The organism is Pseudomonas fluorescens (assembly GCF_018614655.1).
GTDB classification, from domain to species: Bacteria; Pseudomonadota; Gammaproteobacteria; order Pseudomonadales; family Pseudomonadaceae; genus Aquipseudomonas; species Aquipseudomonas fluorescens_BX.
Genome location: NZ_JAGGOG010000003.1, coordinates 284017 through 340407, shown reverse-complemented (window position 1 = coordinate 340407; position 56391 = coordinate 284017). Strand labels below are relative to the sequence as shown.

General features: G+C 60.6%; 56 protein-coding genes (2 of these 56 cut by a window edge). 31 read left to right on the top strand and 25 right to left on the bottom strand.

What is annotated here, in order from left to right; all coding sequences use genetic code 11:
- Together eat and exaC are read right to left on the bottom strand one after the other, a co-directional pair.
- Positions 1-326, bottom strand: the start of a protein-coding gene (gene eat, locus J7E41_RS04215) for an ethanolamine permease (RefSeq protein ID WP_214990349.1). 1108 nt of this gene lie to the left of the window's left edge; only the first 326 of its 1434 coding nucleotides appear in the window; its start codon is at positions 324-326; the stop codon falls past the left edge of the window.
- Positions 327-449: 123 nt separating this feature from the next.
- Positions 450-1970: an acetaldehyde dehydrogenase ExaC gene (gene exaC, locus J7E41_RS04210; protein WP_169356546.1), complete on the bottom strand. Its 1521-nt coding sequence runs from the start codon at positions 1968-1970 to the stop codon at positions 450-452.
- 290 nt (positions 1971-2260) lie between these two features.
- Between exaC and J7E41_RS04205 the strand changes: the two genes are divergently transcribed.
- The 5 genes from J7E41_RS04205 to J7E41_RS04185 all read left to right on the top strand — a co-directional run bounded on the left by J7E41_RS04205 (position 2261) and on the right by J7E41_RS04185 (position 7956).
- Positions 2261-4183, top strand: a complete 1923-nt coding sequence (locus J7E41_RS04205) for a sigma-54-dependent Fis family transcriptional regulator (protein ID WP_214990347.1) — start codon at positions 2261-2263, stop codon at positions 4181-4183.
- 757 nt (positions 4184-4940) lie between these two features.
- Positions 4941-5594, top strand: coding sequence for a hypothetical protein (locus J7E41_RS27935; RefSeq protein ID WP_251029318.1), 654 nt, complete (start codon positions 4941-4943; stop codon positions 5592-5594).
- 109 nt (positions 5595-5703) lie between these two features.
- Complete coding sequence (gene mpl, locus J7E41_RS04195) at positions 5704-7053, top strand: UDP-N-acetylmuramate:L-alanyl-gamma-D-glutamyl-meso-diaminopimelate ligase (RefSeq protein ID WP_214990344.1); 1350 nt, start codon at positions 5704-5706, stop codon at positions 7051-7053.
- Positions 7050-7679 carry a flavin prenyltransferase UbiX gene (ubiX, locus tag J7E41_RS04190; protein ID WP_169356543.1) on the top strand — a complete coding sequence of 210 codons (630 nt, stop codon included), beginning with the start codon at positions 7050-7052 and terminating at the stop codon, positions 7677-7679. The genes mpl and ubiX overlap by 4 nt, the downstream gene beginning before the upstream one ends.
- A complete protein-coding gene (locus J7E41_RS04185; RefSeq protein ID WP_214990343.1) occupies positions 7672-7956 on the top strand; it encodes a YceK/YidQ family lipoprotein in 285 nt (94 codons plus the stop codon). Before ubiX ends, J7E41_RS04185 begins: the two co-directional genes overlap by 8 nt.
- A 250-nt stretch (positions 7957-8206) precedes the next feature.
- On the opposite strand, the gene J7E41_RS04180 is transcribed toward J7E41_RS04185, so the two are convergent.
- The 3 genes from J7E41_RS04180 to J7E41_RS04170 all read right to left on the bottom strand — a co-directional run bounded on the left by J7E41_RS04180 (position 8207) and on the right by J7E41_RS04170 (position 11269).
- Positions 8207-8848, bottom strand: a complete 642-nt coding sequence (locus J7E41_RS04180; protein WP_214990341.1) for an oxidoreductase — start codon at positions 8846-8848, stop codon at positions 8207-8209.
- A gap of 28 nt (positions 8849-8876) precedes the next feature.
- Complete coding sequence (locus tag J7E41_RS04175) at positions 8877-10595, bottom strand: C13 family peptidase (protein ID WP_214990339.1); 1719 nt, start codon at positions 10593-10595, stop codon at positions 8877-8879.
- Between the two features lie 218 nt (positions 10596-10813).
- On the bottom strand, positions 10814-11269 hold the full coding sequence (locus J7E41_RS04170) for a MaoC family dehydratase (RefSeq protein ID WP_155585121.1): 456 nt from the start codon (positions 11267-11269) through the stop codon (positions 10814-10816).
- Positions 11270-11450: 181 nt separating this feature from the next.
- Between J7E41_RS04170 and J7E41_RS04165 the strand changes: the two genes are divergently transcribed.
- The 4 genes from J7E41_RS04165 to J7E41_RS04150 all read left to right on the top strand — a co-directional run bounded on the left by J7E41_RS04165 (position 11451) and on the right by J7E41_RS04150 (position 13452).
- Positions 11451-11813 (top strand): CidA/LrgA family protein, encoded by a 363-nt coding sequence (locus tag J7E41_RS04165; protein ID WP_214990337.1) that lies wholly within the window; start codon positions 11451-11453, stop codon positions 11811-11813.
- Complete coding sequence (locus J7E41_RS04160; protein WP_214990335.1) at positions 11810-12526, top strand: LrgB family protein; 717 nt, start codon at positions 11810-11812, stop codon at positions 12524-12526. The genes J7E41_RS04165 and J7E41_RS04160 overlap by 4 nt, the downstream gene beginning before the upstream one ends.
- Positions 12527-12547: 21 nt before the next feature.
- Complete coding sequence (locus J7E41_RS04155; protein ID WP_214990333.1) at positions 12548-13138, top strand: LON peptidase substrate-binding domain-containing protein; 591 nt, start codon at positions 12548-12550, stop codon at positions 13136-13138.
- 107 nt (positions 13139-13245) lie between these two features.
- Positions 13246-13452, top strand: a complete 207-nt coding sequence (locus J7E41_RS04150; RefSeq protein ID WP_214990331.1) for a hypothetical protein — start codon at positions 13246-13248, stop codon at positions 13450-13452.
- Position 13453: 1 nt separating this feature from the next.
- Here J7E41_RS04150 and J7E41_RS04145 read toward each other — a convergent pair whose 3' ends face one another.
- Together J7E41_RS04145 and J7E41_RS04140 are read right to left on the bottom strand one after the other, a co-directional pair.
- Positions 13454-14770 carry a bifunctional DedA family/phosphatase PAP2 family protein gene (locus tag J7E41_RS04145; RefSeq protein ID WP_214990329.1) on the bottom strand — a complete coding sequence of 439 codons (1317 nt, stop codon included), beginning with the start codon at positions 14768-14770 and terminating at the stop codon, positions 13454-13456.
- A gap of 47 nt (positions 14771-14817) precedes the next feature.
- On the bottom strand, positions 14818-15501 hold the full coding sequence (locus tag J7E41_RS04140) for a DNA-3-methyladenine glycosylase (RefSeq protein WP_214990326.1): 684 nt from the start codon (positions 15499-15501) through the stop codon (positions 14818-14820).
- Between the two features lie 176 nt (positions 15502-15677).
- Here J7E41_RS04140 and J7E41_RS04135 point away from each other — a divergent pair, with 176 nt between their 5' ends.
- The 13 genes from J7E41_RS04135 to J7E41_RS04075 all read left to right on the top strand — a co-directional run bounded on the left by J7E41_RS04135 (position 15678) and on the right by J7E41_RS04075 (position 28224).
- Positions 15678-16943: a glutamate-5-semialdehyde dehydrogenase gene (locus J7E41_RS04135; RefSeq protein ID WP_214990324.1), complete on the top strand. Its 1266-nt coding sequence runs from the start codon at positions 15678-15680 to the stop codon at positions 16941-16943.
- Entirely contained in the window at positions 16943-17587 is a 645-nt protein-coding gene (gene nadD, locus J7E41_RS04130; protein WP_155585128.1) for a nicotinate-nucleotide adenylyltransferase, read from the top strand. The genes J7E41_RS04135 and nadD overlap by 1 nt, the downstream gene beginning before the upstream one ends.
- A 70-nt stretch (positions 17588-17657) precedes the next feature.
- Entirely contained in the window at positions 17658-18152 is a 495-nt protein-coding gene (gene rsfS / locus J7E41_RS04125; protein ID WP_169356533.1) for a ribosome silencing factor, read from the top strand.
- Positions 18153-18161: 9 nt separating this feature from the next.
- Complete coding sequence (rlmH, locus tag J7E41_RS04120) at positions 18162-18629, top strand: 23S rRNA (pseudouridine(1915)-N(3))-methyltransferase RlmH (RefSeq protein WP_003185785.1); 468 nt, start codon at positions 18162-18164, stop codon at positions 18627-18629.
- 15 nt (positions 18630-18644) lie between these two features.
- Positions 18645-20540, top strand: a complete 1896-nt coding sequence (gene mrdA / locus J7E41_RS04115; RefSeq protein WP_214990322.1) for a penicillin-binding protein 2 — start codon at positions 18645-18647, stop codon at positions 20538-20540.
- 31 nt (positions 20541-20571) lie between these two features.
- Entirely contained in the window at positions 20572-21675 is a 1104-nt protein-coding gene (gene rodA, locus J7E41_RS04110) for a rod shape-determining protein RodA (protein WP_050547734.1), read from the top strand.
- A 17-nt stretch (positions 21676-21692) separates the two neighbouring features.
- The gene (gene mltB, locus J7E41_RS04105) at positions 21693-22703 is read left to right on the top strand and encodes a lytic murein transglycosylase B (protein ID WP_155585131.1); all 1011 of its coding nucleotides are present in this window, start codon (positions 21693-21695) and stop codon (positions 22701-22703) included.
- On the top strand, positions 22703-23707 hold the full coding sequence (locus J7E41_RS04100; protein WP_214990320.1) for a septal ring lytic transglycosylase RlpA family protein: 1005 nt from the start codon (positions 22703-22705) through the stop codon (positions 23705-23707). Before mltB ends, J7E41_RS04100 begins: the two co-directional genes overlap by 1 nt.
- Before the next feature lie 184 nt (positions 23708-23891).
- Entirely contained in the window at positions 23892-25049 is a 1158-nt protein-coding gene (locus J7E41_RS04095) for a D-alanyl-D-alanine carboxypeptidase family protein (RefSeq protein ID WP_214990318.1), read from the top strand.
- A gap of 85 nt (positions 25050-25134) precedes the next feature.
- A complete protein-coding gene (locus tag J7E41_RS04090) occupies positions 25135-25410 on the top strand; it encodes a DUF493 domain-containing protein (RefSeq protein WP_214990316.1) in 276 nt (91 codons plus the stop codon).
- The gene (gene lipB, locus J7E41_RS04085; RefSeq protein ID WP_214990314.1) at positions 25410-26057 is read left to right on the top strand and encodes a lipoyl(octanoyl) transferase LipB; all 648 of its coding nucleotides are present in this window, start codon (positions 25410-25412) and stop codon (positions 26055-26057) included. Before J7E41_RS04090 ends, lipB begins: the two co-directional genes overlap by 1 nt.
- 2 nt (positions 26058-26059) lie before the next feature.
- The gene (gene lipA, locus J7E41_RS04080) at positions 26060-27079 is read left to right on the top strand and encodes a lipoyl synthase (protein WP_371132027.1); all 1020 of its coding nucleotides are present in this window, start codon (positions 26060-26062) and stop codon (positions 27077-27079) included.
- A 212-nt stretch (positions 27080-27291) separates the two neighbouring features.
- Complete coding sequence (locus tag J7E41_RS04075; protein WP_214990312.1) at positions 27292-28224, top strand: S66 peptidase family protein; 933 nt, start codon at positions 27292-27294, stop codon at positions 28222-28224.
- A 65-nt stretch (positions 28225-28289) separates the two neighbouring features.
- Here J7E41_RS04075 and J7E41_RS04070 read toward each other — a convergent pair whose 3' ends face one another.
- The 5 genes from J7E41_RS04070 to leuS all read right to left on the bottom strand — a co-directional run bounded on the left by J7E41_RS04070 (position 28290) and on the right by leuS (position 34407).
- Positions 28290-29615, bottom strand: coding sequence for a lytic murein transglycosylase (locus tag J7E41_RS04070; protein WP_214990310.1), 1326 nt, complete (start codon positions 29613-29615; stop codon positions 28290-28292).
- Between the two features lie 61 nt (positions 29616-29676).
- The gene (arfA, locus tag J7E41_RS04065) at positions 29677-29841 is read right to left on the bottom strand and encodes an alternative ribosome rescue factor ArfA (RefSeq protein ID WP_003176285.1); all 165 of its coding nucleotides are present in this window, start codon (positions 29839-29841) and stop codon (positions 29677-29679) included.
- Between the two features lie 187 nt (positions 29842-30028).
- Complete coding sequence (gene holA / locus J7E41_RS04060; protein WP_214990308.1) at positions 30029-31066, bottom strand: DNA polymerase III subunit delta; 1038 nt, start codon at positions 31064-31066, stop codon at positions 30029-30031.
- Between the two features lie 39 nt (positions 31067-31105).
- Positions 31106-31711, bottom strand: a complete 606-nt coding sequence (gene lptE, locus J7E41_RS04055) for an LPS assembly lipoprotein LptE (RefSeq protein WP_214990306.1) — start codon at positions 31709-31711, stop codon at positions 31106-31108.
- 89 nt (positions 31712-31800) lie between these two features.
- Positions 31801-34407 (bottom strand): leucine--tRNA ligase, encoded by a 2607-nt coding sequence (gene leuS / locus J7E41_RS04050; protein ID WP_214990304.1) that lies wholly within the window; start codon positions 34405-34407, stop codon positions 31801-31803.
- Positions 34408-34668: 261 nt separating this feature from the next.
- On the opposite strand from leuS, the gene J7E41_RS04045 reads away from it, so the two are divergent.
- Both J7E41_RS04045 and J7E41_RS04040 read left to right on the top strand, forming a co-directional pair.
- Complete coding sequence (locus tag J7E41_RS04045) at positions 34669-34986, top strand: hypothetical protein (protein ID WP_214990302.1); 318 nt, start codon at positions 34669-34671, stop codon at positions 34984-34986.
- A 120-nt stretch (positions 34987-35106) separates the two neighbouring features.
- Positions 35107-35868 carry a YdcF family protein gene (locus tag J7E41_RS04040; protein ID WP_214990300.1) on the top strand — a complete coding sequence of 254 codons (762 nt, stop codon included), beginning with the start codon at positions 35107-35109 and terminating at the stop codon, positions 35866-35868.
- Positions 35869-35910: 42 nt separating this feature from the next.
- Here J7E41_RS04040 and lnt read toward each other — a convergent pair whose 3' ends face one another.
- From lnt to miaB, 5 genes are all read right to left on the bottom strand, one after another.
- The gene (lnt, locus tag J7E41_RS04035; RefSeq protein ID WP_214990298.1) at positions 35911-37434 is read right to left on the bottom strand and encodes an apolipoprotein N-acyltransferase; all 1524 of its coding nucleotides are present in this window, start codon (positions 37432-37434) and stop codon (positions 35911-35913) included.
- Positions 37435-37442: 8 nt separating this feature from the next.
- Positions 37443-38282, bottom strand: a complete 840-nt coding sequence (locus tag J7E41_RS04030) for an HlyC/CorC family transporter (RefSeq protein WP_005791724.1) — start codon at positions 38280-38282, stop codon at positions 37443-37445.
- A gap of 58 nt (positions 38283-38340) precedes the next feature.
- On the bottom strand, positions 38341-38799 hold the full coding sequence (gene ybeY, locus J7E41_RS04025; RefSeq protein ID WP_214990296.1) for an rRNA maturation RNase YbeY: 459 nt from the start codon (positions 38797-38799) through the stop codon (positions 38341-38343).
- Positions 38792-39793 carry a PhoH family protein gene (locus J7E41_RS04020; RefSeq protein WP_214990294.1) on the bottom strand — a complete coding sequence of 334 codons (1002 nt, stop codon included), beginning with the start codon at positions 39791-39793 and terminating at the stop codon, positions 38792-38794. The genes ybeY and J7E41_RS04020 overlap by 8 nt, the downstream gene beginning before the upstream one ends.
- A gap of 236 nt (positions 39794-40029) precedes the next feature.
- On the bottom strand, positions 40030-41358 hold the full coding sequence (miaB, locus tag J7E41_RS04015; RefSeq protein ID WP_155585147.1) for a tRNA (N6-isopentenyl adenosine(37)-C2)-methylthiotransferase MiaB: 1329 nt from the start codon (positions 41356-41358) through the stop codon (positions 40030-40032).
- A gap of 131 nt (positions 41359-41489) precedes the next feature.
- On the opposite strand from miaB, the gene J7E41_RS04010 reads away from it, so the two are divergent.
- Positions 41490-41816 carry a DUF1820 family protein gene (locus tag J7E41_RS04010; protein WP_003215457.1) on the top strand — a complete coding sequence of 109 codons (327 nt, stop codon included), beginning with the start codon at positions 41490-41492 and terminating at the stop codon, positions 41814-41816.
- Positions 41817-41946: 130 nt separating this feature from the next.
- Here the strand turns inward: J7E41_RS04010 and J7E41_RS04005 are convergent, their stop codons facing one another.
- The 4 genes from J7E41_RS04005 to J7E41_RS03990 all read right to left on the bottom strand — a co-directional run bounded on the left by J7E41_RS04005 (position 41947) and on the right by J7E41_RS03990 (position 45475).
- Positions 41947-42501: a tetratricopeptide repeat protein gene (locus J7E41_RS04005; protein WP_214990292.1), complete on the bottom strand. Its 555-nt coding sequence runs from the start codon at positions 42499-42501 to the stop codon at positions 41947-41949.
- 226 nt (positions 42502-42727) lie between these two features.
- The gene (gene hemL / locus J7E41_RS04000; protein ID WP_214990290.1) at positions 42728-44011 is read right to left on the bottom strand and encodes a glutamate-1-semialdehyde 2,1-aminomutase; all 1284 of its coding nucleotides are present in this window, start codon (positions 44009-44011) and stop codon (positions 42728-42730) included.
- Between the two features lie 21 nt (positions 44012-44032).
- A complete protein-coding gene (gene thiE / locus J7E41_RS03995) occupies positions 44033-44659 on the bottom strand; it encodes a thiamine phosphate synthase (RefSeq protein WP_214990288.1) in 627 nt (208 codons plus the stop codon).
- Between the two features lie 18 nt (positions 44660-44677).
- Positions 44678-45475, bottom strand: coding sequence for a hydroxymethylpyrimidine/phosphomethylpyrimidine kinase (locus J7E41_RS03990; RefSeq protein WP_214990286.1), 798 nt, complete (start codon positions 45473-45475; stop codon positions 44678-44680).
- Between the two features lie 285 nt (positions 45476-45760).
- On the opposite strand from J7E41_RS03990, the gene J7E41_RS03985 reads away from it, so the two are divergent.
- The 4 genes from J7E41_RS03985 to J7E41_RS03970 all read left to right on the top strand — a co-directional run bounded on the left by J7E41_RS03985 (position 45761) and on the right by J7E41_RS03970 (position 52147).
- The gene (locus J7E41_RS03985; protein ID WP_214990284.1) at positions 45761-48139 is read left to right on the top strand and encodes a hybrid sensor histidine kinase/response regulator; all 2379 of its coding nucleotides are present in this window, start codon (positions 45761-45763) and stop codon (positions 48137-48139) included.
- A gap of 89 nt (positions 48140-48228) precedes the next feature.
- Complete coding sequence (locus J7E41_RS03980; protein WP_214990282.1) at positions 48229-49887, top strand: acyl-CoA dehydrogenase family protein; 1659 nt, start codon at positions 48229-48231, stop codon at positions 49885-49887.
- Positions 49888-49933: 46 nt separating this feature from the next.
- Positions 49934-51433, top strand: coding sequence for an AMP nucleosidase (gene amn, locus J7E41_RS03975; RefSeq protein ID WP_177325013.1), 1500 nt, complete (start codon positions 49934-49936; stop codon positions 51431-51433).
- Between the two features lie 72 nt (positions 51434-51505).
- Entirely contained in the window at positions 51506-52147 is a 642-nt protein-coding gene (locus J7E41_RS03970; RefSeq protein ID WP_251029317.1) for a pseudouridine synthase, read from the top strand.
- Here J7E41_RS03970 and J7E41_RS03965 read toward each other — a convergent pair.
- Both J7E41_RS03965 and J7E41_RS03960 read right to left on the bottom strand, forming a co-directional pair.
- On the bottom strand, positions 52142-52351 hold the full coding sequence (locus J7E41_RS03965; RefSeq protein WP_169357921.1) for a DUF2788 domain-containing protein: 210 nt from the start codon (positions 52349-52351) through the stop codon (positions 52142-52144). The two genes, J7E41_RS03970 and J7E41_RS03965, sit on opposite strands and share 6 nt — an antisense overlap.
- A 256-nt stretch (positions 52352-52607) precedes the next feature.
- The gene (locus J7E41_RS03960) at positions 52608-53087 is read right to left on the bottom strand and encodes an Lrp/AsnC family transcriptional regulator (RefSeq protein WP_003194418.1); all 480 of its coding nucleotides are present in this window, start codon (positions 53085-53087) and stop codon (positions 52608-52610) included.
- Positions 53088-53502: 415 nt separating this feature from the next.
- Here J7E41_RS03960 and J7E41_RS03955 point away from each other — a divergent pair, with 415 nt between their 5' ends.
- Positions 53503-54585: a DUF6515 family protein gene (locus J7E41_RS03955; RefSeq protein WP_214990280.1), complete on the top strand. Its 1083-nt coding sequence runs from the start codon at positions 53503-53505 to the stop codon at positions 54583-54585.
- On the opposite strand, the gene J7E41_RS03950 is transcribed toward J7E41_RS03955, so the two are convergent.
- Both J7E41_RS03950 and J7E41_RS03945 read right to left on the bottom strand, forming a co-directional pair.
- Entirely contained in the window at positions 54582-55475 is an 894-nt protein-coding gene (locus J7E41_RS03950; protein WP_214990278.1) for a cation diffusion facilitator family transporter, read from the bottom strand. The two genes, J7E41_RS03955 and J7E41_RS03950, sit on opposite strands and share 4 nt — an antisense overlap.
- 16 nt (positions 55476-55491) lie before the next feature.
- Entirely contained in the window at positions 55492-55911 is a 420-nt protein-coding gene (locus J7E41_RS03945) for a polyribonucleotide nucleotidyltransferase (protein WP_214990277.1), read from the bottom strand.
- 184 nt (positions 55912-56095) lie between these two features.
- On the opposite strand from J7E41_RS03945, the gene hrpB reads away from it, so the two are divergent.
- Positions 56096-56391: the 5' portion of an ATP-dependent helicase HrpB gene (gene hrpB / locus J7E41_RS03940; protein ID WP_214990275.1), read on the top strand. 2212 nt of this gene lie beyond the right edge of the window; the window shows 296 of its 2508 coding nt (coding positions 1-296); it begins with the start codon at positions 56096-56098; its stop codon lies off the right edge, out of view.

Genomic DNA, 56391 nt, shown 5'->3' with positions numbered 1-56391 from the left:
AGAAATCCACCCCAGGGCCCGAATGCACTGCGAGCAAAGCCGTAGCCACCGCCCGCTGTAGGAATCATGGAAGACAGTTCAGCCAATGAGAAACACATGCACAGGTACATGGTGGCCATCAGCAATGTGGCGAGGAACATGCCACCCCAGCCGCCTTGGGCCAAGCCGAAGTTCCAACCGGCGTAGTCGCCGGAGATGACATAGGCAACGCCGAGGCCGACTAAAAGCACCCATCCGGCGGCGCCTTTTTTCAGTTCACGTTGCTGGAAATAGTCGGAGCCGACTTTTTCGAAATCGACGGAGGAGCCTGTGGGTTCGCTAGGCATGAGGAAGTACCTCTGATTCTTATTGTTTTAGCTCGGCTTAGTTGAGCTGGATGAGATGCCGAGTACTTGTGAAAAACACATGTGGGAGGTGGCTAGTGTGGGAGCGGGTTGCCTGCTAATGCGTTAGAAGAAACCCAACGGATTAATGTCGTAGCTCACCAGCAGGTTTTTAGTCTGCTGATAGTGATCCAACATCATCTTGTGGGTTTCACGGCCAACCCCCGACTTCTTGTAACCACCAAACGCGGCGTGCGCCGGGTACAGGTGATAGCAGTTGGTCCAGACACGCCCGGCCTTGATCGCGCGGCCCATGCGGTATGCACGGTTGATGTCGCGGGTCCACAAGCCGGCACCCAAACCAAACTCGGTGTCGTTGGCAATCGCCAGGGCTTCGGCTTCGTCCTTGAAGGTGGTGATGCTCACCACAGGGCCAAAGATTTCCTCCTGGAACACCCGCATCTTGTTGGTGCCCTTGAGCAGGGTCGGCTGGATGTAATAGCCGGTGGCCAGATCGCCAGTCAGCTTCTCGACTTTGCCGCCGGTCAGCAGCTCGGCGCCTTCGCCCTTGGCGATTTCCAGGTAGGACAGGATCTTGTCGAATTGCTGCTCGGACGCCTGGGCGCCGACCATGGTGTCGGTGTCCAGCGGGTCGCCACGTTTGATCGACTCGACCTTCTTCATCACCACTTTCATGAAGTCGTCGTAGATCGACTCTTCCACCAACGCGCGGGATGGGCAGGTGCAGACCTCGCCCTGGTTGAAGAACGCCAGCACCAGGCCTTCGGCCGCTTTCTCGATGAATTGCGGCTCGGCTTTCATGATGTCGGCGAAGAAGATGTTCGGCGACTTGCCGCCCAGCTCAACGGTGGACGGAATAATGTTTTCGGCCGCCGCATGCATGATGTGCGAGCCCACAGGCGTGGAACCGGTGAAGGCGATCTTGGCGATACGCTTGCTGGTGGCCAAAGCTTCGCCGGCTTCTTTGCCGAAGCCGTGGACCACGTTCAACACGCCAGGCGGCAGCAGGTCGCCGATCAACTCCATCAGCACGTTGATGCCCAGCGGGGTTTGCTCGGCGGGTTTGAGCACCACGCAGTTACCGGCGGCCAGAGCTGGCGCGAGTTTCCAGGCGGCCATCAGCAGCGGGAAGTTCCACGGGATGATCTGGCCGACCACGCCCAAGGGCTCGTGGAAGTGATAGGCGGCGGTGAGTTCGTTGATCTCGGCGCTGCTGCCTTCCTGGGCGCGGATGCAACCCGCGAAGTAACGGAAGTGGTCAGCGGCGAGGGGGATGTCGGCGTTGAGTGTTTCGCGTACCGCTTTGCCGTTGTCCCAGGTTTCGGTGACGGCCAGCAGTTCAAGGTTCTGTTCGATACGGTCGGCGATTTTCAGCAGCACCAGTGAGCGGTCCTGGGCTGAGGTCTTGCCCCAGGCGTCAGCGGCGGCATGGGCGGCGTCCAGCGCTTTGTCGATGTCTTTGGCGGTAGAGCGTGGGAAGTCGGCGATTGGCTTGCCGTTAACTGGCGAAGTATTGGTGAAGTAGTTGCCGTCTACCGGCGCAACGAATTCGCCGCCGATGTAGTTGCCGTACTTGGCCTTGAACGAAACGATAGCGCCTTCAGTACCGGGGTGTGCGTAACGCATGGTGGGTATCTCCTGGCTTTTTGTGTTTATTGGAGGACGCACTGTTGTGCTTGTTAAAGCGTAGAGCAAAGGTCGGGCCAGTGCCGTGCAGGCCAGGTAAATCAAGGCTTTGTGGTGTGTTGCGGGGAGGCGGTGTGACAAGGCTGGTACAGCCTGAGTGACAGTTTGTGCCATAAGCGATACAGCCTGTGACCGGTGGGTCGAGTCGGGATTGCAATGGCGGGAAGGCTGGGGGATGCTGGGCGTCCCGGTTCGCGACGTGTATTACGCAGCAGGAGAACAATAAGAACATGCACAACGATCATTTCAGTCGTCATGCCCAGCAAGTGCTGACCGTCACCCGCGGCCAGGACCCTTTGCACGGTCCCGGCAGCGACCCCTCCATTGCCCGCTCCTGGTTGCGTTGCCTGGAGGATTATCACCTCGATCCTGCCCTGACCATCGCCCCGACGGTGTTGGAGCACGGCCGTTTGCTGGAGAGTCGCGAGCGCCTGCAACAAGTGCTGCGCATCGCCGGCAGTGAAATGAACAGCCTGCATCAACAGCTTTCCGGTGCCGGTCACGCGGTGTTGCTGACGGATGCGCGTGGGGTGATCCTCAACTGTGTCACCGCCCCCAGCGAACGCAAGATTTTCGAACGCGCCGGGCTGTGGCTCGGCGCCGATTGGAGCGAAGCCTGCGAAGGTACCAACGGCATCGGCACCTGCCTGGTTGAGCGTCAGTCGCTGACCATTCATCGCGACGAACACTTCCGTGGCCGACACACCGGCCTGACCTGTTCCGCCAGCCCGGTGTTCGACCCTCATGGCGAACTGCTGGCGGTGCTCGATGTGTCCTCGGCCCGGGAAGCGGTGTCGCGTCAGAGCCAGTTCCACACCATGGCCTTGGTCAACCTCTCGGCGAAGATGATTGAGAGTTGTTACTTCCTGCGGCATTTCGAGAACCACTGGCTGTTGCGTTTTCATTTGCAGGCCGAGTCGGTGGGGCTGTTCAGTGAAGGGCTGCTGGCGTTTGATGGTGAAGGGCGGATCTGCGCGGTCAACCAGAGCGCGCTGAACCTGCTGGGGCAAATGCGCGGCGGCTTGTTGGGGCAGCCGGTGGAGGCGTTTTTCGACTGCTCGCTGGATGAGCTGCTCGGTCGCGCCAGTGCCAATGCCAGCGCCAGTTGGCCGCTGCGTACCCGTGATGGGCGCGGGCTGTTCGCGGTGTTGCGCGGGCAGCCGCGCAGCGTGCCGAGTCCGCTGGTCAAGGCGCCGCCGGGTGTTGAACGGCCACGCTTGTCGGGCATCTGCCTGGCGGACGCGGCGCTGCAAGAGGATTTTCGCAAGTCATTGCGGGTGTTCGAACGCGACGTGCCCTTACTGATCAACGGTGAAACCGGCTCCGGGAAGGAAGCTTTCGCCAAAGCTGTACACCACGCCAGTCTGCGGGCGGACAAGGCGTTTGTTGCCCTCAACTGCGCCGCGATTCCGGAAAGCCTGATCGAAAGTGAACTGTTCGGCTATCGCGGCGGCAGTTTCACGGGTGCCCGCAAGGAAGGCATGCGCGGCAAGCTGCAACAGGCCGACGGAGGGACCTTGTTCCTCGACGAAATCGGCGACATGCCCCTGGCTTTGCAGACTCGTCTATTAAGAGTGTTGGAAGATCGCCTGGTGGTGCCCATCGGCGGCGAGCCGCAGGCGGTAGACGTGCGCATCATCAGTGCCACTCACCGTGATTTGTTGGCGCGGGTGCAGGACGGTAGCTTCCGCGAGGACTTGTATTACCGGCTTAATGGCCTGGAAGTTGCCCTGCCGCCGCTGCGTGAGCGTACTGACAAGTCGCAGTTGCTGGATTTCCTGCTGGCGGAAGAGGCGGGGGAGCAATCGGTGTTACTGGATGCATCGGCGCGTCAGGCGCTGCTGGCATTTGCCTGGCCGGGGAATGTGCGGCAGTTGCGCACGGTGTTGCGCACGTTGGCGGCCTTATGTGAAGACGGGCACGTCGGGCTTCAGGACTTGCCTGTCATGATTCGTCAAACGCGATCGCATGCTGTGGTGTTGGAGACGTCTTCGGACTCGCCGTTGGGTGATGCTGAGCGCGGGGCATTGCTCGACGTTCTGGAGCAGCAACGTTGGCATATAAGCCATTGCGCAGAACAGTTAGGGATTAGTCGTAACACGCTTTATCGAAAGTTGCGAAAACATGGGATCGTTCGTTCAATTGCACGGTAGATGGGGCGGGTAACTAACGTTTGTTTGTTATTGTCGGAAAGTTCAGTGGTTGTGCTGATTCGGGCCTTGTTCTTACTGGCTCTGATGTGTTTTATCCGCTGGAGTTATCTCTCTGGTCAGGAACTATTCAGGTTGTTTTTTCACTGATTGGATAGGGGTGTAGCGTACCGTGCGCCCCATCGTCAGGTTAAACTTACTTGAGTGAATACACATGAATATTACAACTCCAACAAACTATCCTGTGCCTCAACTCTATGGGCAGTCCGATGCTCCACAGACTAATCAGCCGCCAGCGCCGCCGGCTAATAGGGCTGACGCCAAGACGGTAGGGAGCGCCAATGAACCGTATGAGGCTAATGATCCCACTCATACGGAGTTACCTATCACGGATACTTCGCAGCAGCCTCTTGTGCGCAATAAACGCGGGCTTTTTAGTGGTTTCAGGCGACCGTCCTTGCCGTCTTTTCCCTCTGGCTCCGGCTCCCGGGTCTCTCATACTCCCAGCCTTCCTGGCACCCCGGGAGGTAGGCTTCCCAAGCCCGAGGTAAATGATGCGGCGACCAAGCTCCAGGCGGCGCTTGGGGCGAAAAAGCCGGTACCTTCACCCGCGAGTGGCGCGTCACAACCGGCTGCAGTCGGTGGTAGCTCGTCGGCAGCCGATAAATTCAAGGCACTGGCGTCCCAAACCAGGGAGACGAACGCGGTGGCGGCCGGCGGGCCTGTGTTGGTCAAGGTGGCGGATCCGGCTCCAATAAGTGTGGCCGACGCCACCAAGCGCCTGTTGGATGCTGACAGGCTGGTCAAGTCGGGGGTTATCTCTACGTCGCCCTCGGCCAGTAAGGTGGCTATGGATTCGTTCATCAACGCTGGTGTTTCCGGGCTGGTGAGCGCTCCCATTAATGTGGGCGCTTACGCCGGGTCCGTCGCGACAGGCGAGGCCATCAAGAGTCAATACACGCCGGGCACTCTGCCGCCGCCGCACTTGCCCGGGGCTTCCACGTCACCCCAGGCGCCGGTGGCGGTGCAGACAGGCGCGGTTGCCGAGGTGGCGACCACGCGACGACTGGACAGGGTTGAAGCGGCGCTGCTGAAATTTACTAACGTCCTGCTTACCCTGACGTCTGGGGGCGCCGGTGATGGCATTGGCAAGGATGAAAACTGGCCCAAGGAGCGCGGAGCACGGCTGACGAACCTGGAGCGTTTGCTGGACGTTTCAGAGCAGCAACTGAAGGTGGTCGCCGGGGATAATGGTGTTCTGTTCAAACCTTACGTGGTGCAGCAGGATGTTTCCGGTAAGTCCGGTGGCCGTGTAGGGGAGATTGAGCAACGCTACCGGGCCATGGAAAGAGCCGTGGACCAGATAATCATCCTCAAAGGGGTCGAAACCAAACGGGCCGGAACCTCGGTTTAAGTCATTCGGTACGCCCGGCGGATAGACCGTCGGGTGTGCTGGAAACAGCTAAAGAGTGCGAATTTTCCCACCCTACGCTAACCTGCCTCGATGTTTTACGAGGTCGACTATGCACATTCATATTCTCGGTATTTGCGGCACCTTCATGGGTTCGATGGCGGTTCTGGCCAAAGAGCTGGGCCATCATGTTACTGGCTCCGATGCCAACGTTTATCCGCCCATGAGCACGCAATTGCAGGCCCAGGGCATTGAGTTGACCCAAGGTTACGACCCGGCGCAGTTCGACCCGGTCCCGGACCTGGTGGTGATCGGCAATGCCATGAGCCGTGGCAATCCGGCCGTCGAGTACGTGCTCAACAAAGGCTTGCCTTATGTGTCCGGCCCGCAGTGGCTGGCGGACCATGTGCTGCAAGGCCGTTGGGTCCTGGCTGTGGCCGGTACCCATGGCAAGACCACCACCAGCAGCATGCTGGCCTGGGTTCTGGAGCACGCGGGCATGAGCCCGGGTTTTCTGATCGGCGGTGTGCCGCAGAACTTCTCGGTGTCTGCCCGTCTGGGCGACACGCCGTTCTTCGTCATCGAGGCGGATGAATACGACAGTGCGTTCTTCGACAAGCGTTCGAAGTTTGTTCATTACCGCCCGCGCACGGCGATCCTGAACAACCTGGAATACGATCACGCCGACATCTTCCCCGATCTGCCGGCCATCGAGCGGCAATTCCACCACTTGGTGCGTACCATCCCCAGCGAAGGCCTGGTGATCCATCCGACCACCGAACCTGCGCTGCAGCGGGTGATTGAGATGGGTTGCTGGACCCCAGTGCAGACCACTGGCGCGGGCGGGCAGTGGCAGGTCAAGTTGCTGAGCGAAGACGGTTCCCAATTTGAAGTGCTGTTCGAAGGCGTCGCCCAAGGCATCGTTGATTGGGGCATGACCGGCCAACATAACGTCGCCAATGCTTTGGTCACCCTGGCGGCCGCTCGGCACGTTGGCGTAGTGCCATCGATGGGCATCGCGGCATTGAGTGCGTTCAAGAGCGTCAAGCGCCGCATGGAAAAGGTCGCCGACGTGAATGGGATCACCATCTACGATGACTTTGCCCACCACCCGACGGCCATTGCCACCACCCTCGATGGCCTGCGCAAGCGCGTCGGCGATGCTCAGGTGATCGCTATTGTCGAGCCGCGCTCCAACTCCATGAAGCTCGGTGCACACCGTGACGGCCTGCCGGAAAGTGTGAACGATGCTGATCAGGTGATTTGGTATGCGCCGGCCAACCTCGGTTGGGACCTGCCCGCGATCGCGGCGCTGTGTACGGTGCCGTCGATTGTCTGCGACTCGCTGGAAGGCATCATTGAACACGTGAAACACCAGGCCAAGCCGGGCACCCATGTGGTGATTATGAGCAACGGCGGCTTCGGTGGCCTGCACGGCAAACTGGCCGAGGCCCTGAAGTGAGCGGCCCGGAACGCGTTACCCTGGCGATGACCGGCGCGTCCGGCGCGCCCTATGGCCTGCGGCTGCTGGATTGCCTGATACGGGAAGATCGCGAGGTGCACTTTCTGATCTCCAAGGCTGCGCAACTGGTGGTGGCCACCGAGACCGACGTTGCGCTGCCCGCCAAGGTGCAGATGATGCAGGCCTTCCTCACCGAATACACCGGTGCGGCGGCGGGGCAGATCAAGGTTTATGGCAAGGAAGACTGGATGTCGCCGGTGGCCTCGGGCTCCGGCGCGCCGGCGGCGATGGTGGTAGTTCCGTGTTCCACCGGGACGTTGTCGGCCATTGCCACGGGCGCTTGCAATAATTTGATCGAGCGTGCGGCGGACGTGACATTGAAGGAGCGTCGGCAACTGATTCTGGTGCCGCGCGAGGCGCCGTATTCCAGCATCCATCTGGAGCACATGCTCAAGCTGTCCAACATGGGCGTGACCATCTTGCCGGCGTCGCCGGGCTTTTATCACCAACCACAAACCATCGATGACCTGGTGGATTTTGTGGTGGCGCGGATTCTCAACCTGCTGAATATCCCCCAGGACATGCTGCCGCGTTGGGGTGAACACCATTTGAGCAGCGATGAATAAGGCACTCATGGTAGTGCTGGCGCTGCAACTGGGTGGTTGTGCCACGGCGCGTACCCTGGACGCGGCGCAACCCGGCGCGCCGGTGGTATACGCCGGGACGCGGCTGGATGTGTATGCGATGCAGGGTGGGTGCTGCGCAATGGATCGGTTTGGTGCCGAGGCCCCGAGCTATCCGGGCGTTGACCTGCCAGCCAGCGCCTTGCTCGACACGCTACTGTTGCCGCTGTCGGTATTAACGGTGCTGGGGGTTGGGTTTAACGCGACGGGTGGGCTGTAGTCTGCAACGTTGAGGATATTGGTGCCGGCCGAAAGCCCTGTAGCCGCTGCCGAGGCACGAGGCTGCGATAAGGGCCGCAGGACCTTCGGCCGTTTCAAGAGACTGGCGACTGCTGCGCAGCCGATCGCAGGCTGCGCCAGCGGCTACAGAGCGCTGCGTTTGTCTGAGCAGCCGAGGCAGAAAGCCAGGTTTTCGAAGTGGTGAAGATACCCAAGCTCATCACGGGCAAGTCAGCCGACTCATTGCAACATCACTTGCCGAGTTTGCGCAATTCATCTGACTCCACAACCCGCACACCATCCTGCTCTTCCAGTGCCAAACGCCACATTGCCCGGGCCAGTTCGCAGACTTCGATGCCGCGGTATTTGCCGGGGATCAATCGGGATAACGGTCCGGCTAATTGCTCGGCCAGCCGTGGTTCCAGTCGTTCCCCCAACAACAGAGAAGGCCTGACGATAGTCAGCTGCGGCCAATCCTGGGTCTTCAACGCTTGTTCCATCTCCCCTTTGACCCGATTGTAGAAAATCGAGGATTTAGGGTCGGCGCCAATGGCGCTGATCACGATCAGGTGCCGTGCGCCCATTTCCCGGGCGCGCTTGGCAAAGGCCACCACCATGTCCAGGTCGACCGCGCGAAAGGCCGCTTCGGAACCGGCTTGCTTGATGGTGGTACCCAGGCAGCAGAAGGCGATATCCACCTGGCCGCTCAGTTGCGGCAGGAATACAGCCGGATCACCCACCGGATTTTCCAGGTGTGGATGCTCGGCCAGCGGTTTGCGGCTGGGCGCCAGCACACGGCTGACGGTGGGCTCGTTGAGCAGGCGGTCCAGCAAATGTTCCCCGGTCAAGCCAGAGGCTCCGGCAAGCAAGATATGCTGAGGCGTCAAGTACATGATATTTCCCCCTTGATACTATTTCAGCTTAGTTGCTCTTCGCTTCCTTGCTATTTATAGAGGCGCTTTCCAGCGCCTTTCGTGCTTGTTGTTTACGCAATAACTGCCAATGGGCGATCACACCTTTGGGCGCCCAGATTTGCGGTTCGGAGGCTTCGAAGTTCTCCGCCATTTCGCGTTCGGTGACATGCATTTGCGCCAGCTTGAAGGCTTGCTGCAAATCGTCGGTCTGGTTGAAGGCCTGGGCGAACAGGGCGTCACCGAAGTACGTGAAGTCAGCTTCCTCCGAGCAGCCGAACGAGACGCGGTCGGCCCGGGACGCCGTCATGATCAGGGTGTGTTCGTCTTTCAATGTCGGGATGAAGCCGCCGGAGTAGCAGGCTGAAATAACGATGATCTTGTCGCGGTTTTTCAGCGGCGCCATGACGGCCGCCAATTCATCTGCCGGCAGGTCGGCCAGCTCCATGCGCGGCTGGTCCAGCACCAGTTCGTGCTCGTGGGTGCCGTGACTGGTCAGGTAAATGAACACCAGGTCTTCTGGCCCGCTGCGCTCGGCCAGGGTTTGTACCGCGCGGCGCAGGCTTTCCCGCGTGGCCATGGGGCGGTCGGCAATATGGTCGCGGTGGTTGACCAGGCGGATCTGGCCGTAGGCGCCAAAACGGGTGAAGAGCATGTTGCTGACATAGTCGGCTTCGCGCAGGAATACGCTTTGCTTGCCGTCGCCAGCCAGCGTTAAGGTGTACAGCTCAACCGCTGGAGTGGACGCAGGCACCGCGGTGAGGGCCTGGTCGAGCAGGCGGCCCTGGGCCAGTATTCCGACCTCCAGGGCGTCAGGCAGTAATTTGCCATCGGCGTTGCGCACGCGCATGCCGTTGACCCAGGTCCCGGCTTGTACCGTGCCATCGGTGAGCACCAATGTGCCTTTGCCTTGATAATTGTCGCTGTCGAAGCCGCCAACGTAGAAGCTGCCATCAGTGAGGTTCAGGCGCCCCTGGCCGGTGAAGCGCCAATCGCTGAACTGGCCGACGTAGTGGCTGGCGTCGACACCGATCAATTCGCCCTTGCCGCTCAGCGCGCCTTCCTTGAATTCGCCGATCCACACGTCACCGTCGGCGTTTTCATAGCGGCCTTTGCCGTTGAGCTGGTTCTGTTTGAAATGGCCGACGTACATGTCGCCGTCGGCGCTGTTGAACGTACCGTTGCCTTCCAGTTGGCCATCGACGAAGTGACCGCTGAACTGGTTGCCACTGTCGTCATTGCGCTGGCCTTCACCATTGGGTTTACCGTGGGCGAATTGGCCCTGGTATTGGCTGCCGTCGGGCAGCTCGAGGCGGCCGAGGCCGGAATACTGATCGTCCTTGAACTCGCCGCGATAGGTCATCAGGCCCTCTTTGAGAGTACCTTCGCCGTTGCGTCGCCCTTGCTTGAAACCGCCAACGTAGCTGCTTCCCGGGGTGGTCAGTGTGCCTTGGCCGTCGAACAGGCCTTGCTGGAACTGGCCTTTATAGACCTCGCCATTACTGCCGTGCCATTCACCCTGGCCATGCCACTGGCCTTTGTCGAACTGCCCGGCGTACCAACTGCCATTGGGGTAGTCCACTCGGCCCTGGCCCTGCAGCAAGCCGTTGACCACCTCGCCCCGATAACGACCGCCGTCGGGCAGTCGCGCATCGGGCGGCAACAGCGATTCGCCGTCGCCGCAAGCGGTGAGCAACAGGACAAGAGCAAGGGGAACGAGTGGGCGCATAGCGGGATCCGGATAATTGAGCGCCGAGTATGCCGCAGCTGCGAGATCTATACATAAATTTGTGGCGAGCGGGCTTGCCCGCGTTGGGCTGCGTAGCAGGCCTATTAAAGTCACTGCATACCTTCAAGCAAAATAGGGTCACAGGTTTTAGGGCTGCTGCGCAGCCCAACGCGGGCAAGCCCGCTCGCCACAGGTAACTATCTGATTAAGAACCGATTTCAGACAAAGCAGAGTGACAATGACTCGGCAATGTACGCAGGTTTTTCCTGGCCCTCGATTTCCAGGGTGCAGGTCGCTTTAAGTAGCCACTGGCCGGGCTTTTTCTCGGTGGCATCGGTCAAGGTGACCGCCAGGCGCACCTTGGAATTGACCTTGACCGGTTGGATGAAGCGCACACTGTCCAGCCCGTAGTTGACAGCCATCTTCAAGCCCTCGGGCATGACCAGGATGTCTTCTATCAACTTGGGTATCAGCGACAACGACAGGAAACCGTGGGCGATGGTGCTGCCGAATGGCGTCTGGGCGGCTTTTACCGGATCGACGTGGATGAACTGATGATCGCCGGTGGCTTCTGCGAACAGGTTGATGCGTTCCTGGTCGATGGTGAGCCAGTCGGAACGTCCCAGTTCCTTGCCGACATAATCTTTGAGTTGCGCTACGGGTACTGAGGGCATTGCGACTCTCCTTGGGTTCATCGGCTTTTATAATGTTTGGGTGTGGGGCAAGCCCCTGAAGAACCAATGTAGATCATCATGGGCATTTGGCCTGGTCAACCCACCATGCTTTTGGCGAATGCCGGTCCATAGAGACAGCGTGCTTATAATGCGGGGCGCGATTTCTGGGGGAGAGGGCAGGATGTTGTTACGCGGTCTGACATGGCTGGTGCTGTTTCAATTGCTGGGCACGGGGATCAATCATTTGTTTTTGCCGGTGCTGCCGGGGCCGATCGTTGGCCTGTTGCTGATGCTGGCGTACCTGATCTGGAGCGGTGAAGTCGGCGAACCCCTGAGCCTGGCGGCCAGCAGCTTGCTGCGCTATCTGCCATTGTTACTGGTGCCGCCGGCCGTGGGTGTGATGGTGTATGCCAAGGACATTGCTGCCGACTTTTGGGCCATTGTCGGCGCGTTGGTGCTGTCTCTGGTGATCGCCATGGGGTGTGTCGGGGTGCTGATGCAGCGGCTGATCAAGCGCCAGTCACGCCGGGAGGAGGGTCAATGACCTTCGACTGGCAAGGTGCCTGGGCCGCAGTGATTCATCATCCGTTGTTCGGCATCGGTATCACCCTGGGGGCCTATCAACTGGTGTTGGCCGGCTTCGAGAGAACCCGCTGGATCTTCCTGCAACCGGTGCTGGTGTCGATGCTGCTGGTAATCGGCATCTTGCTCGGTTGCGGGCTGAGCTACGCCGAGTACCGCAAGAGCACCGAGATCATGAGCATTCTGTTGGGCCCGGCAACGGTGGCTCTGGCGGTACCGCTTTACTTGAATCTGCGACGGATTCGCCAGTTGTTCTGGCCGATTTTTACTACGCTGGTGGTGGGAGGCGTTTTGGCCACTGGCCTCTGCGTGTTGCTGGGTTGGTGGTTTGGTGCCGAGCACATGATGTTGATGACCATGGCGCCCAAGTCGGTCACCTCGCCGATTGCCATGCTGGTGGCTGAACAGATTGGCGGGGTGGCAGCGTTGGCGGCAGTATTTGTGCTGATCACCGGCGTGGTCGGGGCGATGATCGGGCCGGCCTACCTGTCGCGCCTCGGTGTCCATAGCCCTGAGGCGCGGGGCATGGCTCTGGGCATGACGGCCCACGCGGTCGGTACCTCGGTGGCATTGCAGGAAAGTGAAGAGTGCGGTGCCTTTGCGGCGCTGGCCATGAGTTTAATGGGCGTGGCCACGGCGGTATTTCTGCCGCTGGCGGTGTCGCTGGTTGTTTAAGACAGGTTTAAGGAAGCCTTTATGAGTCTGGCGCTTTTCCCGCTCAATACCGTGCTGTTCCCCGGGTGCACCCTCGATCTGCAGATATTCGAGGTGCGTTACCTGGACATGATCAGCCGCTGCATGAAAAAGGGCGAAAGCTTTGGTGTGGTGTGCATCCTTGACGGCAAGGAAGTGGGGAAGGCCCCGGATGGCTATGCGCTGATTGGCTGTGAAGCGCTGATCCGTGACTTCAAGCAGCAGGACAATGGCCTGCTGGGGATTCGAGTCGAGGGCGGCCGCCGGTTTCGCGTGCGGGAGGCCGGTGTCCAGCGTGACCAGTTGCTGGTGGCTGAAGTGCAGTGGCTGGAGGAGCTACCGGAGCAACCGCTGGAAGAGGAGGACGCCGACCTGTTGGCGCTGCTCCAAGCGTTGGCCGAACATCCGATGGTCGCTTCACTGGACATGGGCACTCACGCGGATGGCCAGCAAGCGTTGGGTAATCAGCTAGCGTATCTATTGCCCTTCACCGAGGCCGATAAGGTCGACCTGCTGCAACTCGATGACCCGCAGCAACGGCTGGATGCGATTCAGTTGTTGCTGGATGAACTGCAAGGTGAATTGTTCACCTGAGCCTGATATTCGGATTTATCCACTGCTGTTCTCGGATTTTTCGTCGTTGTTCTGATCGTGTTGCCTGAAATAGTTGGCAATTACCTAACCAGGATCAAGGGACGAACATGATTCGACTATCACCATCGGAGCAGGCAGTTTGGGATGCCTTTTTTGTCAGTGTCACGGCGCAAGTGATTCAGCAGGATGATCAGCGGGGCCCGGAGTACATCGCCGAGCGTGCCGCCGAAATTGCTGATGAGATGCTGCTGGAGCGGCGCGAACGATGCATTGAGCGGCGTGGCTCGCCTGTCGACTGGATCGGGCCGGCCTAGATCAGTAGGCGTACCTGAGCAGTGCGTGGGCGGTGCCGGTAAAGGCAATGATGCCGAGCACCGCGACGCACCCCGGCAAGATCAGCCACCAGACCTTCGGTGCCATGGGCGGCAATACGCTTTTGTGCTGGCTCAGGGTCAGGCTGAAAGCGCAGACCGTCATCGCCAGCAGGGTGCCGGCCAGGATGTCCGTCGGCCAATGGGCGCCGAGGTACACCCGGGACAGGGCAATGCTCGCGGCAGGGATGGCGCCGAGCAATAACCAGGTCAGGCGCAAGCGAGTGGGCTGACCCCGCCCGGCCAGTACCGCCAGGGCCAGGAAAAACGCAAATGAACCGGAGGCGTGGCCGCTGGGCATGCTGTAGCTGGTCAATGGATCGCTCAGGACTTCCGGGCGCATCCGCGCAAAAAACAGCTTGGTTCCGGTGTTGACCAGCGCTGCGCCCAGCAGTGTGGCACCGACGAAAATCGCCTGGCGCCATTGCCGCAACAACACCAGCAGGCCGGTCAGCACGGCACTCGCCACGAACATCTTCTTGAATTCGCCGAGCTGGGTGACCATCACCATGGCTTGGTCCACCGCAGGGCTACGGTGTTCCTGGACCAGGGCCATCAGCCCTTGGTCAAAATGATTCAGGTACGGATAGCCGATAAACAGAGCGATCAGCAGTGCCCCGCTGAGGCAGCCGATCAACAGCGTCGCCCGTCGATGCCCGCGCAGGCTGCTGTTGAGGCTCAGGCCTGCCAATACGGCGAGACAGACGGCGACAATTCCGGCCTCAGGCCAGAAGCCTTCGGGCAATGGCAGGCGGAACGCCGCACCGGTGGCCCAGCCCGGTAGCAGGTAGACCACTGCCCAACCGGCACCGGCCAGCAGGCTGACGGCAGCGAAGCGCGGGAACGGCATGTCGCACATGCCGGCGACCATTGGCAGCATCGGCCGCAGCGGTCCGATAAAGCGCCCTACCAGCAGGCTGGCGATCCCGTATTTATGAAAGTAGGTCTCGGCGCCGCTCATCCATTCGGGATGATGGCGCAGGCCAGGCAGGCGGCGGATGTTCTGGTGGAAATGGCGCCCAAGGTAGTAGGAAATTCCATCGCCCAACAATCCGCCGAGGAACCCCAGTAACAAGGTTTCCCCCAGAGACAGCGCGCCGCTGCCAGCCAGCGCGGCGATGGCGAACAGCAACACCGTACCGGGCACGATCAGGCCGGCGATGGCCAGGCACTCCACGAACGCCACGATAAACACCGCCGCGGCCAGCCATTGCGGGTTCAGGGTCAGCCAGCCGGTAATGCTATCGAGCCATGGGCCCATACAATCAACTCCATTGGTGTGTGGCGCGCGTGGCCGGTTCGGTTATTTCAAAGCAAAAAATAGTCGCGACCTTCGACCTGGACCCGGCGCAGCGGGTTCCGTGTGCAGTAGGGCGCGTAGCTGGCATCGACGAATCGGTACATCAGGTGTTCATCTCGACCGCTGGGAATGCCCAGGCGGGTGGTCTGGATGATTTGCGTGGGGGATTGGCCTACGTCCTCGACGAACAAGAGTTCTTGATCGAAGCGCTTGGCATCCCACATCGGTACTTTCAGACCCAGGGCCTTGCACAGCAGGGTCTGCCCGGCACACAGCTTTTGGGAGGGGCGGGGTCGGCCGCTGGCATCCGGGTTGTTCAAGAGCATTTGCGCCAGGCTGGCCGGTCCGGACAGTTCATCGACCCAGGGATAGGCCGATTTGATCAGCACCGCGTTGCCCGGCCCGTGGGCGCTGAAATTCAGCGAGTCGCCGCCACGGGCGTAGTACATATAGATGTGGCCGCCATCCAGAAACAAAGCCTTACGCTTTTCCGTGTAGCCGAGCGAGGCATGACTGCCTTTTTCGGCCACGTAATAGGCTTCGGTTTCAATAATTCGCGCCGATAGCCACAAATCGCCCACACGGTGACGGATCACCTTTCCCAGCAATTCACGGGCAAGCAGTTGCGCATCACGGTCGAAAAAACCGTCGGGCAGAGCGCTGGCAGGGATCAAGGGCGGAAAACTGGACATGGCAATCGAGGTAAGAGCGGCTAAATGTGACAGGATGATAACAACTCCAGCCTTAATTCCGGCTGAACGACGAGTATTTACAGTTCATTTCGACCATCCGCCCCTCACCGCTGTCCGTAGGACTGCGCGACAGCTATAATCTGCCGCTTTCCTCTTTGCCAAGACCCCACCAGACCATGACTGAGTCCGTTCTTGACTACATGACCCGCCTGGGTCGCGCTGCCCGTCAGGCCTCGCGGTTGATCGCCCGTGCGAGCACCGCGCAGAAGAACCGCGCCCTGCTGGCTGCCGCCGATGCCCTGGATGCTTCGCGCTCCGAGCTGATGGCCGCCAACGAGCTGGATCTGGCCAATGGCCGGGCCAATGGTCTGGAACCGGCATTGCTGGACCGCCTGGCGCTGACACCGGTGCGCATCGACGACATGATCGAAGGTTTGCGTCAGGTGGCCAAGCTGCCTGACCCCATCGGTGAAATCCGCGACATGCGCTACCTGCCGTCGGGTATCCAGGTCGGCAAGATGCGCGTGCCCCTGGGCGTTATCGGCATCATCTATGAGTCCCGTCCGAACGTGACCATCGACGCCGCGAGCCTGTGCCTCAAATCCGGCAACGCCACCATCCTGCGTGGCGGTTCCGAGGCGATCAACTCCAACCGTGCCATCGCCGCGTGCATCCAGCAGGGCCTGGCCGTGGCTGATTTGCCGGCTGAAGTGGTGCAAGTGGTGGAAACCACCGACCGCGCAGCCGTTGGCGCGTTGATTACCATGCCCGAGTTTGTTGACGTGATCGTCCCGCGCGGTGGCAAGAGCCTGATCGAACGCGTCAGCCGTGATGCCAAAGTGCCGGTGATCAAACACCTGGACGGCGTCTGCCACGTGTTCATCGACGTGGCCGCCGACCTCGACAAGGCTATCCGCATTGCCGACAACGCCAAGACTCATCGCTACGCGCCGTGCAACACCATGGAAACCCTGCTGGTGCACGTCGGTATTGCCGATCGCGTGCTGCCGCCTCTGGCTGCCATTTATCGTGACAAGGGCGTGGAACTGCGCGGCTGCGAGCGCACCCGGGCGATCCTGGGGGCCGACGTGATCGAAGCCACCGAGCAAGACTGGTACACCGAGTACACGGCGCCGATCCTGTCGATCCGCATCGTTGACGACCTGGACCAGGCCATCGAACACATCAACACCTACGGCTCCAAACACACCGATGCCATCGTCACCGAGCATTTCAGCGATGCCCGGCGTTTCCTCAACGAAGTGGATTCCGCTTCGGTGATGGTCAACGCCTCGACGCGCTTTGCCGACGGCTTCGAATACGGTCTGGGCGCCGAGATCGGCATTTCCACCGACAAGCTCCACGCGCGCGGCCCGGTGGGTCTGGAAGGCTTGACCAGCGAGAAGTACGTGGTATTCGGTGACGGTCATGTGCGCACTTGATGGGTAAACGCATCGGGCTGCTCGGCGGTACCTTCGACCCCGTGCACATCGGCCATTTGCGCAGTGCCCTGGAAGTCGCGGACGCCCTTGCACTGGATGAGCTGCGACTGGCACCCAATGCCCGGCCGCCTCATCGGGACACGCCGCAGGTGTCACCGCAGCAGCGCCTGGAAATGGTGCGCCTCGCTGTGGCCGGCATTGCTCCGTTGGTGGTGGACGACCGCGAGCTCAAGCGCGACAAACCGTCCTACACTGTTGACACCCTGGAACTGATGCGCGCCGAACTGGCCGCGGATGACCAGTTGTTTTTGCTTTTGGGCTGGGACGCATTTTGCGGCCTGCCCACTTGGCACCGCTGGGAAGAATTGCTCCAGCATTGCCACATCCTGGTGCTGCAACGCCCGGATGCCGACAGCGAACCGCCGGATGCCTTGCGCAACTTGCTGGCAGCGCGCTCGGTAAGTGACCCGCAGGCTCTGACCGGGCCGAGCGGGAATATTGCATTCGTCTGGCAGACGCCGCTTGCGGTGTCTGCCACCCAGATCCGTCAACTGCTGGCCAGCGGGAAGTCGGTACGTTTCCTGGTGCCTGACGCGGTCCTGGCCTACATCGATGCGCACGGACTTTACCGTGCGTCGAACTGAAAAGGCGCGCTTGAAGGCACGAATAGACGTGTATTGAAGCGCCCGAACATACGAGTAAAACGAGTTTTTTATGACGAACAAAGACGTAAGCAAAGTTAAGCGCAAAGGCACGTTCAAGAGCGCTCCATTGCCGGAAAAAGTACTCAGCGGCGAGCCCCTCAAAGGCGAAGAGCTGGTCAAGATTGCTGTAGCTGCCCTGGAAGACGTCAAGGCCCAGGACGTGTTGGTCATCGATGTCCGCGATAAGCAGAGCATCACTGACTACATGATCATCGCTACCGGTACGTCCAACCGCCAGATCGGCGCGATGCTGGACAAGGTCCGCGAGATGGTCAAGGAAAAGGGCGTCAAGCCTATGGGCGAAGAAGGCAAGGGCGACAGCGACTGGGTGCTGCTGGACCTGGACGACGTGATCGTGCACATGATGACCTCCAATGCTCGCCAGTTCTACGACCTGGAGCGCCTGTGGAAAGGTGCCGAGCAGAGCCGTGCCGCCGATGGCAAGCACCACAGCCCTGAAGGCCAGCACGAGCACTTCACCAAGCTCAACAAAGACCAGGAATAAGGAACGGCTGTGCGCCTGCGTCTGATCGCTGTTGGTTCACGCATGCCCAAGTGGGTGGAAGAAGGCTGGCACGAATATGCCAAGCGTCTGCCCTCGGAGCTGGCACTGGAACTGGTGGAAATACCGCTCAATACCCGGGGTAAGAACGCCGATGTGGCGCGCTTTATCCGTCAGGAAGGCGAGGCCATGTTGGCCAAGGTCGGCCCCAATGAGCGGATTGTCACCCTGGAAGTGCATGGCAAGCCGTGGAGCACCGAGCAGTTGGCGGTGGAACTGGATCGCTGGCGTCTGGATTCGCGCACGGTGAACTTTATGGTCGGTGGCCCCGAAGGGCTGGCGCCGGAAGTGTGCGCACGGGCCGATCAGCGCTGGTCGCTGTCGCCCCTGACGCTGCCACATCCACTGGTGCGGATTCTGATCGGTGAACAGCTGTATCGCGCCTGGACAGTTCTGTCCGGGCACCCTTACCACAAATAGTCTGCGCCCTGCCTGATGACCCAGCCGATCCGCATCAAGGACCACGAGAAAGACGCACGCCTGGTGCGCGGTCGGGTCGTGTTCGGCGCCATTATGGTGGTGGTACTGCTGGGGGTGTTGATCGCCCGCCTGTATTTCTTGCAGGTGATCCAGTACGACTATCACTCCACGCTGTCGGAAAACAACCGGGTGCATGTGCAGCCGATTCCGCCGACCCGTGGCCTGATTTTCGACCGCAATGGCGTGGTGGTGGCGGATAACCGGCCCAGTTTCAGCCTGAGCATGACCCGCGAGCGCTCCGGCGACTGGCAGCAGGTCCTCGATGTCATCGTCGAAGTGCTGCAGTTGACCCCGGAAGACCGGGTGATCTTCGAAAAACGCATGAAGCAGGGGCGCCGGCCGTTTGAACCGGTGCCGATCCTGTTTGAGCTGACCGAAGAGCAGATCGCCCGAATTGCGGTGAACCAGTTCCGTTTGCCGGGGGTTGAAGTGGTGGCGCAGTTGGTACGTCACTACCCGCAGGGGGCGCACTTTGCCCACTCTGTCGGCTATATGGGGCGGATCAACGAGAAAGAGCTCAAGGTCCTCGATCCGGTCAACTACAGCGGCACCCATCATATCGGCAAGACCGGCATCGAGCGCTTCTACGAGCCGGAACTGCATGGCCAGGTGGGCTACGAAGAAGTTGAAACCAACGCCCGTGGCCGGGTACTGCGAGTGCTCAAGCGTACCGACCCGATTCCCGGCAAGGACATTGTCCTGAGCCTGGACATCAAGTTGCAGGAAGCGGCGGAGATGGCCCTGGGCGGTCGCCGTGGTGCGGTGGTGGCGCTGGATCCGGCCACTGGCGAAGTGCTGGCGATGGTCAGTCAGCCGAGCTTCGACCCGAACCTGTTTGTGACCGGGATCAGTTTCAAGGCCTACGCCGAGCTGCGCGACTCCATTGACCGGCCGCTGTTCAACCGGGTGCTGCGCGGCCTGTATCCACCGGGTTCGACGATCAAGCCGGCAGTGGCGATTGCGGGCCTGGATTCCGGCGTTATCACGGCTTCCAGCCGTGTTTACGATCCCGGCTACTACATGCTGCCCAACTACGACCACAAGTACCGTAACTGGAACCGCACCGGCGACGGCTATGTGGACCTGGACACGGCGATCATGCGGTCTAACGATACCTATTTCTATGACCTGGCCCACAAGCTGGGGATTGATCGTTTGTCGGCCTACATGGGCAAGTTCGGCCTCGGTCAGAAAGTGTCCCTGGACATGTTTGAAGAATCTCCCGGCCTGATGCCCTCCCGTGAATGGAAGCGTGCGACCCGCCGCCAGGCCTGGTTCCCGGGTGAAACCCTGATCCTCGGGATTGGCCAGGGCTATATGCAGGCCACCCCGCTGCAACTGGCCCAGGCTACGGCGCTGGTGGCCAACAAGGGTAAATGGAACCGTCCACACCTGGCCAAGACCATCGAGGGTGAAAAGCCGGTCGACGAAAACCCGATTCCGGACATTGTCCTGCGCGATCCGTCCGACTGGACCAAGGTCAACCACGGTATGCAGCAAGTGATGCACGGTGCCCGGGGTACCGCGCGCAAGGCGGCGGCCGGCTCGCAGTACCGGATCGCCGGCAAGAGCGGTACCGCCCAGGTAGTGGCGATCAAGCAGGGTGAGAAGTACGACCGTTCCAAGGTTCAGGAGCGCCATCGTGACCACGCCTTGTTCGTTGGTTTTGCCCCGGCTGACAACCCCAGGATCACCGTGGCGGTGATGGTCGAGAACGGTGAGTCCGGCTCCGGTGTGGCCGCGCCGGTGGTGCGCCAGATCATGGATGCCTGGTTGCTGGACCAGGACGGCAAGCTCAAGCCTGAGTACGCCAACCCTTCAAGCGCGGAGGCTACGGCCCGTGAAGAGTAATTTTGACCGCATCCTCTCCAGCGAGGATGTGATGCGCCGTCGCGCCACCTTGCTGCAGCGCCTGCACATCGATGGCCCGCTGCTGATCCTGTTGCTGACACTGGCAGCCGGCAGCTTGTTCGTCTTGTATTCGGCTAGCGGCAAGAATTGGGACCTGCTGATCAAGCAGGCGTCCTCGTTTGGCCTGGGCCTGTTGTCGATGGTGGTGATTGCCCAGCTGGAACCGCGCTTCATGGCGCGCTGGGTTCCGTTGGGTTATGTGGCAGGTGTGCTGCTGCTGGTGGTGGTGGACGTCATGGGCCACAACGCCATGGGCGCGACCCGCTGGATCAACATTCCGGGGGTGATCCGCTTCCAGCCGTCGGAATTCATGAAGATCCTGATGCCGGCGACCATTGCCTGGTACCTGTCCAAGCGCACCTTGCCACCGCAGCTCAAGCACGTGGGGATCAGCCTGATCCTGATTGGCGTGCCGTTCATCCTGATCGTGCGTCAGCCAGACCTGGGCACCTCGCTGCTGATCCTGGCCGGTGGTGCGTTCGTGTTGTTCATGGGGGGCTTGCGCTGGCGCTGGATCCTCAGTGTATTGGCGGCGGCGATACCGGTGGCTGTGGCCATGTGGTTCTTTTTCATGCACGACTACCAGAAGCAGAGAATCCTGACCTTCCTCGACCCGGAGAGCGATCCGTTGGGCACCGGCTGGAACATTATCCAGTCCAAGGCGGCTATCGGTTCTGGCGGCGTATTCGGTAAAGGCTGGTTGCTGGGCACCCAGTCGCACCTGGACTTTTTGCCGGAAAGCCACACCGACTTTATTATCGCGGTGATGGGGGAAGAGTTCGGTCTGGTGGGCATTTGCGCACTGCTGCTGATCTACCTGTTGCTGATTGGTCGCGGCCTGGTGATTACCGCCCAGGCGCAGACGCTGTTCGGAAAATTGCTGGCCGGCAGCCTGACCATGACGTTTTTTGTTTATGTTTTCGTCAACATCGGTATGGTCAGTGGCCTGCTGCCGGTGGTTGGGGTGCCGTTGCCGTTCATTAGCTACGGCGGAACTTCGCTGGTCACATTGATGTCAGCGTTTGGGGTTTTGATGTCGATCCATACCCATCGTAAGTGGATCGCACAGGTTTGAATAAGGTGAAGATGTCAATGCAAGCAATGCGCGGCTGGGCTGCTCGGTACGCGTCCTGTGTGGGCCTGATAGGCCTGCTGGGCGCTACTCAGGAAGCACAGGCCGGCGACTATGACGGTTCGCCCCAGGTCGCCGAGTTTGTCGGTGAGATGACCCGTGACTATGGCTTCGCCGGTGAACAGCTGATGGACGTGTTCCGCGAAGCCCAGCGCAAGCAATCGATTCTGGACGCCATTTCCCGTCCCGCCGAGCGTGTGAAGCAGTGGAAGGAATATCGTCCGATGTTCCTCACCGATGCTCGCATAGCCCGCGGCGTGGACTTCTGGCGCCAGCACGAAGCGGTGCTGGCCCGCGCCGAGCAGGAATACGGCGTGCCGGCCCAGGTGATTGTTTCAATCATCGGCATTGAAACCTTTTACGGGCGCAACACCGGCAGCTACCGGGTGATCGACGCGTTGTCGACCCTGGGCTTCGATTACCCGCCCCGCGCCGAGTTCTTCCGCAAGGAATTGCGCGAATTCCTGCTGCTGGCCCGCGAAGAGCAGGTCGACCCGCTGACCCTCAAGGGTTCCTACGCCGGTGCCATGGGCCTGCCGCAGTTCATGCCGAGCAGCTTTCGCGCCTATGCGGTGGATTTTGACGGCGACGGCCATATCAACATCTGGAGCAACCCCGATGATGCCATTGGCAGCGTGGCCAGTTACTTCAAGCGCCATGGCTGGGTAGCCGGCGAACCGGTGGTGATTCGCGCCGATGTGACTGGGGATCGTGCCGATGAAGGCCTGACCCAGGGCATCGAGCCGGTCAAGACCGTCGGGGAGTTGCGGGCGCTGGGCTGGTCAAGTCATGATGCGCTGCGCGATGATATGCCGGTCACGGCTTTCCGCCTGGAAGGCGCAGACGGCCCTGAATACTGGATGGGCCTGAAGAATTTCTACGCGATTACGCGTTATAACCGCAGTGTGATGTACGCCATGGCCGTGCATCAGCTCTCAGACATGCTGGTCCAAGCACGGGGCGTCAAGTAATGCCGGTATCGCCGATCAATAAACCCCTGAAGCTGGTGGCGCTTGCTGCATTGTCATTGCTGGTGGCCAGTTGTTCCACCAGCACCAGCACCAGTCGTGCGCCTGCGCAAAAAGCCGGCGGTGCCGTTGTACGTGCCCAACCTGGTTTGGATATCAACCGCGCCCACAAAGATGGTGCGCCGTGGTGGGACGTTGATGTCTCCCGCATCCCGGATGCCACGCCGACCCTGCATACCGGTGCCTACAAGGCCAACCCGTACACCGTGCTGGGCAAGACCTACTTCCCGCTGCAAGAGTCCAAGACCTACGTGCAATCGGGCACCGCGTCCTGGTATGGCACCAAGTTCCACGGCCAGAACACCGCCAACGGCGAAGTCTATGACCTGTACGGCATGAGCGCGGCCCACAAGACCTTGCCGTTGCCCAGCTACGTCAAGGTGACCAACCTGGACAACAACCGCACGGTCATCCTGCGGGTCAATGACCGTGGGCCGTTCTATTCGGACCGGATCATCGACTTGTCCTACGCGGCCGCAAAAAAACTCGGTTACGCCGAAACGGGCACCGCCCGGGTCAAGGTCGAGGGCATCGATCCACAACAGTACTGGGCCCAGCGTGGCAAACCAGCACCGTTGATGCTCAACGAGCCGCAAACCCCGCAGCCGCAGATCGCCCAGGCGGGCAAGGTCGAGCAATGGACACCGCCGCCGCAGCAGCACGCGGCGCCTGTGGTGGCCGTGCCACAAGCGGCACCCGGCAATGCAGCGGGTGGCCAGTATCTGCAAGTCGGTGCTTTCGCCAACCCGGATGCGGCGGAGCTGTTAAGGTCCAAGCTCAGCGGAATGGTCAGCGCGCCGGTCTTTATCAGTTCCATCGTGCGTAATCAGCAGACCCTGCACCGGGTTCGCCTGGGGCCGATCGGTTCGCCGGGCGAGATCCAGCAAGTGCAGAACAGCGTGCGCCTGGCCAATCTGGGCCAGCCTAGTGTGGTCAGCGCGGAATAAACAGTTATCGGATTGATGGTTCAGGCTCGCGTGCGGGCCAGGACCCTGGTTGTTGGCTCGTGGAACAATAAAAACCCAGGGGCAAGGGGTGAGCAGGCAACCGAACACGCGACAGTCTGGAGACGGGCTGTCTGAATAGTTTTGCCCGCAAGGGCAAGTTTCCATAAGCAATTTCGAGAGACGGATGAACATCACCACCTTAGCCAAACGCCTGTGCCTGCTTGTCCCGCTGATCATCACTCCGGCCGCCTGGGCGGTTGAAATGGTGCCGGCTTCACCGCAACTGGCCGCCAAGGCCTGGGTGCTCATGGATGCCGCCAGCGGCAACGTGCTGGTCGAGAACAACGGTGACCAGCGCCTGCCACCGGCCAGCCTGACCAAACTGATGACGGCCTACATCGCGACCCTGGAAATCCGTCGCGGCCAGATCGGCGAAAACGATCCGGTAACCGTCAGCGAAAACGCCTGGCGCACCGGCGGTTCGCGGATGTTCATCAAAGTCGGCTCTCAGGTGACCGTCAGTGACCTGCTGCACGGCATCATCATCCAGTCCGGCAACGACGCCAGCGTGGCGTTGGCCGAGCACATTGCCGGCAGCGAAGATGCGTTCGCCGACATGATGAACAAAACCGTGGCTGACCTGGGTATGACCAACAGCCACTTCATGAACCCCACCGGCTTGCCGAACCCTGAGCACTACTCGTCGGCTCACGATATGGCAATCCTGGCTCGCGCGATCATTCGTGTCGACCCTGTGCACTATGCGATCTACTCGCAGAAAGAGTTCTTCTGGAACAACATCAAGCAGCCTAACCGCAACCTGTTGCTGTGGCGTGACAAGACCGTCGATGGTCTGAAAACCGGTCACACCGAAGAAGCCGGCTACTGCATGGTGTCTTCCGCTGTACGTGACGGCCAGCGCCTGATTGCGGTGGTGTTCGGTACCAACAGCGAGCAGGCCCGTGCGGCCGAGACGCAAAAGTTGCTGACCTACGGTTTCCGCTTCTTCGAAACCCAGACCTTCTACCAGAAGGGCGCGGAACTGGCGCAAGCCCCGGTGTGGAAAGGCGCTACCCATCAAGTCAAGGCCGGCCTGGCTGAAGACCTGACTCTGACCATGCCTAAAGGTCAGCTCAAAAAGCTGGTTGCCAACATGAGCATGAATCCGCAACTGGTTGCACCGATCGCCAAGGGCGATGTCATTGGTAAGGTCGAAGTGAAGCTGGACGACAAGGTGGTGCACAGCGCCGACCTGATCGCTCTGGACGCCGTCGACGAAGGTGGTATCTTCCGCCGCGTGTGGGATAGCATCCGTCTATTCTTCTATGGCTTGTTCAACTGATAGTGTGCACCTGCAAAGCCTCGCGTTGATCTGACGCGGGGCTTTGCCCGTCGCCACGGCTTACCGCTTACGAGGCCGTTACGCCATGACCGATACCGAAGTAAAGGCGCCAAAGATCGAATTCCCGGTGACTGATTATCCAGTCAAAGTGATCAGCGATACGGGTGTGGGCCACAAGGAAAAGATCCTTGAGATCGTCAGGAAACACGCGACGATCAACGATAACCGTGTGGATGAGCGTTCCAGTTCCAACGGCAAGTACACCACCATTCAGTTGCATATCGTTGCGACTGATCAGGACCAGCTCTACAACATCAACAGCGAACTGCGGGCTACCGGCTTCGTACACATGGTGTTGTGATGTCACAGGTCCTGGGCTTTCGCGAGCTCGGCCGGATGGCCTACGAGCCTGTCTGGCACGCCATGCAGCGGTTCACCAATGAGCGCGGCTCTGCTGCCGACGATGAAATCTGGCTGGTAGAACACCCGCCGGTTTTCACTCAGGGGCAGGCCGGCAAGGCCGAACATCTGTTGTTGCCGGGGGATATTCCGGTGGTGCAGGTCGACCGAGGTGGCCAAGTGACTTACCATGGCCCCGGCCAGCTTGTCGCTTATTTGCTGCTGGATGTACGCAAGCTGGGTTTCGGTGTGCGTGACCTGGTCAGCCGCATGGAAACCTGCCTGATCGAGCTGTTGGCCAGTTACGGCGTGACTGCAGTGGCCAAGCCCGATGCGCCTGGTGTGTATGTCGATGGCGCGAAAATCGCCTCCCTGGGCCTGCGGATCCGCCACGGTTGTTCCTTTCATGGCCTGGCCTTGAACGTGGACATGGACCTGGCACCGTTTCAACGGATTAACCCCTGTGGCTACGCCGGGCTGGCGATGACCCAGCTGCGCGATCACACAGGCCCGATAGAATTTGCCGAGGTAAGTGCCCGGCTGCGCGCGCAGCTCGTCAAACACCTCGACTATGCTGAGCAGACGACCCTAACGGGCGGAATCGACTGATTATGACTACTGATGCAGTGCAAACCATGATCCCGACGCTGGATATCACCGAGCGTCCGGCCCCGCGTGCCAAGGTGGAAGCCGGCGTCAAGCTGCGCGGCGCCGAGAAGGTTGCACGCATCCCGGTAAAGATCATTCCGACCACCGAGCTGCCGAAAAAACCTGACTGGATTCGCGTGCGTATCCCGGTTTCGCCGGAAGTCGACCGTATCAAGGCGCTGCTGCGCAAACACAAGCTGCACAGCGTGTGCGAAGAAGCGTCCTGCCCCAATCTGGGTGAGTGCTTCTCCGGCGGCACCGCCACCTTCATGATCATGGGGGACATCTGCACCCGTCGTTGCCCGTTCTGCGACGTCGGCCACGGCCGGCCGAAGCCATTGGACGTCAACGAGCCGGAAAGCCTGGCCATCGCCATCGCCGACCTGAAACTCAAGTACGTGGTGATCACCTCGGTAGACCGCGACGACCTGCGTGACGGCGGTGCCCAGCACTTTGCCGACTGCATCCGCGAAATTCGCAAGCTCTCACCGAATGTGATGCTCGAAACCCTGGTCCCGGATTACCGTGGCCGGATGGACGTTGCCCTGGAAATCACCGCGGCCGAGCCGCCAGATGTGTTCAACCACAACCTGGAAACCGTGCCGCGTTTGTACAAGGCCGCGCGTCCGGGTTCGGATTACCAGTGGTCGCTGACCTTGCTGCAAAAGTTCAAGCAGATGATGCCGCACATTCCGACCAAATCCGGCTTGATGCTGGGCCTTGGCGAAACCGACGAAGAAGTCATCGAAGTCATGAAGCGCATGCGCGAACACGACATCGACATGCTGACCCTGGGCCAGTACCTGCAGCCGTCCCGCAGCCACTTGCCGGTGCAGCGCTTCGTGCACCCGGACGTCTTCGCCTGGTTCGCCGAGGAAGGTTACAAGATGGGCTTCAAGAACGTTGCCTCGGGCCCGCTGGTGCGCTCCTCGTACCACGCTGATGAGCAGGCCAAACTGGTCAAGGCCAGCCTGGTTTCCTAAGCCGCACCGCAGATCCACTGTGGTAACTGGCTTGTGTGGGAGCGGGCTTGCTCGCGAAGGCGGCGTGTCAGTCAACGATGTACCAACTGACGTACCGTCTTCGCGAGCAAGTCGAATCGTCGCACCGCCCCTCCCACATTTGTTTCTGCGTCTTCTATAAGTCACCGTTGCTGGTTAGAGTGCCTTGGCTATCTAGATAGGGAGAACCATGGATGACGACTCAACTTGCGGCCGCCGTACCTGCTCTGCGCGCTGAAGGCGTGATCGGCTTGATCGCACCCGCCGGCCCCGCCGCGCTGGACGTGGAAAAGGCTGGGCAATGGATGCGCGCCCGCGGCCATGAGCTGCGGATCTTCTCTGGTGTGTATGAACGTGACGGCTACCTGGCCGGCAGCGATGAAGTGCGCCTGCGCGACTTGCACGCCGCTTTCGCCGATCCCGAAATCGATGCCATCATCTGCCTGCGCGGCGGCTACGGCACACCACGCTTGCTCGATCGCCTGGATTTCGACCTGCTGCGGGCCAACCCCAAACCTTTTGTCGGCTACAGCGACATCACCGCCTTGCACTTGGCGATTAGCCGCTACGCCGGTTTTGTGACCTTTCACGGGCCGATGCTCAACGCCGATTTGCTGGGTGAAAAACAGCAGCCTACTGAGTCGTCACTGTTCAGCATGCTGCGGGGGCAGGTGAAGGCGGGCAGCCAGTTGGTCCACCCGGTGGCCTACCCGTTGACCACAATCGAACCAGGCATTGCCTGTGGGCGCTTGCTGGGGGGTAACCTGTCGATGATCGCGGCGGTCATGGGCACGGCCTACGAGATTGATGCCGAGGGCATCATTCTGTTTATCGAAGACATTAACGAGCCGCTGTATCGCATTGACCGTTTGCTCACCCATTTGCACTTGGCGGGCAAGTTGGCTCAACTGGCTGGTGTGGTGGTGGGGGATGTCGCGGGCGTGGATAACGCAGCGCTTGAGCGGTTGCTCAAGCAGACGTTTGAGCCGTTGTGCATTCCCGTGCTGTCCGGCTGGCGAAGCGGGCATTGCGACCCAAACCTGACCTTGCCGATGGGCGCGCGAGTAAGACTGGATGCGGGGGAGAAGAGGCTGGTGGTGGAGCAGGATGTGGTGTTCAAGGCCTGAGGGCTTTGTTGACCTTTAGACCGCCTTCGACTTGCTCGCGAAGGCGGTGGTCGCCATACGCTGGTTCAGCGTTTCTGCAACGACTCCAACAACTTCACCGTCGGATACCCATCCGCCGGCCAGCCCAGCGCTTGCTGTGCCGCTCGAATCGCCTTGCGCGTGTTGGCACCAATGATCCCGTCCGGGTTCCCCGCATCGTAACCCTGAGCGCTGAGTACCGTCTGCAGCTCAATGCGCTGCGAGCGGGTCAACGGCAGCTCGTCTTTCGGCCAAGCCCCACGAATCAACCCACCACCGCCGAACCGCTCCGACAGCAAGCCAACCGCCAGTGCGTAAGACGATGAATTGTTGTACTTGAGGATCGCGCGGAAATTATCCAGCACCAGGAACGCTGGGCCACGATAGCCGGCAGGCAGTAGCAGGGCGGCAGAGAGGTGTTCCACGTTGGGCGGCACGCTGGCGCCGGCCGGCACCTGGATCCCCAGTTTCAGCCATTCACCGACCGTTTTTCGCACCGCGCCGTCGGCCAGGGCGTAATCAAAGTTCAACGGCAGTTGCTGTACCTCAAAGCCCCAAGGCTGGCCTTTCTGCCAGCCGGAGCTCTGCAGGTAGTGCGCGGTGGAGGCGAGGGCGTCGGCCGGGCTGTTCCAGATATCACGGCGGCCATCGCCGTCGAAGTCCACGGCGTGGGTGTTGTAGGTGGTGGGGATGAACTGGGTCTGGCCCATGGCCCCGGCCCAGGAACCGCGCATCTGGTCGGCCTGGATGTCACCGTGCTGAATGATTTGCAGCGCCGCCAGCAGTTGCGCCAGGGCAAACGCCGGGCGGCGGCCCTCATAGGCCAGGGTGGCCAGTGAGCGGATCACCAGATTGTTGCCCTGGAACTGGCCGAAGTTGCTCTCCATGCCCCACACCGATACCAGCGCCTGACGATCGACGCCATAGCGTTGCTCGATGCTTTGCAGCGTGTCGGCGTACTTGATCAGCAGCGATTGGCCATTACGCACCCGCAATGGCGACAGGGCGCCATCGAGGTATTCCCACACCGGGCGAGAAAACTCTGGTTGGCTGCGGTCGGCGCGGATGACCGCCATGTCAGGGGTGACGTTGGCAAACGCGGTGTCAAACACTTGGGGTGTGATACCGGCCTTCAAGGCTTCAATACGAAAGCCTGCTTGCCATTCGGCGAAGGTCTGGGTGGGCTGGATATCGAGATTGTCCACCGCCAACGGCGCAACCACGGCAGGGGCGGTTACTGGAGCGGTCTGCATGGTAGGCAGGGGTTGAGCGTCTGCGGCGGTGGGTTTTTCCGCACAGGCGACTAACAGAATGAGGCTGGAGGCAGCGATCAGTTGGCGAAGGTGCCAACGACGAGAAAGACTAGAGGGCATGCACAGGTCCAGGAAATACGAATCAGGTGCAGACCTTATCATGCCAGAGGGGCACTTGCCTTCAGGCAGCCAGAAAGTAAGAAGCCTCCCAGCTATTAGACTGGAAGGCTTCGCGGCGGTAGCTGCCTTTGCCCTTGCCTGCGCGTTCCTGGCGACTGCGGAACAGGGGTTGGGCGATGATGGACTTGGCCTTGTTGGGGCCATGCTTGGATGGCTTTTTGCTCATGACGGGTACTCTCCGGGTGGGTGATGCGGCGCAAATCATCTGCCCAATCGTCGATTCTGTCCAGCCCTGTAGCCGCTGCCGAGGCACGAGGCTGCGATGGGTTTGGGCGGCATTCCGACGAAGTGACCCCCTAGGGCGGTCCTGCGGACACGCATCGCAGCCTCGTGCCTAGGCAGCGGCTACAGTGTTATTCGGCTGGTAATGTCAGGCGCTGTCCTGACATAAGCAGTGACAAACGACTGAGGCTCATCCACGGCGATCCCGCCGCTTGTCCCTTGATCTGCGCATCAATGCGCTGGGCCTCGAGTAACAGTTGCGCCCAGCGTTGCGCTGAGTGCCGCTGCAGGGCTTTGCTGATCAAGGGTTTGCGCTTGTCCCACACCGGCGGTCGAGCCTGGCTGAAGGCCTTGTCCAACGGCGTGCCCTGGCTGTATTGCAGGGCGATATTGGCCAGCAACCGCAGCTCCCGAGCCAGGGCCCAGAGAATCACCGGTGGTTCCACGCCTTCACCGCGCAGGCCTTCGAGCATGCGCAGGGCGTGGGCGGATTCGCCATTGAGGATTGCATCCACCAGGCCGAACACGTCAAAGCGCGCGCTGTCGGCCACGGCCCCTTGTACGGTTTCGACGGTGATCTGCCCACCTTCGGCCATCAACTTGAGCTTCTCGATTTCCTGCGCGGCTGCCAACAGGTTGCCTTCGACGCGTGCGGCAATCAGTTCCACGGCATCCTGGCTGGCGGACAGCCCGGACTGGGACAGGCGCTGGCGAATCCACTGAGGCAGCTGACTGCCTTCCACTGGCCAGATCTGGATGAACTGGGTCTGCGGACCCTCCACCAACGCCTTGCCCCACTTGGTTTTCTGCGCGCTGCCATCGAGCTTGGGCAAGCTGATCAGCAGCAGCGTGTCCTCGGCGGGGCGCGAGCAATATTCCATCAACGCCGCTGCACCTTTGTCCCCGGGTTTACCTGAGGGCAGGCGCAGTTCCAGCAGGCGTTTTTCAGCAAACAGCGACATGCTCGCGCCAGCTTGCAGCAACGTACCCCAGTCGAAACTGGCGTCGGCACTGAATACCTGGCGTTCGTCGAAGCCTTGTTGGCGCGCGGCGGCACGAATAGCGTCGGCGGCTTCCTGACACAGCAGCGGGTCATCACCACTGACGATATAGACGGGCGCGAGATTGCCTTGCAGGTGCTTGGCGAGTTGGGCGGGGGCGAGTTTCATAGTCGGTGCGGACGGGGCGCATGACGCGCCCCGTTCAGCTTACTCGGCAGGGACTTCTACTGGGGACTGCTTCGGCGTGTTGTTTTCATACTCTTGCGCGGCTTTCAGCGCATCGGCATCTGCCTTGGCCTTGGCGTCCGCAGTTTGCTGCAGGGCATCCAGTTGTGTCGGGCTCAGCTGTTGCAGGCGCAGAACCATGCGTTGGACCAGGTCACGACGCATTTCCTTGCGTACCTGAATCGCTTCCGAGTCCGAACCCACCAGGTTGTTGCCGTCGTGGCTCACGACTTTCTGTACTTCCAGCTTGCCACCGGTCAGTGGCAAGCTGTCATGACCCTGGATCTCGTAGATGAGCGTGGTGTTCAGTTCGATGTCCGAGGCACGGCCCGCGCTGGCGTAGCTGAGGTTACGCTGGGTTTCCTGTTCGTTGACCAGGACCAGTTTGTACGGCGCGCCGGTGTAGACCTTCACGCCACTGCCTTCCAGCGTGGTGCGCAGTTGGGTCACGGTCTCGCCGTAGGCGTTGCGGGCGCTGACGTCCAGTTCCTTGATCGTCAGTTCGGTGGTGCCAGTACCACGTAGCTGGAAGCCGCAAGCGCTCAACAGCACGGCAAGGCCCATAACCAGCAGGTTGCGTTTGATCATTTTGATGCTCCCCTTGAAACCATGTGGGCCTTATCGAGGCCCTGGAGGTTTTGTTCGGCGCCAGGGTTATGCCCTGACGCCCGATCCGATTAGCTTGCGACGATATTGACCAGTTTGCCCGGCACCACGATCACTTTGCGGATCGTCAGGCCTTCGGTAAAGCGCAGCACGTTTTCGTTGCTGCGGGCGGCCGCTTCGACTTCTTCACGGCTGGCGCTGGCAGGCATGTCGATATGGCCACGCAGTTTACCGTTGACCTGAATCACCAGTTGCAGCGTGTCCTGTACCAGAGCGCTGTCATCCGATACCGGCCAGCCGGCATCGATTACCGCGCCGCTGTGGCCCAATTGGTTCCACAGTTCGTGGCTGATGTGCGGCGTGATCGGAGCCAGCAGCAGGGTGACCGTTTCCAGGCCTTCCTGTACCAGCGCGCGGTCCTGCTCGGTGGTCTGCGGTGCTTTTTCCAGCACGTTCATCAGCGTCATCACCTGGGCGATGGCCGTGTTGAACTTGTGGTGCTGGCCCACGTCCTGGCTGGCTTGCTTGATGGCCAGGTGCGTGCTGCGGCGAATGGCTTTCTGCTCATCGCTTAAGGCCGCCACGTTCAGTTTGCCCGGTAAGCCCTGGCTGATATGGGCGTGCGCCAGGCGCCAGACGCGTTTGAGGAAACGGTGCGAACCCTCTACGCCGGAGTCGGACCATTCCGCGCTCATGTCGGGCGGCGAGGCGAACATCATGAACAGTCGGCAGGTATCTGCACCGAACTGGTCAATCATCGACTGTGGGTCGACGCCGTTATTCTTCGACTTGGCCATCTTCTCGGTGCCACCGATTTCCACCGGCAGACCGTCGGCGATCAGCTTGGCGCTAATAACCTTGGCCTTGCTGTCACGCTCCAACTCGACGTCCGCCGGGTTGAACCAGGTGTAGCTGCCATTGGCTTCGCGGCGATAGTAAGTCTCGGCGATCACCATGCCTTGGGTCAGCAGGTTCTTGAACGGCTCGTTGGAGCTCACCAGGCCTTCGTCACGCATCAGCTTGTGGAAGAAGCGCGCGTAGAGCAGGTGAAGAATGGCGTGTTCGATACCGCCGATGTACTGGTCTACCGGCAACCAATGGTCGGCCGCCGATTTTTCTACCAGACCGCCTTCATAGTGCGGCGAGGCGTAGCGTGCGTAGTACCACGAGGACTCGACGAAGGTGTCCATGGTGTCGGTTTCACGCTTGGCAGGCTGGCCGCATTTCGGGCAACTGCACTCGTAGAACTCGGGCATGCGCGCCAACGGCGAACCTGCGCCGTCCGGCACCACGTCTTCCGGTAGTACGACCGGCAACTGGTCTTCCGGCACCGGCACGTCACCGCAGGTGTCGCAGTGGATGATCGGGATCGGGCAGCCCCAGTAGCGTTGGCGGCTGATGCCCCAGTCGCGCAGGCGGAACTGGGTGCGCGAGGCTCCGAGGTTTTTCTTGATCAGTGCGACTTCCATGGCGTCGAAGGCACCTTCGAAGTCCAGACCGTCGAACTCGCCGGAATTGATCAGTTCGCCGTGCTCGCCGTAGGCGTCTTGCCACGGAGCCGGGTGGGTGTCACCTGTGCTGGTACGCACCACGGACTTGATCGGCAGGTTGTACTGGGTGGCGAATTCGAAATCGCGCTCGTCGTGAGCCGGCACTGCCATTACGGCGCCATCGCCGTAGTGCATCAGCACGTAGTTGGCGACCCAGACCGGCAATTTCTCGCCTGTCAGCGGGTGCTCGACGAACAGCGAGGTGGGCAGGCCTTTTTTCTCTTGGGTGGCGACGTCGGCTTCGGCGACGCTGCCGCCTTTGCATTCGGCGATGAACGCCTGCAGCTCAGGGCTGTTCTGTGCGGCCAGGGTGGCCAGCGGGTGTTCAGCGGCCACGGCGACGTAGGTCGCGCCCATCAGGGTGTCCGGACGGGTGGTGAAAACTTTCAGTACTCCCGCTTCGCCAATGGAGTCGACGTTGTAGGGGAACTGCACTTCCATGCCGCGGGATTTGCCAATCCAGTTGCGCTGCATGGTCTTGACCTGCTCGGGCCAGCCCGGCAGGTCGTCGAGGCTCGACAAGAGTTCATCCGCGTAGGCGGTGATCTTGAAGTAGTACATCGGGATTTCGCGCTTTTCGATCAGCGCACCGGAACGCCAGCCGCGACCGTCGATCACCTGCTCGTTGGCCAGGACGGTTTGATCGATCGGGTCCCAGTTAACGGTGCCGTTCTTGCGGTAGATCACGCCTTTTTCGAACAGGCGAGTGAACAGCCATTGTTCCCAGCGGTAGTAATCAGGCTTGCAGGTGGTCACTTCGCGGGACCAGTCCACGGCCAGGCCGAGGCTGCGCAGCTGGGTTTTCATGTAGGCGATGTTTTCGTAGGTCCACTTGGCGGGCGCTACGTTGTTCTTCATCGCGGCGTTTTCCGCCGGCATGCCGAAGGCGTCCCAACCCATGGGTTGCAGGACGTTCTTGCCTTGCATGCGCTGGTAGCGGGAAATCACGTCGCCGATGGTGTAGTTACGCACGTGCCCCATGTGTAGCTTGCCGCTGGGGTAAGGGAACATCGATAGGCAATAGAAAGTCTCCTTGCCTGGCTGTTCACTGACTTCAAAGGACTTTTGCTCGTCCCAGAACGACTGGGCGGCATTTTCTATTTCACGGGGCTGGTAATGTTCGTGCATGGCTACTTTTGAACTGAATAGGGGTGGCCTAATCCTCTTCAATGCAATGTTCGGGGTGATCGACACCGGAAACGGCGCGGCCAGGCCCAAACCCTGCTGGAAGTGGAGTTACAGGAAGCGCCGTAGCATACATGACCCCACTCTATCGAGGGAAACCCTGATTGCGCGCCTAAGGCCGTTGGTCGCGGCGCCGGGCGGGTGTCGCCTGCGCAGCTACGCTGTTTATTGGGGAGTGAGACTTATCTTCAATGAGGTGAGGGGATGGTTGATTTGCAGCGAACTTTAACGAAACCGCAGTTGTACGAAGGACTCATCGACCGTTTGGGTCGGGCACTGGATGCAGCAAAAACGGCAGGTCGCTTGCGTGACGAGCGGCCTGTGGAGCTGGAACTGCGTGGCTTGAGCCAGGCAGAGCTTGAATTGATCAAGGTTTATCTGGAGTTGAACGAGCGCGATGGGGCTCATAGGGTGGCTTCCCCGCCCGCCCCGGAGTCTTTGCGCTCAGCCAAGGTCGTATGGCTGAAAGACTTGTCGACCGGCCGAAGCCCGGAAAAGCTTCGGTCCGTGCGGTTCAAGTAAAGCATGGCGTTATCTGTTGCCTTCTCGGCAACACCTGGCAGCTGAAGCTGCTTCGTTCTTGTAAAGATTGTCGTTGAACACCGTTACACCTTAGGCTTCGGGCATCTTTGGAGATGCCCGATGCCTTTTCGTTATTTCATAAAACAATTGTTGTTGCCGCCCGGCATTCTTTTGCTGTTGTTGGCTCTTGCCTGGTGGTTTCGTCGCAGCCGTCCGCGTCTGGCTGGGGCATGCTTTGCCTTGGGTTTTGGCGGGATGTGGTTGATGAGCTTGCCGGTGGTGGTGCAATGGGGCTCGAAGGCCCTGGAGACCGAACCGCCGTTGGCCCGCGACGAATGGTCAACCCTGGCGCAGCGAGCCGATGCCATTGTGGTGCTGGGCTCTGGTCGTGAGCGCGGCGATTTGGCCTGGGGTACTGATCAGCCGACCGGCATAGGCCTTGAGCGCCAACGCTACGCGGCTCGGTTGGCCAAGGCTTCGGGGTTGCCGGTGTTGACCAGTGGAGGTTTGCACTATGGCACGCCGCCCAGCGAGGCAGAGTTGATGGCGGTGTCGATGCAGGATGACTTTGGTGTCACCGTTCGCTGGAAGGAGGAGAGCAGTCGCACCACGTGGGAAAACGCCCAACTGAGCGCGCAGATTCTATTGCCTCAAGGAATCAAGCGAGTGGTGGTCGTGACTCAGGCCTGGCACATGCCACGTTCCCGCTGGAGCTTTGAGAAGGCCGGGTTCACCGTGGTCCCGGCGCCCGTCGGGTTTCTGGGCGAGGACAATGCCCGGCCACTGGGTGGCTGGATGCCGGAGTTCAAGTCGATATGGCAGAGCGGGCAGTTATTGAATGAGGCGGTGGGGCAGGTGGGGTATCGGATGTTTTACCGATAATTTAGCCACACCGCCGCTCCCACATTGTCCAGGGTGAATTTTTCAGACCGTCTTCGACATCCGGCCCGCCAGCAATGCCCAGCCAAACAGCACCAGGCACACAATGATCAGCGGCCACGACCGCCATTGCAGGTAGGGCGTCAGGTTGTGCATCGGTACCACTTCGCCATAGAGGACGCCCTGCTCAAACTGCGGGATCTGCTCGGTGATCTGGCCAAACGGGTCGATCAGGCCGGTGACGCCATTGTTGGTGGCGCGAATCATCCAGCGGCCGGCTTCCAGGGCGCGCATCTGGGCCATTTGCAAGTGCTGCAAGGGGCCGATGGAGGTGCCGAACCAGGTGTCATTGCTGATGGTCAGCAGTAAGTCGCTACGAGCCGACAGGCTGGCGGCGAATTCCGGATAGACCACTTCATAGCAAATGAACGGCGCAATCTGATAGCCCTTGGCCTGCAGCAGGGCTTGATCGGCCGGCCCTCGGGCGAAGTCCGACATCGGCAGGTCGAAGAAGGCGATCAGGCCGCGCAGCAGATCTTGCAGCGGCACGTACTCACCAAACGGCACCAGCTTTTGTTTCAGATAGGTGCCATCGCCTTCGCCCACCACGGTGATGCCGTTGAAGTAGCGCTTCTGGTGATGCACTTCCTGGCGGATTGGCACGCCGGTGATCAGCGCGGTGTTCCGGTCAGCGGCGAACTTGCTCATCATGGCCAGGTAGCCTTCGGCGGACTCCTTGAGAACCGGGATCGCGGTTTCCGGCCAGATCAGCAGGTCAACACGCTTGGAGCTAAAGCTCATGTCACGGTACAGCGCCAACTGTGCGTTGAGCTGGTCGGGGTCCCACTTCATGCTTTGTGCCACATTGCCTTGAAGTGCCGCCACCGTCAGTGCCGGGCCGGCGGGTGTGGTCCAGGCGTGATGCTTGAGCGCCAGGCCAATCGCCCACGGAGCCACCAGCAACACCAGGCCAGCCCCTACAAACATATTACGTTTGGCCGCCAGCAAACGCGGCAGGTTGCAGATCAATGCCGCTGTCAGCGCCAGTGCAAAGGAGATCAGCCATATGCCGCCCAGCGGCGCGAGGCCAGTGAGAGGGCCGTCGAGCTGGCTGTAACCGGAATACAGCCAAGGGAAACCGGTGAGGAACCAGCCGCGAAACGCTTCCTGACCGACCCACAAAGCGGCAAACGCCAAGGCGTCCGCCAGGGGCGCTTCGTTACGGCGCAACCAGCGTGCCCACAGCCAGGCGGGCAGGGCAAAGAACCAGGCGATCGCAGCGGTAAACGCCAGCATCAACAACCCGGCCAATAGCACTGAGGCGCCGCCGAAGTGGTGAATGCTGTAGTAAATCCAACTGGTGCCGGCGCCAAACAGGCCGAAACCGAAACACCAGCCACGGCCCAGGGCCTGGCGTGGCATCAGCTCACGAAGTCCTGCATAGAAGAATCCGACCGCCACCAGCGCCAGCGGCCAGATATCGAACGGCGCCAGCGCCAGGGTGGTGATGGCGCCGGCCACCACGGCCAGCAAGTTACCGGGCCAGCCGGGTGCGGTGAGACGGCGCATGTCAGTCCTTAGCGGGCAATAGGTGTCAGGCGAATCAGATGGATCCGGCGGCTGTCGGCATTCAGGATGCGAAAGCGATAGGCGCCGATTTCCGTGGTTTCGTTACGCTTGGGCAGATGCCCGAACGCGCTCATCACCAGGCCGCCGACGGTGTCGAACTCATCGTCGGAGAATTCGCTATCGAAGAACTCGTTGAAGTTCTCGATCGGCGTGAGGGCCTTGACCAGGAAATCACCGCTGGGCAGCGGCTTGATGTAGCTGTCTTCTTCAACGTCGTGTTCGTCTTCGATGTCGCCGACGATTTGTTCCAGCACGTCTTCGATGGTCACCAGACCCGCCACGCCGCCGTATTCGTCAATGACGATGGCCATGTGATTGTGGTTGGCGCGAAACTCGCGCAACAGCACATTCAGACGCTTGGATTCGGGAACAAAGGTGGCCGGACGCAGCAGGTCCTTGATGTTGAAGCTGTCGCCGTTCTCCTTGAGGATCAGCGGCAGCAGGTCCTTGGCCAACAGGACGCCCATGACGTCGTCATGGCTTTCGCCGATCACCGGGTAGCGCGAGTGCGCCGAGTCGATGACGGCCGGGAGGAACTCCCGAGGGGTCTGGGTCGCCTTGATGCTGATCATCTGCGAGCGCGGGACCATGATGTCCCGTACTTGCAGGTCAGCCACCTGGATGGCGCCTTCGACGATGGCCAGCGCTTCGCTGTCCAGCAACTTGTTCTGATGGGCCTCGCGCAGCAGCTCCAGCAGCTCCTGGCGGTTTTTCGGCTCGTGGGCAAAGGCCTGGGTGAGTTTCCCCAGCCATGACTTTTGCCCGTTGCTCGATCGGTCTTCGCTCATAGCGATTACTCTAAATCCTTATGTGTTTCAGTTAAGTGTTGTTTCAGGTGTGTGTCGATCAGTTTTCGTCGTCTGCATAGGGATCACGATGACCCAGTTCTGCAAGCAACGTTCGTTCCAGTGCTTCCATTTCCTCGGCTTCCTCATCGTCTATATGGTCGTAACCCAAGAGATGCAAGCAGCCGTGGATGACTAGATGGGCCCAGTGGGCCTCAAGTTCCTTGCCTTGTTCCTTGGCCTCGCGCTCCACCACTTCGACGCAAATCACCAGATCGCCCAGCAGCGGGATATCCAGCAACTCGTCGGGGACATCAGCGGGAAACGACAGCACATTGGTGGCGTAGTCTTTCTGGCGCCAGGTGTGGTTCAGTTCTCGGCCTTCGGGCTCGTCCACCAGGCGGATGGTCAGTTCCGAGTCGGCGGTGCGCTGGCGCAGGGCCAGTGTGCACCATTGACGGAATTGTGCTTCGCTGGGGGCGGGCGCTTCGGTGGCCAACTGCAGATCAAGCTCAAGCATCGCGGCGGTTGTCCTTGGACAGCCCGTCGTCGCGATGTTCGAAGCGCTCGTAAGCCTCGACAATGCGCTGGACTAACGGGTGACGCACCACGTCCTTGGGCATGAAGTGAGTGAAGCTGATGCCCGGCACGTCCTTGAGCACTTCGATCACCTGGCCCAGGCCCGACTTGGTGCCCTTGGGCAGGTCGACCTGGGTGATGTCGCCGGTGATCACGGCCGTCGAGCCGAAGCCAATACGGGTCAGGAACATTTTCATCTGCTCGACGGTAGTGTTCTGGCTTTCGTCGAGAATGATGAAGCTGTTGTTCAGGGTGCGGCCGCGCATATAGGCCAGCGGAGCGATTTCGATCACTTGGCGCTCGATCAGCTTGGCCACGTATTCGAAGCCGAGCATTTCGTAGAGGGCGTCATACAGCGGGCGCAGATACGGGTCGATCTTCTGTGCCAGATCGCCGGGCAGGAACCCCAGTTTTTCGCCGGCTTCCACCGCCGGGCGCACCAGCAAGATGCGTCGCACCTGCTCGCGCTCCAGGGCGTCGACCGCGCAGGCCACCGCCAGGTAGGTCTTGCCGGTACCGGCAGGACCGATGCCGAAGTTGATGTCATTACCGAGGATTTCTTTGACGTAGCGCTGTTGATTCAAGCCGCGCGGGCGAATCATGCCTTTTTTGGTACGCAGCGCGACGCTGGCTTCGGCCACCGGGTTGTTGGCCAGGTCTTCCACGGCGGATTCCTGCAAGTACAGGTGTACCGTTTCCGGCGACAGCTCACTACCTTTGGTTTCCCGGTAGAGGCGACGCAGGAGGTTTTCCGCAGAGGTGGTGTGTTGGGGTTCACCAATGAGCTCGAACTGATTGCCGCGGTTGCGGATCTCGATGCTCAGGCGCTGTTCGATCAAGCGCAGATGCTCGTCGAACTGTCCGCACAGGTTGGCGAAACGGCGAGCCTCAAAGGGCTCGAGGAGGAAACGATGTGGTTCTATGGGTGCGTTCAAGGTCGTTTTAAGCCGCCCTGGGGCAATTAGGATGAAATCAAGGATAACGCCAGCAGCCGGTGTGCGAAAGCACTTATATAGCCGGAGTGCGGCGCAGTTCTACTGTGGACGGGCTTGTGTGGGAGCCGGGCTTGCCCGCGATGCAGGCACCTCGGTGTATCAGGTGCACCGAGGTGATGCTATCGCAGGCAAGCCAGCTCCCACATTTGATCTTCATTTGTCTTGAGGTCGGGTTGTCAGTTGATCAACGAGCCGCGCAGCGAGTGCGGTTGGGCCGCATCAATATGCACGTCCGCGAACTGCCCGATCAGGGTCGGGTTATCGCAACGGAAGTTGACGATTCGGTTGTTCTCGGTCCGACCTTGCAGCTCGCCCGGGTCTTTCTTCGAGTAGTCGGTGACCAGAATGCGCTGGGTCGATCCCACCATCTGGCGGCTGATCTCGAAGCCTTGCTGGTTGAGTCGATGTTGCAGGGCGTTCAGGCGCTCCTTTTTCAGCGCTTCCGGGGTTTCGTCCGCGAGGTCGGCGGCCGGGGTGCCTGGGCGCTGGCTGTAGACGAACGAGTAGGAAAAGTCGAAACCGACGTCTTCAATCAGCTTCATGGTCTGCTGGAAATCCTTCTCGGTCTCGCCAGGAAAGCCGACGATGAAATCCGAGCTGATGCAGATGCCCGGTACCGCTGCGCGCAGTTTGCGCAGTTTGGATTTGTATTCCAGGGCGGTGTGGTTGCGCTTCATGGCCGAGAGGATGCGGTCCGAGCCCGATTGCACCGGCAAATGCAGGTGTTTGACCAGCTCCGGTACTTCGGCGTGGGCCTGGATCAGGCTGTCGGAGAACTCCAGCGGGTGCGAGGTGGTGTAGCGAATACGCTCGATACCGTCGACGGCGGCGACCACGCGGATCAGTTCCGCCAGGTCCGCCATGCGTCCGTCGTGGGTCTGGCCGCGATAGCCGTTGACGTTCTGGCCCAACAGGGTCACTTCGCGCACGCCGTTCTCGGCCAGGTGGATGATTTCGGCCAGTACGTCGTCGAACGGTCGGCTGACTTCTTCTCCGCGGGTATAAGGCACGACGCAGAAGGTGCAGTACTTGCTGCAACCTTCCATCACCGACACATAAGCGCTCGGGCCGTCGATACGTGGCTCGGGCAAATGGTCGAATTTTTCGATTTCCGGAAACGAGACGTCAACCTGGGGCAGCTTGGTGATACGGGCGGCGTCGATCATTTCCGGCAGACGGTGCAGGGTCTGCGGGCCAAAGACCACGTCCACATAGGGCGCGCGGTCGCGAATGGCGGCACCTTCCTGGCTGGCCACGCAACCGCCGACGGCGATCACCATGTCCGGGTTGGCCAGTTTCAATTCGCGCCAGCGACCCAGCTGCGAGTACACACGGTCCTGGGCTCGCTCGCGGATCGAGCAGGTATTGAGCAGGATCACGTCGGCATCTTCAGCGCGGGCGGTGACTTCCAGGGCCTGATGTTCACCCAGCAGATCGACCATGCGCGAGCTGTCGTACTCGTTCATCTGGCAACCGTGGGTTTCGATGTAAAGCTTCTTGGCCATGGGGATCGTCAACTGGTGGTAAAGAACCGCGCATTATAGGGGGCATGCCGATAGGTTCCTAGCACTGTGCATCGGGTGCCATGCTATAGTTCGCGCCCTCTTTTATATCCCCGATGTGTTACCCGCCCACCATGACCAAACGTGAAGCTCCAATCTACAAGGTGATTTTCCTTAACCAGGGCCAGGTGTTCGAAATGTACGCCAAGCAGATCTATCAAAGTGATCTGTGGGGCTTCCTGGAAGTGGAAGAGTTCGTCTTTGGCGAGCGTACACAGCTGGTCGTCGACCCCGGCGAGGAAAAACTCAAGGCCCAGTTCGAAGGCGTGGTGCGTAGTTTTGTGCCAATGCATTCGATTGTGCGCATCGATGAAGTCGAGCGTCTGGGCACGCCGAAAATCAGCGAAGCCCGGGGCATGAGCAATGTCATGCCGTTTCCGATGCCAATGCCTGAGAAGTAAGGCTTTAGATCGAGTCGGCCCCTTCGCGAGCAAGCCCGCTCCCACATTCGACCGCATTCCAGCTGTGGAAACGCGGTCGAATGTGGGAGCGGGCTTGCTCGCGAAGGCGTCAGTGAAGGCGCTACAGAATTCAGGGCAGTGGTGAGAAAGGCGACCGCCCATCCGCGCTCTGCAGTTCCTGCAGGTAGTTACGGAAAATCTGCCCCAGCACCTGGGTCGCCACTTCCAGCTCATCACGCTGCATATGCTCGGCGACTTCGTCGGCGGTATCCAGCGCCTCTTCGGCCCCGTTGACCGCGGCCATTTTCAGCACGATATACGCCTGAACGTTATTGGCCGGCACGCCTTCGCCTTTGAAGAACATGCTGCCCAGCTGGAATTGCGCCTGGGCGTGGCCTTGCAACGAGGCCTTCTCGAAATAACTCAAGGCTTTGTTGAGGTCGAGGGAGGGGTTTTTACTGTCGTGGAAGAATTCGCCCAACTCGTATTGCGCCTGCGCATCCCCGCCGTCGGCCAGTTGCTGGCACGCGCTCAGGGCTTCGGCCTGGCTTTCTGGCTGGGTATTGAGGGTGCAACGACCCATCGCTGGGATTAACAACGAGTTGCCGCCTGCTTGTGCATGCGCGAGCAGGGGCTGAAGGAGCAACAGGCAGCCCAGAACCAGGGTGCGGCCGGTGCGTTTCATGGGAATCGACTTACCTCTGACGGGGCGCGCGGACCCACAGGGGGATCCAATAAGCGCGCATTATGAAATAAGCAGGCCCCTGCTTACAAAGTCTTTACTCGTTTTTCTGCTGCGTGGGCAAGTTATCTGCCGGTTTGCAGGTAATTTCTCGGAAAAAGAAGGAAAGTTCTGTAAGCAAAGTAGCAAATCTGACGCCGCCATGGGCGACGTCAGGTTTAAAGCCTGCTTATTTCAGGGCGGCGAAGGCACGTTCGGCTGCGTCGAGGGTCAGTTTCAGCTCGGCGTCACCGTGGGCGATCGAGGTGAAACCGGCTTCAAAGGCGCTCGGGGCCAGGTACACACCGCCTTCCAGCATCAGGTGGAAGAAGCGCTTGAACAGTTCGGCATCGCTGCTCATCACGTCATCGAAGGTGACGATGTCATCGGCGCCGCTGAAGTACAGGCCGAACATGCCACCCGCTTGTGTGGTGACGAATGGAATACCGGCCGCATCGGCACGCTGTTGCAGGCCGTCCAGCAGTCGGGCGGTGTAGTCGGTCAGTTCGGCGTGGAAGCCCGGGCGGCTGATCAGGCGCAGGGTGGTCAGGCCGGCGGCCATGGCCAGCGGGTTACCGGACAGGGTGCCAGCCTGATAAACCGGGCCCAACGGGGCGATGTGCTGCATGATTTCACGCTTGCCGCCAAAGCAGCCCACCGGCATACCGCCACCGATGATCTTGCCGAACGTGCTCAGGTCCGGGGTCACGCCGTAGTGCGCCTGGGCACCGCCGAGGGCGACGCGGAAACCGGTCATCACTTCATCGAAAATCAACACCACGCCGTGCTTGTCGCACAGGGTCCGCAGGCCTTCGAGAAAACCCGGGGCCGGTGGAACGCAGTTCATGTTGCCGGCCACGGGCTCGACGATGATGCACGCCACTTCCTGGCCGACTTCGCTGAGCATCTGCTCGACTGCAGCGATGTCGTTGAATGGCAGGGTCAGGGTGTGTTTGGCAAATGCGGCAGGCACACCGGCGGAGCTTGGTACACCCTGGGTCAGCAAGCCGGAGCCGGCCTTGACCAGCAGGCTGTCGGAGTGGCCGTGGTAGCAGCCTTCGAACTTGATGATGCTGTCGCGGCCGGTGAAACCCCGGGCAAGGCGAATGGCGCTCATGGTGGCTTCGGTGCCGGAGCTGACCATCCGCACCATCTCCATGGAGGGCACGATGGAGCAGACCAGGTCAGCCATCTCGGTTTCCATGGCGGTCGGGGCGCCATAGGACAGGCCGTGTTCCAGCTGTTTGCGTACCGCGTCCAGCACGTCCGGGTGGCTGTGGCCGAGGATCATCGGGCCCCAGGAGCCGACGTAGTCGACATAGCGCTTGTCGTCTTCATCAGTGACGTAGGCGCCTTCGGCGTGCTTGAAGAACAGCGGCGTGCCGCCAACGCTTTTGAAGGCGCGCACGGGCGAGTTCACGCCACCGGGGATGTGTTTCTGGGCATTGGCAAACAGGGTTTCGGAACGGGACATGATCGGGCTCTCTGAAATCGATTATTGAATCTTGAGCAGTTCGTTGAAGGCGCGGGCACGGCGCGTCACTTCTGCAGGGCTGTCGGCACCAAACAGGCCATGGACCACCGCCAGCAGGTCGGCACCGTGGGCCACCAGGGGCTCGGCGTTTTCCAGGGTGATGCCGCCGATCACGCAGATCGGCAGGTGCAACCGGGCGCGGGCCTGGGTCAGCAGTTCAATGTCGGCCGCCGGGGCACCGGGCTTGGTGTTGGAATTGAAGAAGCGGCCGAAGGCGACGTAACTGGCGCCTTCCTTGGCCGCTTGTTCGGCCAGTTCGATCTGGCTGTGGCAGGTGGAACCGATGATCGCATCACGCCCCAGCAATGCCCGGGCCGGCGTCAGCGGGCCGTCGGTCTGGCCCAGGTGTACGCCGACACCCAGGCGTGCAGCCAATTCGGCGTCGTCGTTGATGATCAACTGAGTCTTGTAGCGTGAACACAACTCACGCAATTTCTCGGCCTCCCGCAGGCGGCGCGCCTCATCGCTGCTTTTGTCTCGGTATTGCAGCAGGGTCACGCCACCGTCCAACGCCGCTTCGACGTAGGCCAGGAACTTGCCGGCCAACAGTTGGCTGTCGGTAATGGCATAAAGGCCACGTAGTTTCATCGGGCAGGCCTCTTGATGTTACGAGCAGAAATCCAACGGCAGGCGACGGGGAACAAACTGCCCCTGGCCGAGTTGTTCGGCGTCACGCAGGGTGCGCCAAGTATAATTGAGCGCTGACTCTACCGCGCTGACCAGGCCTTCGCCCTGGGCCAGGCGGCCGGCAAGGGCGCTGGCCAGAGTGCAGCCGGAACCGTGATAGCTGCCGGGCAAACGCTGGCAGGTAAAGGTCCGATGGCTGCCATCGCGGCTGTACAGGCGATTGTGCACTTCATGCTCGTCGCCATGACCGCCGGTGATCAACAGGTGCTTGATGAACGGCAGCAGTTTCTCGGCGCACTCGTCGGCGCTGCCTTCGGGCAGTTCCGCCAGGATGCGCGCTTCCGGCAGATTGGGGGTGGCAATCAGCGACAGTGGCAACAGCCGTTCGCGCATGGCGTAGCCGACTTCGTCCTTGCCCAGGCTGCCGCCGCCGCCGGCCCGCAGCACCGGGTCGCAGACCACCGGCAGGTGCGGGTGCTCCTTGAGCAACTCGACGACGGTGTCGACCATGGCCGTGGAGCCGAGCATACCCAGCTTGACCGCGGCCACTTGGGAGTCGCCGAGCACGGCGTTGGCCTGGGCCAACACCCACTCACGGTCAAGCACGCGGAAATCACTGACATTGACGGTGTTCTGCACGGTCAACGCGGTGATGGCCGGAGCCGCATGACAACCCTGGGCGAGCAGGGCTTCGATATCTGCCTGCAAGCCGGCGCCACCACTGGGATCATGGCCGGAGAGACAGAGGACAACGGGGCGGGAGCTGTAGATATTCATGGTGCGCGAGCTTACCACCAAACGCTTTTTGCGTGGCTGTTGGGCGCGGGTTGAATTTCACGACTGAAAATGCGTGTGGGCGGTCCTGATCAGTCATCAATCTGCTCTCGGGAAACGTTCTGGAACGCCCGTACTAGAGCCTTTCAGATTTTAATTTCAATGGTGTCCATTGGCCTTTACCGGCTATGCTAGAGTGGTTTCAAACAATAACTGTAATGCCGGTATACGTCTTCTCAAAAGGAATGGGGGCTTTTGACATAACCGGACAGGCCACGCTGGGGCTCTATGCGCTATTTGCTGATGTTACTGTGGTGCGGGTTGCCGATGCTGGCCGGCGCAGTCGAGTTTACGGACACCACCCGAAGCCTGCCGCTGGGCCAGGTGATGCAAGTGCTCGAAGATCCGAGCGGTACCCTCGACATCAAGGATGTCAGTTCCCAAGGCAACGCCGATCGGTTTAAACCCCATGACAAAGCCACCCTCAATGCGGGCTATTCGCGCTCGGTGTTCTGGCTCAAGGTCGACCTGCATTACCTCCCCAAGAATCCTCACCCGCCAAGCACCTGGCTGCTGGAGTTGGCCTATCCGCCGCTGAATCATCTGGATCTGTATCAAACCGATGGCGCGGGTGGTTATCGCCTGGCAGCTCGCACGGGCAGCGTGTTGCCTTTTTCCAGCCGTGAGATTCGCCAGAGCAGCTATCTGTTCAAGTTGGAGTTTGCCCCCGATCAGCAGGAAACCCTGTACCTGCGCCTGCAAAGCCAGGGTTCGATCCAGGCGCCGTTGACCCTCTGGTCGAGCACCGCGTACCTGGAGCAGCAGCCGTTGCGCTTGTATGTGTTGGGCGTGATCTACGGCGTATTGCTGGGGATGCTGATCTACAACCTGTTTATTTACCTCAGCGTGCGTGATACCAGTTACCTCTATTACATCCTCTACATCGCCTCGTTCGGCTTGTATCAACTGTCGGTAAACGGCGTCGCCGTGCAATATTTCTGGCCCAATAGTCCATGGTGGGCCAATGCTGCCGTTCCTTTCCTGATTGGTTCGGCGGCGCTCTTTGGCAGTCTGTTCGCCCGCAGCTTTCTGCATACCGCGCTTTACAGTCGCTGGCTCAACCGGCTACTGGTAGGGCTGGCGGCGTGTGGCGCAGGGGTGATGGTACTGGCGTTGCTGACCAGCTACGCCCTGGCGTTGCGGCTGGCCACCGGCCTGGCGCTGATCTTTACCGTGACGATCTTCGTTGCCGCCATCAAGGCCTGGTACTGCGGCCAACGAATGGCGCGTTACTTCATCATTGCCTGGTCGGCGTTCCTGATTGGCGGGGTGGTCAATACGCTGATGGTGCTGGGCTACCTGCCTAACGTATTCCTGACCATGTACGCCAGCCAGATCGGCTCTGCACTGGAAGTTGCGTTGCTGTCCCTGGCCCTGGCAGACCGCATCAACTCGATGCGCGAGCAGCAAGCGCAAATCCTGCTCGATGCCAGCCAGAAGCTCGAAGCGCTCAACCAACAACTGGCCCGCAGCAACCAATTGAAGGACGAATTTCTCGCCACCTTGACCCACGAACTGCGCACACCGATGAACGGTGTGATCGGCTCGCTGGAACTGATGCAGACCGAGCCGCTGGATGGCGAGCTGGCGCGGTACCAGCAAACCGCCGCAGGTTCGGCGCGAGACATGATGCGCATGGTCAACGGCATCCTCACCTTGACCGAGCTGCAGGCCGGTCGCCTTCATGCTCAGCCCCAGGTTTTCAGCTTGCGGGGCTTGCTCGACACCTTGCGCCAGCGGTTTCTGGCCAATGCTCAAAGCAAGGGGCTGGAGTTTTCCATTGATGTCGCCGACGAATTGCCCGATCGCGTGGAGGCTGATGCGGACAAGTTGACGCAATGCCTGGAATGCTTGCTGGACAATGCCTTCAAGTTCACCCACGAAGGGACTGTGCGGGTACGGGTGGTCGGGCTGACCACCGCGGACGGCCACCTGCGCCTGACTTTTATTGTCACCGACACCGGTATCGGCTTCGCCTACCTGGACGAAGCGACTCTGTATCAGCGCTTTTTCCAGCTCGATGGCTCCATGACTCGCGAATACGGCGGCCTGGGTATAGGCCTGGCGATTTGCCGGCAACTGATCGAGTTGTTGGGTGGGCGCTTGACCCATCACTCCGAACCTCGCCGGGGCAGCCGCTTTCAGGTGGAGCTTGAGGTTAACCCCGTCCCTGCTGAGCCTTCAGTGCCTTGTCGTGTGTCCGATACTCCGCGTGTGCCTCAGGACTGCGTGGTGTTGCTGGTGGACGACAACAGCGTGGCGCAGTGGGTGGTGCGTGGCATGTTGCTCAAGCTCGGTTACCGGGTGAAGACGGTCGATAGCGGACCGGCGGCGATGACGTTGTTGCAGGACGACACCTTCGATGCCGTGCTGCTGGATTTACCGGAAGGGAGCTTTTCCCTGTGTTGCCAGATCCGTGCGTTGCCGGGGTGCGGTGGACTGCCGGTGATTACCTTGAGCACCTCGCTGCAAAGCCCCGAGCGTGAACACTGCCATGGTGTTGGCCTCACCGACCGGCTGGTCAAGCCGATACGGTTTGAAGCCTTGCAGGCAGTATTGGAGCGCCGGCTGTTGTCGACAGTTGAGGGCGAAAGCGCCGACAGTTAGGCGCTTATGCCACTTTTTTAACGCAGGTGACGGTGCTTAACTGAAATTCAGGCTTCAGACAACGAGGCCACTTTTTCAGGAGGCCCGTCATGAATCTGCACCAGTTCGCCGAAACCCACGACGTCACCAACCAGCCGCCGTCCCTGGACGGTACCAACCTGTACCGCATCGATTTGCCCCTGCAAGACTGGTCCCGTCGCTTCGGTGCCGGTTGGGCCCAGGAGCGGATCGACGCCTATGGCGCGCTGGCGGGTGGGCCGTTGATGGCGGCCGGGTTCCTGGCCAACGAGAACAAGCCGGTGTTCAACAGCCATGACCGCTATGGCCATCGTATTGACCAGGTGGCGTTTCATCCTGCTTATCATGAGCTGATGCGTACGGCCATCGAACATGGCTTACCGTCGCTGCCCTGGGCTCATCCGCAACCTGGCGCGCATGTTGCTCGCGCAGCCATGACCTACTTGCACAGCCAGGCCGAAGCCGGCACCGGCTGCCCGCTGACCATGACCTTCGCGTGTGTCCCGGCCCTGCGTTTGCAGCCGGACCTGGCTGAAACCTGGTTGCCGAAAATCCTCAACACCGAATACGACCCGCGTAACGTCGGCATTGCCCACAAGACCGGTGCCACCATCGGCATGGCCATGACCGAGAAACAGGGCGGCACCGATGTGCGTGCCAACACCACCCGCGCCTACCCGGTGGGCGCCGGCGGACCGGGCCAGCCCTATGAACTGGTGGGCCACAAGTGGTTCTGCTCGGCGCCCATGTGTGACGCCTTCCTGACCCTGGCCCAGACCGACAAGGGCCTGACCTGTTTCCTGCTGCCCCGGCACCGTCCGGATGACACCCGCAACCAGTTCTATATCCAGCGTCTGAAAAACAAACTCGGCAACTGCTCCAACGCATCCAGCGAAGTGGAGTTCCGCGGAGCCCTGGCCTGGATGATCGGCGAAGAAGGACGCGGCGTACCGACCATTATTGAAATGGTCGCCATGACCCGCTTCGATTGCATGGTGGGTTCCAGTTCGTTGATGCGCCAGGCATTGACCCAGGCCAGCCATCACTGTGCTCATCGTTTGGTGGGCGGTCGGGTACTCAGCGAGCAGCCGCTGATGCAAAACGTACTGGCCGACCTGGCGCTGGAAAGCGAAGCGGCGCTGGCCTTGAGCATGCGCATGGGCCGGGCGCTGGACCATCTCGATAATGAACAGGAGGCCAAATTCGCCCGGCTGGTGACGGCGGTGGGCAAATATTGGATCTGCAAGCGCGCGCCGGCGATGATCAACGAGGCCGCTGAGTGCATGGGCGGTGCCGGGTATGTCGAGGACAGTATCCTGCCGCGGCTGTACCGTGAGGCGCCGGTCAATTCGACGTGGGAGGGTTCCGGCAACGTGCAGTGCCTGGATGTGCTGCGGGCGCTGTCGAAAGAGCCTGGCGTACTGGAGGCGTTGTTTGTCGAGCTGGGGGACGGTCATGGTGACAAGCACCTGGCTCGACATATTGAACAGCTCAAGTCAGCGTTCATGGACACCCAGGATATTCAGTACCGCGCCCGGCAACTCACCGAAGATATCGCCTTGGCGTTGCAGGCCAAGTTGCTGCTGGAGGCGGGCAATAGCAGTGTCAGTGATGGGTTTATTGCCAGTCGGTTGAGTGAGTCGTCGGGGCGGGCGTATGGCACCTTGCCTCGTGGTGTGGACGTGGAAGGTATTGTCGCGCGGTCTACACCGCCGCTCCCACATTATTGATCGCATTCTAATCCCACTGTTTCGGTGAGGCTGGGATACAGGCAAGATGAAGGCCTGCAAGTCAGAACACAGGATGCTTACCGTGACCGAAGCTTTTGTTGTTGTTCAAACCGCTGAAGAGGCCGTGGATCGGCTGGCGGCGCTGCATGAGCGTGCCACTGGCGCGCTCAATCAGGCCCTCAAGCGTTACCTCAAAGACCGCGTCGAGCCCGATGCCGAACAGCGCGCGTTGTTTCGCTACCCTGAACTGCGCCTGACCTACCTAGTCCAGGGCGAAGTCCCACAGACCACCCGGGCCTATGCCAAGGTCCAGTTGCCGGGCACCTACAGTGTCACCGTCACCCATCCGTCAGCCTTTCGCAAATACTTGCTGGAGCAGTTGGTGCCGCTGATGCACGACTTCACCGTGACGGTGGAAGTGGGCGTCAGCCAGCAGAATATTCCGTACCCGTACGTGGTAGAGCAGGGCGATGAATTGGCCGGTTCCGGCGTCACCGCCGCGACCCTGGCGCGTGTCTTCCCGAGTACCGACCTGTCGGCCGCTACCGATGGCATCGCCGATGGCCTGTATGACTGGGAAAACACCGATCCGCTGCCGCTGGCGTTGTTCGATGCCGCCCGTGTGGATTTCTCCCTGCGCCGCTTGGTGCACTACACCGGCAGCGACTGGCGCCATGTGCAGCCGTGGATCCTGCTGACCAACTACCACCGTTATGTCGACCAGTTCATCGTCCATGGCTTGGAGCAGTTGCGCAGCGACCCGCGCTTCATCCGCATGGTGTTGCCGGGCAACGTGATCATCGACAAAAGCATGGACCATGGCGAAGCGTCTGCCATTGCGGCGGGCGTGGTCTGGCACCGTTACCAGATGCCGGCCTACCACTTGCAAGCCAGCGATGGTCACGGCGTAACCCTGGTGAATATTGGGGTCGGCCCGTCCAACGCCAAGAACATCACCGACCACCTGGCCGTACTGCGCCCACATTGCTGGCTGATGATTGGCCACTGCGGCGGCCTGCGCCAATCCCAGACGATCGGCGACTATGTACTGGCCCACGCCTACATGCGCCGCGACGGGATTCTTGACCGGGTAGTGCCGCCGAATATTCCGATCCCGGCCCTGGCCGAAGTGCAGATGGCCTTGCAGCAAGCGGCGGCCAACGTCACCGGCGAGAAGGGTGAAGAGCTCAAGAAGCGTCTGCGCACCGGCACCGTGCTGACCTACGACGATCGCAACTGGGAGCTGCGCTGGGCCCAGGAGCGTCCGCTGATCAACCTGTCCCGCGCTGTGGCGGTGGACATGGAAAGCGGCACCATTGCAGCCCAAGGCTATCGTTTGCGCGTGCCTTACGGCACCTTGCTGTGTGTCTCCGATAAGCCGTTGCACAGTGAGATCAAGTTGCCGGGTTCAGCCAACGCTTTTTATGAGCGTGCGGTCAGCCAGCACTTGAAGATCGGCATTGAGGCGGTGGATTTGTTGCGCACTGAACTCAACTCGCTGCACTCGCGCAAATTGCGCAGCTTTGACGAGCCGCCGTTCCGCTAAGCGGTTGGGATGGTTATTTAACGGTCAGGCCACTAGCATTGTCGGTCCTGACCGTTAGATATTCCTTTTGCCATGTCCCGTCCTGCTCGTCCCGTTTCCCGCCGCCCCGGTGTGAAAAATCCGCAAACCTCGTCAGCCCCGCGCCGTGTTGCCAAGGCGCCACCGGCTGAGCCGAAGTTGATTCTGTTCAATAAACCGTTCGATGTGCTCACGCAGTTCAGTGACGGCGAAGGGCGGGCCACCCTCAAGGACTTCATCGACATCCCCGGCATCTATCCCGCCGGCCGGCTAGACCGTGACAGTGAAGGCCTGTTGTTGCTGACCAATGATGGCCAGTTGCAGGCGCGGATTGCCGACCCCAGGCACAAGCTGGCGAAAACCTATTGGGTGCAGGTAGAAGGCGAACCGACCGAGGAACAACTGCAACGCCTGCGCGATGGGGTTGAGCTCAACGACGGCATGACCCTGCCCGCCGAAGCCCGGCAGTTGGATGAACCGCAACTGTGGCCGCGCAATCCACCGGTGCGTTTTCGCAAAAGCGTGCCGACTCATTGGCTGGAGCTGGTGATCCGTGAGGGGCGCAACCGGCAGGTACGACGCATGACCGCCGCTGTCGGTTTGCCGACCTTGCGCCTGGTGCGAGTGCGTATTGGTGACTGGTCGATCGATGGCCTGGATCAGGGCCATTGGAAAGAGGTGCCGGCGCGCTTATAAAGCGCCGGACTCGATAAGGCCGATCACCACGCTTTTGATGATGAACGCGGCTATACCCAGGCCCAACACGAAGAACAGGATGAAGGAACCAAAGCGCCCGGCCTTGGATTTTTTCGCCAGGTCCCAGACGATAAAGCCCATGAAAATGATCAGGATCGTGACTAGGCCAGTCATCATCCATTCTTCAAATACGGCGGGATCAATGGAGTTCATTGGGCAGTTCCGGCAGGGGCGGGACGCAAAGTATACGTCAGGGCAATCAGCTCGATATTGACCTGCGTCGGTCAGTCGCATGCGAGCCTATTGTTGAAATACGGTCAAAATGTGGGAGCGGCGGTGCGACGATTCGACTTGCTCGCGAAAGCTGAGTGTCAGTCACCAAATGTATTGGCTGACATACCGCATTCGCGAGCAAGTCGAATCGTCGCACCGCCGCTCCTACATCTGTTCGGCGGCGGCCTCAGGTGCGCAGGTGCGTCAGCGGCAACTCGGTACTGTTCAGCACCTGGTTCAGCACAAAGCTGGAGCGCACGCTGGTGACACCTTCGATGCGGGTCAAATGCCCCAGCAGCAGTTTCTGGTAGTGATCCATATCCGGCACCACCACTTTCAACTGATAGTCAGCGTCCATCCCGGTTACCAGGCTGCACTCCAGCACTTGCGGCAAGGTACGAATGGCGGCTTCGAAGTTCTCGAAGCGCTCGGGCGTGTGTCGGTCCATGCCGATCAGCACGTAGGCCGTCAGGCTCAGGCCGAGCATCTTGCGGTCCAGCAACGCCACCTGGCGCGCGATGTAGCCGTCGTCTTCCAGTTGCTTGACCCGGCGCGAGCAGGGTGACGGCGACAGGCCGATCCGCTCGGCCAACTCCTGGTTGGAGATCCTCGCGTCGCGCTGTAATTCCGCCAAAATACTCAGGTCGTATCGGTCAAGTTTGCTCATGGGGCTGGCCTTTGTCGTAACTATTGCTGCGAATTATCTATCCAGGGTTAAAAATTGCGCAAGCACTGTTTATTGACGCAATCTTCGCAATCATCTGTCGGCACCTCACGCCTATGATTACCAACAGAATCACTGCCCGGACATAGAGTCCACTGCAGCCCGCCCAACAGGCCGGCTGCGGCCCGCCAACCCCACCGGGTTGCGCCGGCCCCCGGGCTGCACACTGTCCACAAGACGGCGTGAGGTGAGCCAACGTCAAAAGCGTTGAGCCAGGACGAAATTCTCAAGGGGCGGCCGACGGGTCGCCCCTTTTTATTGGGTGCGAAAATTGTTCTCGTGACTGATAACCTGTTGCAGAACCGGGCCCCTGTTTTCCAGTCTCATGTATAAGCCCTAATCCGCAGTGAGGAAGAGCATGAAGCGCATCTGGCGTTTGGCAGGTGTTGGTTTGCTGATGGTGACCGTTGGCACGCAGGTCATGGCCGACGAACGAGATAACGGGCAACGCTCTGAGGGCGGTGGCCAACATGAGCGGGGACCGGAAGGCGGGCGGCCAGGTGGCAACAATCAGCCACGGCCACAAAATAACCAACCGCGCCCGCAGGCTCCTCGCCCCGAGAACAACCAGCCTCGTCCACAGAATCAGCATTTCGAAAACAATCAGCCGCGCCCACAGAATCAGCATGTTGATCGCGGTGACCAGAATGGCGGCGGTCAGTGGCAAGGGCGCCCCCAGGGTAGCGAACAGCCCCGGCCGGCTAGCAACTTGCCGATCCAGGGCCGCCCCGACGCCGTTCGCCAGACCCAGGAGCCGCGTCCCGGCAACTATCAGGACATCCCGCGTCGCAACGATGGCAATCAGCATTGGCAGGCCGGCAATGCACCAGGCCAGCGGCCCGGTTACAACGGTGGGCACCCCAATGACAACCGCTGGCCAGGCCGCCCCGACGGGCATGGCAATGGCTGGGGCCCAGGCCCGCAACATCGTCCGGGTTATATCGTCGACCGCTTCCCCGACCGCAACTACCGTGTGCCCTATCGTGGCCAGGATTATTTCTTTTCGGGCGGCTATTGGTACCGTCCCCAAGGCCCACGCTACATTGTGGTAGCGCCGCCTTACGGAATCCGGGTGCATTACTTGCCGGACTACGCACGGGAAGTGTGGGTGGGCAGTGCGCTGTTTTTCCTCGCCGCCGGTGCCTATTACACCTACGAGGCCACCTCCCAACAGTACGTGGTGGTTGAGCCGCCGACCGCAGCCCCCGCACCGCAACCTGCGCCCCAAGGCAATGGTTATGACGTGGTGGCCTATCCCGCCAACGGTCAATCACCGGCGCAAGTGCAGCAAGACGGGTACGACTGCTACCGTTGGGCTGTGCAGCAAAGTGGTTTTGACCCACGGACGGTCACTTACGCCCCTGACCCTGCGGTGGTGCAAACCTACCGCCAGGCTCAGGGCAACTGCCTGAGCAGTCGCGGGTATCAGGTGCAGTACTAGGCCTTGGCGCCCTTGACCACTTCCTGTGGGTCGGCGTGCACCAGCACTTCGGCTCGCGGGTAGGCTTGATGGATGGCATCGGCGGCTTGGTCGCTGATGCCGTGGGCTACCGACAGGCTCAACTCCCCCGGCAACTCCAGGTGCAGTTGCACAAACCAGTGGCTGCCGGAGATGCGTGTGCGCAAGTCATGGGCACCGAGCACGCCGGGCACGCTGCAAGCCAGCTCCAGCATATGTTGGCTGACATTGGGTGGCAGTTCCTCGTCCATCAGCACCGCAAAGCTTTCCCGAGCGATCTGGACCGCGCTCCACAGGATGTAGGCGGCGATCCCCAGGCCGAACCAGGCGTCTACCTGATGAAAGCCAAACCCGGCCAGCACCAGCGCTATCAAAATACTGCCGTTGAGCATCAGGTCCGAGCGGTAGTGCAGTGAGTCGGCGCGCACCGCATTCGACCCGGTTTCACGAATGACCCGATGTTGCAGGATCAGCAACGCCACGGTCAGGGCCAGGGACAGCAGGATAACGGCGATGCTGAGCCATGGCGCCCCCACCGGTTCCGGATGCTGCAAACGCTGGAACGCCTGGAATGCGATCAACACCGCACTGCCGGCGATGAACAGCGCTTGCGCCATGCCCGACAGCGACTCCGCCTTACCATGGCCATAACGGTGATCGTCATCGGCCGGGCGCAGGGCGTAATGCACCGCCAGCAAATTGAGCAGCGAGGTCACACCATCGAGCAGCGAGTCGGTGAGCCCGGCGAGCATGCTCACCGAGCCACTGAGCCACCAGGCGACGGCCTTGGTCACAATCAGCACGCAGGCCACGCCGACTGAAGCGCGGGTGGCCAGGCGCAACAGCCGGGCGTGTTCGGGAGTGCTGGTCATCAGGTGTTCAGATCCTTCAAGCGGCGGGTTGCAAACCCAGAGTGGCAAGCTGTTGAACGCTGCCCTTGAACTGAATCATGCGTGGATCGTCCAGCGGCAGGTTGTGGCCGGTTTCCTGCTGGATGATGGTTTGCAGCTTGGCGTTGTCGACTTTGCCGTCGGCACCGATGGCTTGTTGCAGTTTCTCCGGGGCCACCTGGGCGGTCTTGCCAGGCTCGAAATAAATGGCGCCGGTAGCGAAGTCGACACCGAAGGCGATCAGGCCGGGAATCACATAGAACAACAGGCCAAGCGCATCGAGCACGGCAATCGCCGGGTCGATCTTGCCGTCGATCTGGCCACGGCGGTCGGGGTAGAAGATCGAACCGCAAGCCGTCAACTGGCTCAGCAGGGTGACGGCCAGAACACCGCCAATGACACGGGAAGCAATACGCATGGAACTCTCCTGAACACGCTTGAAGGGTAACTATAAGCCAGATCTGCCAGGCGAAGCCGATCTAATGGGGCACGCCAGTTCTCACATTAGATCGCGTTCACCATCAGATCCCGATGTGTTTTTCAGACCACCACCGACGCCCGGCAGTTCGCCGTTATACTCGCCGCTCTGCTTTGGAGCCAGTATGAATTCGTTGCCAATCGATGATGTTTTACCCGCCCTGCGTGAAGCCTTGGCGACGCGCCATGAAGCGGTGCTCGAAGCACCGCCCGGTGCCGGTAAAACCACGCGGGTGCCGTTGGCGCTGTTGAATGAAACCTGGCTCGCCGGGCAGACCATTCTGATGCTTGAGCCCCGGCGTCTGGCGGCGCGTGCGGCTGCCGAGCGCCTGGCCAGTGAGTTGGGTGAGAAGGTGGGTGAAACCGTCGGCTACCGGATTCGGTTGGACAGCAAGGTCGGCCCCAACACCCGCATCGAAGT

Coding starts and splice junctions, on each gene's coding strand:
- mpl (WP_214990344.1), top strand. CDS start 5,704: ATGCACATTCATATTCTCGGTATTTGCGGCACCTTCATGGGTTCGATG.
- exaC (WP_169356546.1), bottom strand. CDS start 1,970: ATGCGTTACGCACACCCCGGTACTGAAGGCGCTATCGTTTCGTTCAAG.
- lnt (WP_214990298.1), bottom strand. CDS start 37,434: ATGCGCCGTCTCACCGCACCCGGCTGGCCCGGTAACTTGCTGGCCGTG.
- J7E41_RS04100 (WP_214990320.1), top strand. CDS start 22,703: ATGCCGGTATCGCCGATCAATAAACCCCTGAAGCTGGTGGCGCTTGCT.
- miaB (WP_155585147.1), bottom strand. CDS start 41,358: ATGGCCAAGAAGCTTTACATCGAAACCCACGGTTGCCAGATGAACGAG.
- J7E41_RS04040 (WP_214990300.1), top strand. CDS start 35,107: ATGCCTTTTCGTTATTTCATAAAACAATTGTTGTTGCCGCCCGGCATT.
- J7E41_RS03970 (WP_251029317.1), top strand. CDS start 51,506: ATGTCCCGTCCTGCTCGTCCCGTTTCCCGCCGCCCCGGTGTGAAAAAT.
- J7E41_RS03955 (WP_214990280.1), top strand. CDS start 53,503: ATGAAGCGCATCTGGCGTTTGGCAGGTGTTGGTTTGCTGATGGTGACC.
- J7E41_RS03990 (WP_214990286.1), bottom strand. CDS start 45,475: ATGAATATCTACAGCTCCCGCCCCGTTGTCCTCTGTCTCTCCGGCCAT.
- J7E41_RS04005 (WP_214990292.1), bottom strand. CDS start 42,501: ATGAAACGCACCGGCCGCACCCTGGTTCTGGGCTGCCTGTTGCTCCTT.
- leuS (WP_214990304.1), bottom strand. CDS start 34,407: ATGCACGAACATTACCAGCCCCGTGAAATAGAAAATGCCGCCCAGTCG.
- nadD (WP_155585128.1), top strand. CDS start 16,943: ATGGGTAAACGCATCGGGCTGCTCGGCGGTACCTTCGACCCCGTGCAC.
- J7E41_RS04075 (WP_214990312.1), top strand. CDS start 27,292: ATGACGACTCAACTTGCGGCCGCCGTACCTGCTCTGCGCGCTGAAGGC.
- J7E41_RS04095 (WP_214990318.1), top strand. CDS start 23,892: ATGAACATCACCACCTTAGCCAAACGCCTGTGCCTGCTTGTCCCGCTG.
- J7E41_RS03960 (WP_003194418.1), bottom strand. CDS start 53,087: ATGAGCAAACTTGACCGATACGACCTGAGTATTTTGGCGGAATTACAG.
- J7E41_RS04205 (WP_214990347.1), top strand. CDS start 2,261: ATGCACAACGATCATTTCAGTCGTCATGCCCAGCAAGTGCTGACCGTC.
- J7E41_RS04185 (WP_214990343.1), top strand. CDS start 7,672: ATGAATAAGGCACTCATGGTAGTGCTGGCGCTGCAACTGGGTGGTTGT.
- J7E41_RS03950 (WP_214990278.1), bottom strand. CDS start 55,475: ATGACCAGCACTCCCGAACACGCCCGGCTGTTGCGCCTGGCCACCCGC.
- J7E41_RS04030 (WP_005791724.1), bottom strand. CDS start 38,282: ATGAGCGAAGACCGATCGAGCAACGGGCAAAAGTCATGGCTGGGGAAA.
- J7E41_RS03985 (WP_214990284.1), top strand. CDS start 45,761: ATGCGCTATTTGCTGATGTTACTGTGGTGCGGGTTGCCGATGCTGGCC.
- holA (WP_214990308.1), bottom strand. CDS start 31,066: ATGAAACTCGCCCCCGCCCAACTCGCCAAGCACCTGCAAGGCAATCTC.
- amn (WP_177325013.1), top strand. CDS start 49,934: ATGAAGGCCTGCAAGTCAGAACACAGGATGCTTACCGTGACCGAAGCT.
- J7E41_RS04010 (WP_003215457.1), top strand. CDS start 41,490: ATGACCAAACGTGAAGCTCCAATCTACAAGGTGATTTTCCTTAACCAG.
- J7E41_RS04090 (WP_214990316.1), top strand. CDS start 25,135: ATGACCGATACCGAAGTAAAGGCGCCAAAGATCGAATTCCCGGTGACT.
- J7E41_RS03980 (WP_214990282.1), top strand. CDS start 48,229: ATGAATCTGCACCAGTTCGCCGAAACCCACGACGTCACCAACCAGCCG.
- J7E41_RS04070 (WP_214990310.1), bottom strand. CDS start 29,615: ATGCCCTCTAGTCTTTCTCGTCGTTGGCACCTTCGCCAACTGATCGCT.
- arfA (WP_003176285.1), bottom strand. CDS start 29,841: ATGAGCAAAAAGCCATCCAAGCATGGCCCCAACAAGGCCAAGTCCATC.
- mrdA (WP_214990322.1), top strand. CDS start 18,645: ATGACCCAGCCGATCCGCATCAAGGACCACGAGAAAGACGCACGCCTG.
- J7E41_RS04150 (WP_214990331.1), top strand. CDS start 13,246: ATGATTCGACTATCACCATCGGAGCAGGCAGTTTGGGATGCCTTTTTT.
- lipB (WP_214990314.1), top strand. CDS start 25,410: ATGTCACAGGTCCTGGGCTTTCGCGAGCTCGGCCGGATGGCCTACGAG.
- thiE (WP_214990288.1), bottom strand. CDS start 44,659: ATGAAACTACGTGGCCTTTATGCCATTACCGACAGCCAACTGTTGGCC.
- lptE (WP_214990306.1), bottom strand. CDS start 31,711: ATGATCAAACGCAACCTGCTGGTTATGGGCCTTGCCGTGCTGTTGAGC.
- J7E41_RS04160 (WP_214990335.1), top strand. CDS start 11,810: ATGACCTTCGACTGGCAAGGTGCCTGGGCCGCAGTGATTCATCATCCG.
- mltB (WP_155585131.1), top strand. CDS start 21,693: ATGCAAGCAATGCGCGGCTGGGCTGCTCGGTACGCGTCCTGTGTGGGC.
- rsfS (WP_169356533.1), top strand. CDS start 17,658: ATGACGAACAAAGACGTAAGCAAAGTTAAGCGCAAAGGCACGTTCAAG.
- J7E41_RS03945 (WP_214990277.1), bottom strand. CDS start 55,911: ATGCGTATTGCTTCCCGTGTCATTGGCGGTGTTCTGGCCGTCACCCTG.
- J7E41_RS04170 (WP_155585121.1), bottom strand. CDS start 11,269: ATGCCCTCAGTACCCGTAGCGCAACTCAAAGATTATGTCGGCAAGGAA.
- J7E41_RS04175 (WP_214990339.1), bottom strand. CDS start 10,595: ATGCGCCCACTCGTTCCCCTTGCTCTTGTCCTGTTGCTCACCGCTTGC.
- rodA (WP_050547734.1), top strand. CDS start 20,572: ATGCGCCGTCGCGCCACCTTGCTGCAGCGCCTGCACATCGATGGCCCG.
- J7E41_RS04045 (WP_214990302.1), top strand. CDS start 34,669: ATGGTTGATTTGCAGCGAACTTTAACGAAACCGCAGTTGTACGAAGGA.
- hemL (WP_214990290.1), bottom strand. CDS start 44,011: ATGTCCCGTTCCGAAACCCTGTTTGCCAATGCCCAGAAACACATCCCC.
- J7E41_RS04165 (WP_214990337.1), top strand. CDS start 11,451: ATGTTGTTACGCGGTCTGACATGGCTGGTGCTGTTTCAATTGCTGGGC.
- lipA (WP_371132027.1), top strand. CDS start 26,060: ATGACTACTGATGCAGTGCAAACCATGATCCCGACGCTGGATATCACC.
- J7E41_RS04180 (WP_214990341.1), bottom strand. CDS start 8,848: ATGTACTTGACGCCTCAGCATATCTTGCTTGCCGGAGCCTCTGGCTTG.
- J7E41_RS04135 (WP_214990324.1), top strand. CDS start 15,678: ATGACTGAGTCCGTTCTTGACTACATGACCCGCCTGGGTCGCGCTGCC.
- J7E41_RS04140 (WP_214990326.1), bottom strand. CDS start 15,501: ATGTCCAGTTTTCCGCCCTTGATCCCTGCCAGCGCTCTGCCCGACGGT.
- ybeY (WP_214990296.1), bottom strand. CDS start 38,799: ATGCTTGAGCTTGATCTGCAGTTGGCCACCGAAGCGCCCGCCCCCAGC.
- J7E41_RS04145 (WP_214990329.1), bottom strand. CDS start 14,770: ATGGGCCCATGGCTCGATAGCATTACCGGCTGGCTGACCCTGAACCCG.
- J7E41_RS04155 (WP_214990333.1), top strand. CDS start 12,548: ATGAGTCTGGCGCTTTTCCCGCTCAATACCGTGCTGTTCCCCGGGTGC.